This window comes from Nocardia sp. JMUB6875, assembly GCF_041154655.1.
In the GTDB taxonomy this organism is placed as follows: domain Bacteria; phylum Actinomycetota; class Actinomycetes; order Mycobacteriales; family Mycobacteriaceae; genus Nocardia.
In genome coordinates this window covers 1-56,335 of the sequence record NZ_BAAFGR010000025.1, presented here as the reverse complement: position 1 = coordinate 56,335, position 56,335 = coordinate 1, and the positions used below count along the sequence as shown (strand labels likewise).

General features: G+C 68.2%; 53 protein-coding genes (1 of these 53 cut by a window edge). 18 read left to right on the top strand and 35 right to left on the bottom strand.

The window, feature by feature from the left end:
* The 3 genes in view from ACAM49_RS09235 to ACAM49_RS09225 are tightly spaced (at most 17 nt apart) and all read right to left on the bottom strand, a layout consistent with a single transcriptional unit that may run on beyond the window.
* Positions 1 to 491: the 5' portion of a hypothetical protein gene (locus tag ACAM49_RS09235; RefSeq protein ID WP_369635045.1), read on the bottom strand. The gene continues 163 nt to the left of window position 1, outside the view; the window shows 491 of its 654 coding nt (coding positions 1-491); it begins with the start codon at positions 489 to 491; its stop codon lies beyond the left edge, outside the window.
* Positions 492 to 499: 8 nt separating this feature from the next.
* Entirely contained in the window at positions 500 to 1,372 is an 873-nt protein-coding gene (locus ACAM49_RS09230; RefSeq protein ID WP_369635038.1) for a MinD/ParA family protein, read from the bottom strand.
* Between the two features lie 17 nt (positions 1,373 to 1,389).
* Positions 1,390 to 2,172: a hypothetical protein gene (locus tag ACAM49_RS09225; protein ID WP_369635037.1), complete on the bottom strand. Its 783-nt coding sequence runs from the start codon at positions 2,170 to 2,172 to the stop codon at positions 1,390 to 1,392.
* A gap of 274 nt (positions 2,173 to 2,446) precedes the next feature.
* Between ACAM49_RS09225 and ACAM49_RS09220 the strand changes: the two genes are divergently transcribed.
* The gene (locus tag ACAM49_RS09220; protein ID WP_369635036.1) at positions 2,447 to 3,208 is read left to right on the top strand and encodes a 3-hydroxyacyl-CoA dehydrogenase; all 762 of its coding nucleotides are present in this window, start codon (positions 2,447 to 2,449) and stop codon (positions 3,206 to 3,208) included.
* Between the two features lie 111 nt (positions 3,209 to 3,319).
* Here ACAM49_RS09220 and ACAM49_RS09215 read toward each other — a convergent pair whose 3' ends face one another.
* A complete protein-coding gene (locus ACAM49_RS09215; protein WP_369635044.1) occupies positions 3,320 to 4,099 on the bottom strand; it encodes an ArsR/SmtB family transcription factor in 780 nt (259 codons plus the stop codon).
* 233 nt (positions 4,100 to 4,332) lie between these two features.
* Here ACAM49_RS09215 and ACAM49_RS09210 point away from each other — a divergent pair, with 233 nt between their 5' ends.
* The 3 genes from ACAM49_RS09210 to ACAM49_RS09200 all read left to right on the top strand — a co-directional run bounded on the left by ACAM49_RS09210 (position 4,333) and on the right by ACAM49_RS09200 (position 7,160).
* The gene (locus ACAM49_RS09210) at positions 4,333 to 5,406 is read left to right on the top strand and encodes an alpha/beta hydrolase (RefSeq protein WP_369635035.1); all 1,074 of its coding nucleotides are present in this window, start codon (positions 4,333 to 4,335) and stop codon (positions 5,404 to 5,406) included.
* A 13-nt stretch (positions 5,407 to 5,419) separates the two neighbouring features.
* Entirely contained in the window at positions 5,420 to 6,226 is an 807-nt protein-coding gene (locus ACAM49_RS09205; protein ID WP_369635034.1) for an SDR family oxidoreductase, read from the top strand.
* A gap of 439 nt (positions 6,227 to 6,665) precedes the next feature.
* Positions 6,666 to 7,160: a hypothetical protein gene (locus tag ACAM49_RS09200; RefSeq protein ID WP_369635033.1), complete on the top strand. Its 495-nt coding sequence runs from the start codon at positions 6,666 to 6,668 to the stop codon at positions 7,158 to 7,160.
* 360 nt (positions 7,161 to 7,520) lie between these two features.
* Here ACAM49_RS09200 and ACAM49_RS09195 read toward each other — a convergent pair whose 3' ends face one another.
* From ACAM49_RS09195 to ACAM49_RS09165, 7 genes are all read right to left on the bottom strand, one after another.
* The gene (locus ACAM49_RS09195; RefSeq protein WP_369635032.1) at positions 7,521 to 8,051 is read right to left on the bottom strand and encodes a pyridoxamine 5'-phosphate oxidase family protein; all 531 of its coding nucleotides are present in this window, start codon (positions 8,049 to 8,051) and stop codon (positions 7,521 to 7,523) included.
* Positions 8,052 to 8,132: 81 nt separating this feature from the next.
* Positions 8,133 to 8,540 carry a PPOX class F420-dependent oxidoreductase gene (locus tag ACAM49_RS09190; RefSeq protein WP_369635031.1) on the bottom strand — a complete coding sequence of 136 codons (408 nt, stop codon included), beginning with the start codon at positions 8,538 to 8,540 and terminating at the stop codon, positions 8,133 to 8,135.
* Between the two features lie 107 nt (positions 8,541 to 8,647).
* Complete coding sequence (locus ACAM49_RS09185; RefSeq protein ID WP_369635030.1) at positions 8,648 to 9,055, bottom strand: hypothetical protein; 408 nt, start codon at positions 9,053 to 9,055, stop codon at positions 8,648 to 8,650.
* Positions 9,052 to 10,437 (bottom strand): lipase family protein, encoded by a 1,386-nt coding sequence (locus ACAM49_RS09180; protein WP_369635029.1) that lies wholly within the window; start codon positions 10,435 to 10,437, stop codon positions 9,052 to 9,054. The genes ACAM49_RS09185 and ACAM49_RS09180 overlap by 4 nt, the downstream gene beginning before the upstream one ends.
* A gap of 59 nt (positions 10,438 to 10,496) precedes the next feature.
* Positions 10,497 to 12,536 carry a LuxR C-terminal-related transcriptional regulator gene (locus ACAM49_RS09175; protein ID WP_369635028.1) on the bottom strand — a complete coding sequence of 680 codons (2,040 nt, stop codon included), beginning with the start codon at positions 12,534 to 12,536 and terminating at the stop codon, positions 10,497 to 10,499.
* Between the two features lie 279 nt (positions 12,537 to 12,815).
* On the bottom strand, positions 12,816 to 13,730 hold the full coding sequence (locus ACAM49_RS09170; protein WP_369635027.1) for a hypothetical protein: 915 nt from the start codon (positions 13,728 to 13,730) through the stop codon (positions 12,816 to 12,818).
* Positions 13,731 to 13,734: 4 nt separating this feature from the next.
* Positions 13,735 to 14,781: a 3-oxoacyl-ACP synthase III family protein gene (locus ACAM49_RS09165; protein ID WP_369635026.1), complete on the bottom strand. Its 1,047-nt coding sequence runs from the start codon at positions 14,779 to 14,781 to the stop codon at positions 13,735 to 13,737.
* A gap of 446 nt (positions 14,782 to 15,227) precedes the next feature.
* Here ACAM49_RS09165 and ACAM49_RS09160 point away from each other — a divergent pair, with 446 nt between their 5' ends.
* From ACAM49_RS09160 to ACAM49_RS09145, 4 genes are all read left to right on the top strand, one after another.
* On the top strand, positions 15,228 to 16,895 hold the full coding sequence (locus ACAM49_RS09160; RefSeq protein WP_369635025.1) for a fatty acid CoA ligase family protein: 1,668 nt from the start codon (positions 15,228 to 15,230) through the stop codon (positions 16,893 to 16,895).
* A gap of 106 nt (positions 16,896 to 17,001) precedes the next feature.
* Positions 17,002 to 18,036, top strand: a complete 1,035-nt coding sequence (locus ACAM49_RS09155) for an NAD-dependent epimerase/dehydratase family protein (protein ID WP_369635024.1) — start codon at positions 17,002 to 17,004, stop codon at positions 18,034 to 18,036.
* Positions 18,037 to 18,140: 104 nt separating this feature from the next.
* Positions 18,141 to 18,971 carry an alpha/beta fold hydrolase gene (locus ACAM49_RS09150; protein WP_369635023.1) on the top strand — a complete coding sequence of 277 codons (831 nt, stop codon included), beginning with the start codon at positions 18,141 to 18,143 and terminating at the stop codon, positions 18,969 to 18,971.
* A 247-nt stretch (positions 18,972 to 19,218) separates the two neighbouring features.
* Complete coding sequence (locus ACAM49_RS09145) at positions 19,219 to 20,244, top strand: esterase/lipase family protein (protein ID WP_369635022.1); 1,026 nt, start codon at positions 19,219 to 19,221, stop codon at positions 20,242 to 20,244.
* 56 nt (positions 20,245 to 20,300) lie between these two features.
* On the opposite strand, the gene ACAM49_RS09140 is transcribed toward ACAM49_RS09145, so the two are convergent.
* Positions 20,301 to 21,245 carry a helix-turn-helix transcriptional regulator gene (locus ACAM49_RS09140; RefSeq protein ID WP_369635021.1) on the bottom strand — a complete coding sequence of 315 codons (945 nt, stop codon included), beginning with the start codon at positions 21,243 to 21,245 and terminating at the stop codon, positions 20,301 to 20,303.
* A gap of 62 nt (positions 21,246 to 21,307) precedes the next feature.
* Here ACAM49_RS09140 and ACAM49_RS09135 point away from each other — a divergent pair, with 62 nt between their 5' ends.
* A complete protein-coding gene (locus tag ACAM49_RS09135) occupies positions 21,308 to 22,456 on the top strand; it encodes an epoxide hydrolase family protein (protein WP_369635020.1) in 1,149 nt (382 codons plus the stop codon).
* 3 nt (positions 22,457 to 22,459) lie between these two features.
* Here ACAM49_RS09135 and ACAM49_RS09130 read toward each other — a convergent pair whose 3' ends face one another.
* A complete protein-coding gene (locus ACAM49_RS09130; protein WP_369635019.1) occupies positions 22,460 to 23,089 on the bottom strand; it encodes an alpha/beta hydrolase in 630 nt (209 codons plus the stop codon).
* Between the two features lie 22 nt (positions 23,090 to 23,111).
* On the opposite strand from ACAM49_RS09130, the gene ACAM49_RS09125 reads away from it, so the two are divergent.
* Positions 23,112 to 23,384: a hypothetical protein gene (locus tag ACAM49_RS09125; protein ID WP_369635018.1), complete on the top strand. Its 273-nt coding sequence runs from the start codon at positions 23,112 to 23,114 to the stop codon at positions 23,382 to 23,384.
* Positions 23,385 to 23,468: 84 nt separating this feature from the next.
* On the opposite strand, the gene ACAM49_RS09120 is transcribed toward ACAM49_RS09125, so the two are convergent.
* From ACAM49_RS09120 to ACAM49_RS09100, 5 genes are all read right to left on the bottom strand, one after another.
* Positions 23,469 to 24,341 (bottom strand): LLM class flavin-dependent oxidoreductase, encoded by an 873-nt coding sequence (locus tag ACAM49_RS09120; RefSeq protein ID WP_369635017.1) that lies wholly within the window; start codon positions 24,339 to 24,341, stop codon positions 23,469 to 23,471.
* A gap of 99 nt (positions 24,342 to 24,440) precedes the next feature.
* Positions 24,441 to 24,749, bottom strand: coding sequence for a pyrimidine/purine nucleoside phosphorylase (locus ACAM49_RS09115; RefSeq protein ID WP_369635016.1), 309 nt, complete (start codon positions 24,747 to 24,749; stop codon positions 24,441 to 24,443).
* Between the two features lie 50 nt (positions 24,750 to 24,799).
* The gene (locus ACAM49_RS09110; protein WP_369635015.1) at positions 24,800 to 25,711 is read right to left on the bottom strand and encodes a patatin-like phospholipase family protein; all 912 of its coding nucleotides are present in this window, start codon (positions 25,709 to 25,711) and stop codon (positions 24,800 to 24,802) included.
* A 274-nt stretch (positions 25,712 to 25,985) separates the two neighbouring features.
* Positions 25,986 to 26,327, bottom strand: a complete 342-nt coding sequence (locus tag ACAM49_RS09105) for a hypothetical protein (RefSeq protein WP_369635014.1) — start codon at positions 26,325 to 26,327, stop codon at positions 25,986 to 25,988.
* Positions 26,324 to 26,500, bottom strand: a complete 177-nt coding sequence (locus ACAM49_RS09100) for a hypothetical protein (protein WP_369635013.1) — start codon at positions 26,498 to 26,500, stop codon at positions 26,324 to 26,326. Before ACAM49_RS09100 ends, ACAM49_RS09105 begins: the two co-directional genes overlap by 4 nt.
* Before the next feature lie 184 nt (positions 26,501 to 26,684).
* Between ACAM49_RS09100 and ACAM49_RS09095 the strand changes: the two genes are divergently transcribed.
* Positions 26,685 to 27,116, top strand: a complete 432-nt coding sequence (locus ACAM49_RS09095; protein ID WP_369635012.1) for an SRPBCC family protein — start codon at positions 26,685 to 26,687, stop codon at positions 27,114 to 27,116.
* Between the two features lies 1 nt (position 27,117).
* Here ACAM49_RS09095 and ACAM49_RS09090 read toward each other — a convergent pair whose 3' ends face one another.
* The 5 genes from ACAM49_RS09090 to ACAM49_RS09070 form a co-directional block, all read right to left on the bottom strand.
* Complete coding sequence (locus tag ACAM49_RS09090) at positions 27,118 to 29,493, bottom strand: bifunctional (p)ppGpp synthetase/guanosine-3',5'-bis(diphosphate) 3'-pyrophosphohydrolase (RefSeq protein WP_369635011.1); 2,376 nt, start codon at positions 29,491 to 29,493, stop codon at positions 27,118 to 27,120.
* Between the two features lie 140 nt (positions 29,494 to 29,633).
* Positions 29,634 to 31,232 (bottom strand): ABC-F family ATP-binding cassette domain-containing protein, encoded by a 1,599-nt coding sequence (locus tag ACAM49_RS09085; protein WP_369635010.1) that lies wholly within the window; start codon positions 31,230 to 31,232, stop codon positions 29,634 to 29,636.
* Positions 31,233 to 31,392: 160 nt separating this feature from the next.
* Positions 31,393 to 32,598 (bottom strand): MFS transporter, encoded by a 1,206-nt coding sequence (locus tag ACAM49_RS09080; protein WP_369635009.1) that lies wholly within the window; start codon positions 32,596 to 32,598, stop codon positions 31,393 to 31,395.
* A gap of 65 nt (positions 32,599 to 32,663) precedes the next feature.
* Positions 32,664 to 33,143 (bottom strand): Rrf2 family transcriptional regulator, encoded by a 480-nt coding sequence (locus tag ACAM49_RS09075; RefSeq protein ID WP_369635008.1) that lies wholly within the window; start codon positions 33,141 to 33,143, stop codon positions 32,664 to 32,666.
* A gap of 81 nt (positions 33,144 to 33,224) precedes the next feature.
* Positions 33,225 to 35,204 carry a peptidoglycan DD-metalloendopeptidase family protein gene (locus ACAM49_RS09070; protein WP_369635007.1) on the bottom strand — a complete coding sequence of 660 codons (1,980 nt, stop codon included), beginning with the start codon at positions 35,202 to 35,204 and terminating at the stop codon, positions 33,225 to 33,227.
* 136 nt (positions 35,205 to 35,340) lie between these two features.
* Here ACAM49_RS09070 and ACAM49_RS09065 point away from each other — a divergent pair, with 136 nt between their 5' ends.
* Positions 35,341 to 35,628, top strand: coding sequence for a hypothetical protein (locus ACAM49_RS09065; RefSeq protein ID WP_051178753.1), 288 nt, complete (start codon positions 35,341 to 35,343; stop codon positions 35,626 to 35,628).
* Between the two features lie 20 nt (positions 35,629 to 35,648).
* On the opposite strand, the gene ACAM49_RS09060 is transcribed toward ACAM49_RS09065, so the two are convergent.
* On the bottom strand, positions 35,649 to 36,839 hold the full coding sequence (locus tag ACAM49_RS09060) for a PucR family transcriptional regulator (protein WP_369635006.1): 1,191 nt from the start codon (positions 36,837 to 36,839) through the stop codon (positions 35,649 to 35,651).
* Positions 36,840 to 37,067: 228 nt separating this feature from the next.
* Between ACAM49_RS09060 and ACAM49_RS09055 the strand changes: the two genes are divergently transcribed.
* Positions 37,068 to 38,441: a lipase family protein gene (locus tag ACAM49_RS09055; RefSeq protein ID WP_369635005.1), complete on the top strand. Its 1,374-nt coding sequence runs from the start codon at positions 37,068 to 37,070 to the stop codon at positions 38,439 to 38,441.
* Between the two features lie 10 nt (positions 38,442 to 38,451).
* Here the strand turns inward: ACAM49_RS09055 and ACAM49_RS09050 are convergent, their stop codons facing one another.
* The 6 genes from ACAM49_RS09050 to ACAM49_RS09025 all read right to left on the bottom strand — a co-directional run bounded on the left by ACAM49_RS09050 (position 38,452) and on the right by ACAM49_RS09025 (position 45,958).
* Complete coding sequence (locus ACAM49_RS09050; RefSeq protein WP_369635004.1) at positions 38,452 to 39,024, bottom strand: adenine phosphoribosyltransferase; 573 nt, start codon at positions 39,022 to 39,024, stop codon at positions 38,452 to 38,454.
* 38 nt (positions 39,025 to 39,062) lie between these two features.
* A complete protein-coding gene (locus ACAM49_RS09045) occupies positions 39,063 to 40,754 on the bottom strand; it encodes an ABC transporter substrate-binding protein (RefSeq protein ID WP_369635003.1) in 1,692 nt (563 codons plus the stop codon).
* Positions 40,755 to 40,830: 76 nt separating this feature from the next.
* On the bottom strand, positions 40,831 to 42,060 hold the full coding sequence (gene secF / locus ACAM49_RS09040; protein ID WP_369635002.1) for a protein translocase subunit SecF: 1,230 nt from the start codon (positions 42,058 to 42,060) through the stop codon (positions 40,831 to 40,833).
* Positions 42,061 to 42,065: 5 nt separating this feature from the next.
* Entirely contained in the window at positions 42,066 to 43,766 is a 1,701-nt protein-coding gene (secD, locus tag ACAM49_RS09035; protein WP_369635001.1) for a protein translocase subunit SecD, read from the bottom strand.
* Between the two features lie 102 nt (positions 43,767 to 43,868).
* Positions 43,869 to 44,246, bottom strand: a complete 378-nt coding sequence (gene yajC, locus ACAM49_RS09030) for a preprotein translocase subunit YajC (RefSeq protein ID WP_369635000.1) — start codon at positions 44,244 to 44,246, stop codon at positions 43,869 to 43,871.
* Between the two features lie 218 nt (positions 44,247 to 44,464).
* Positions 44,465 to 45,958, bottom strand: a complete 1,494-nt coding sequence (locus ACAM49_RS09025) for a flavin-containing monooxygenase (protein WP_369634999.1) — start codon at positions 45,956 to 45,958, stop codon at positions 44,465 to 44,467.
* A 55-nt stretch (positions 45,959 to 46,013) separates the two neighbouring features.
* Between ACAM49_RS09025 and ACAM49_RS09020 the strand changes: the two genes are divergently transcribed.
* The 3 genes from ACAM49_RS09020 (at position 46,014) to ACAM49_RS09010 (ending at position 48,792) form a co-directional block, all read left to right on the top strand.
* A complete protein-coding gene (locus ACAM49_RS09020) occupies positions 46,014 to 46,679 on the top strand; it encodes a TetR/AcrR family transcriptional regulator (RefSeq protein ID WP_369634998.1) in 666 nt (221 codons plus the stop codon).
* Positions 46,680 to 46,761: 82 nt separating this feature from the next.
* The gene (locus tag ACAM49_RS09015; RefSeq protein ID WP_369634997.1) at positions 46,762 to 47,322 is read left to right on the top strand and encodes a DivIVA domain-containing protein; all 561 of its coding nucleotides are present in this window, start codon (positions 46,762 to 46,764) and stop codon (positions 47,320 to 47,322) included.
* 60 nt (positions 47,323 to 47,382) lie between these two features.
* The gene (locus ACAM49_RS09010) at positions 47,383 to 48,792 is read left to right on the top strand and encodes a phenylacetate--CoA ligase family protein (RefSeq protein ID WP_369634996.1); all 1,410 of its coding nucleotides are present in this window, start codon (positions 47,383 to 47,385) and stop codon (positions 48,790 to 48,792) included.
* Here ACAM49_RS09010 and ACAM49_RS09005 read toward each other — a convergent pair.
* The 5 genes from ACAM49_RS09005 to ACAM49_RS08985 form a co-directional block, all read right to left on the bottom strand.
* Positions 48,789 to 49,922 carry an ABC transporter substrate-binding protein gene (locus tag ACAM49_RS09005; protein WP_369634995.1) on the bottom strand — a complete coding sequence of 378 codons (1,134 nt, stop codon included), beginning with the start codon at positions 49,920 to 49,922 and terminating at the stop codon, positions 48,789 to 48,791. The two genes, ACAM49_RS09010 and ACAM49_RS09005, sit on opposite strands and share 4 nt — an antisense overlap.
* A 46-nt stretch (positions 49,923 to 49,968) precedes the next feature.
* Entirely contained in the window at positions 49,969 to 50,868 is a 900-nt protein-coding gene (locus ACAM49_RS09000; protein ID WP_369634994.1) for an ABC transporter permease, read from the bottom strand.
* On the bottom strand, positions 50,865 to 51,752 hold the full coding sequence (locus ACAM49_RS08995; RefSeq protein ID WP_369634993.1) for an ABC transporter ATP-binding protein: 888 nt from the start codon (positions 51,750 to 51,752) through the stop codon (positions 50,865 to 50,867). Before ACAM49_RS08995 ends, ACAM49_RS09000 begins: the two co-directional genes overlap by 4 nt.
* 69 nt (positions 51,753 to 51,821) lie before the next feature.
* Entirely contained in the window at positions 51,822 to 53,021 is a 1,200-nt protein-coding gene (locus ACAM49_RS08990) for an amidohydrolase (RefSeq protein WP_369634992.1), read from the bottom strand.
* A 34-nt stretch (positions 53,022 to 53,055) separates the two neighbouring features.
* The gene (locus ACAM49_RS08985) at positions 53,056 to 53,799 is read right to left on the bottom strand and encodes a sulfite exporter TauE/SafE family protein (RefSeq protein WP_369634991.1); all 744 of its coding nucleotides are present in this window, start codon (positions 53,797 to 53,799) and stop codon (positions 53,056 to 53,058) included.
* Positions 53,800 to 53,992: 193 nt separating this feature from the next.
* Here ACAM49_RS08985 and ACAM49_RS08980 point away from each other — a divergent pair, with 193 nt between their 5' ends.
* Together ACAM49_RS08980 and ACAM49_RS08975 are read left to right on the top strand one after the other, a co-directional pair.
* Positions 53,993 to 54,679: a GntR family transcriptional regulator gene (locus tag ACAM49_RS08980; RefSeq protein WP_369634990.1), complete on the top strand. Its 687-nt coding sequence runs from the start codon at positions 53,993 to 53,995 to the stop codon at positions 54,677 to 54,679.
* Positions 54,680 to 54,826: 147 nt separating this feature from the next.
* Positions 54,827 to 56,080 carry an amidohydrolase family protein gene (locus ACAM49_RS08975; protein ID WP_369634989.1) on the top strand — a complete coding sequence of 418 codons (1,254 nt, stop codon included), beginning with the start codon at positions 54,827 to 54,829 and terminating at the stop codon, positions 56,078 to 56,080.
* Positions 56,081 to 56,335 lie beyond the last annotated feature (255 nt).

Below are 56,335 nucleotides of genomic sequence, written 5' to 3'. Positions count from 1 at the left end.
GGCAGCTGGTCGGACTCCACCAGCGTCCACTCCTCGTGCCACGGCAGCTGCCAGACCTGGCCCGCCAGCGAGCCGACCACATCGCGGTAGCGGCGGATCTCGGCCGGAATCCGGCCCGGCCGCGCGGCCACGGTGATCAGGCCCAGCACCTCACTCGGACCGGCGAGCCCGGCGTGATGCTGGCGCAGCAGGTCGTGGGCGCGGGTGAGCCCGGGAATGGTCTCGCGGGCCACCAGCACCACGAACGGGGATTCGCGTTCGAAGACGCCGGGCCAGCGGCGGTACGAATCCGCCGCCGGGGCAAGCACATGCGAGAGCGTGGTCGCGCCCGCGCCCCCGTGTACACCGAGCAACCACACCAGCGGAGCGCGGCCACCCCCGGGTACGGGTCGGTCCCAGATCGGTGCGCGGCGGGATTCCGGCGGTGGCACGACACCGGCCGCCACTGCGGCCCCGGCTTTGTTCCGAGCGGAGGATCGGCGTTCCTTCATGGCTGCGGTCATGATGCCACTCCAGCAAGCAGGCGGCGATACGCGCGGCGTGTCTCGGCGGCGAGGTTGCTGTGCCGCACCAGTTCTCCGCGCGCGAGGTGCGGATCATAGGGTATCTCGACAATCTCGCGGACCCAACCGTCCAGATGTTCCCGCAAATGCTCAGCGATCCGAGAATCGCTGCCCGGCAACTGATGTGAGACGACAATCGTGGTATCCCCGACTATCCCGTCTCCTTGACCCTCGCCGTGCCCGCCGAACTGGTCGTCGAGCCACTCCAGGGTGACCCGCAACCGGTTGGCGGCGTCCACGCGCGCCGGAATCGCCAGCACCAGCGCGATATCGGCGTCCTCGAGCAGCGGCCGCAGATGCCGGCTGGCGATCGGATTGCCGCCGTCGTACACCGGGGTGTAGCCGGTCTCGCCCAGCGCCCGGGCGACGGTCAGGTAGGTGGCGCGGCGGCGCAGCGGCGCGGGATCGCGCCACAGCAGGCCGATTCCGGAGGTGGCGCGCGAGAGGCACTCCTTGAGCGGCGCGGCCTCGTCATCACCTCGGCCATAGAGCCAGGCCTGCAGGCTGATCGGGCTCAGATGCTCGTCGGCGCCGCGCAGCGCCAGATCGCTGCCCGCGAAAGTGCCGTCCACGGCCACCGTTTGGGTGCCCGCGGCGCCCATCTCCCCCGCGATGCCCAGCGCCGTGGTGGTGGTGCCGGCGCCGCCGCAGCCGCCCACCACCAGGATCGGGCGCGGCGCGGGGCCGGCGTCACCGTCCCCGCGACGTTTGCGCAAGCGCTTCACCGGAGCCTTGGAACGCGCGGCAGGACCCGGCGATTCGCCCTCCTCGGGCAGCTCGTCGAGCCAGCGGCTCCAGTCCTGATCCATTGTCTCCGCTCTCCTCGTTATCCGGCCGGAACGCTGACGGCGGGTCCATGGTCGCCGATGAGCACGGGGGCCGTCATCTCGTTGTACGCCGCCGCGACGGCGATCGGGCCGGAACCGGGTCCCGTACCGGGTGTGCCGGTGGATTGCGCAGTGCCGCCATGGGAATTCAGCACATATAGGGCAACTCCACCGGCCACGGCTAGCAAAACAATGGCAACGATCAGGAAGGCGAGGGCGAAAAGCCGCCGCCCCGTGGTGCGCTCGGGTCGGGCGGGCGCCTCGGCGTCGAGCGCGTCGAAAAGTTCGGAGGCGCGATCGGCGCGCGGCGTGGAATCCCGGTCGGCGCGCGGCGTCTCGGCCTTGCGGGGCGTCTCGGCCTTGCGCGACGCCTCTGCCTGTCGCGGCGTCTCGGCCGTGCGCGGCTCCTCCGCCTCGCGCGGCTCCTCGGCTTCGTTGACCTCGGAGGGGAATTCGACGACCGTGGCGCCGCGGTAGCGCATCGGCGGTGCGTAGGAGTCGCTCTCGCCGTGCTCGTCGCGCTCGGTCATCCAGTCCGACCAGGCGCCGTCGAAGTGATTGCGGCGCAGCACGGATTCGGGCACCGGCGGAATGTCGAGCTCGGGCTCGGTGTCCTGGATGTAGTGCGGGAAGCGGGCCGGGCCCTCCTCGTCACCGAAGGCCGGATCCTCCTGCGGCTGTTCGGGTGCGGGGGCCTGGGCCGCGGGGTCCAGCGCGGGGTACCAGCGCGACACTTTTTTGTACGACTTCAACATTCCCGCTGCGGGCACGTCGCTCTGCATCGTCTGACCCTCTCGCGGTCGGTCGTGGCGGACGGTGTGTTGTCGTCGTGTTCGTGGGTCCCGGCCGCTCAGCCGCGGAACGGTCCCGATCGGAAATTCTCTCGCATGAACAGGATTCCAACGACTCGACGCGCCGCACGACACTCCTCTGAATCCGCGCGCGCACGCGGATAGCAGGGTTCGCACCATCGCGTGAACGCCACGCCGACGGGCCGGTCTTCCCTCCTGATGGAGCAGAATCTACATTAACAAGACCAAGCATTTTGGAGGTTTTGTGAAGACAGCAGACATCGTCGCGGTTGTGACCGGCGGCGCCTCGGGACTCGGTCTGGCCACCGTGCGCGAACTGCACTCGGCCGGCGCGAAGGTCGTGATCATCGATCTTCCCTCGTCACAGGGCAAGGCCATCGCCGAGGAACTCGGTGAGCGCGTGGTGTTCTCGCCCGGCGACGTCACCAGCGAAGCGGATGTGACCGCCGCGCTGGACGCCGCCCAGGAACTCGGCACCCTGCGAATCGCGGTGAACTGCGCGGGAATCGGCAATGCGATCAAGACGGTCGGCAAGCAGGGCGCGTTCCCGCTGGAGAGCTTCACCAAGATCATCAACGTTAATCTGATCGGAACCTTCAATGTCATCCGCCTGGCCGCCGAGCGCATCTCGGCGGTCGAGGAGGCCGACGGCGAGCGCGGCGTCATCGTCAATACCGCTTCCGTCGCGGCCTTCGACGGGCAGATCGGGCAGGCCGCCTACTCCGCCTCCAAGGGCGGCATCGTGGGCATGACCCTGCCGATCGCGCGCGACCTGGCCTCGTACAAGATTCGCGTGATGACCATCGCGCCGGGCCTGTTCCACACCCCGCTGTTCGCGACCCTGCCGCAGCAGGCCATCGACGCGCTCGGCGCGCAGGTGCCGCACCCGTCGCGGCTGGGCGATCCCACCGAGTACGCCGCCCTGGTGCGCCACGTCGTGGAGAACCCGATGCTCAACGGTGAGGTCATCCGGCTGGACGGCGCGATCCGCATGGCGCCGCGGTAAGCAGTAGATGCCGCGGTAAGCGGGACATACAGAGGCACCGGAGCGAATCCTTTCGCTCCGGTGCCTTTTCGGATTCCGGCTTCCTGCTCCCGCCGGGCGGTGGCCGCCGGATCAGGCGTGCGCCGCGCTGCGCTCCATCTCCCACGGCTGCTGCGGCAGCACCTTGCCGGTCTCCAGCAGCGACTTGAGGTTGGCCAGCACAGCGGGCCAGCCGCTCGAAATGCCCTGCAGCATTTCCTGATTCGGCAGATTCTCGTGGGTGACGGTGAGCCGCACGATGTCCTGGTGCGGCTCGATGAGGAAGGTCACCACCGAGGGGCTGCGATCCTCCTGCGGGGAGTCCTCGAAGGTGAGGACCAGGCGGCGCGGCTCGTCGACCTCGAGGATCTTGCCGACCACGTCGACCTTGCCGGAGCCGTCGGCGCGGCGGTGCTCCCACGACGAACCCTCCTGCCAGTCCGACAGATTCTCGTGGCCCCAGTACTGGGCCGTGAGATCGGCGTCGGTCAGGGCCTTCCAGACCTGGTCGGCGCTGGCGTGGATATAGGTGACATAGACGTAGCTGGGAATGGTTTCGGTCATGGCGTACTCCTCTGCCTGGTTCTTGATGGCGCGCAGGACATCCAGCCGGGGGCGATCGAAAACGGAGATCCAGCGCTGTTCGATGTCGTGAATCGGTGTCGGATTGATGTAGTGCACCCGCTCGCGCCCGCGCCGCAGCACGGTCACCAGCCCGGCCCGCTCGAGAATGTCGAGATGCTGGGTCACCGACTGCCGGGCCATCTCCACCCGCTCACACAGCTCCCGCAGGGTCTGGCCGTTGTTCTCCCGCAGCCGGTCGAGCAGCAACCGGCGGGTCGAGTCGGCCAGCGCCTTGAAAACCGCGTCCATCTCGGGTTCGGATTGCACGCTGAAATTATGCAGGCATTTACCTGCATATGTCAACGGCCCGACCTCGGATGATGTCGGACAAGCTATTGACCTTTCCGGCCACCGGCACGGAATTCGGCTCTCGGACATGACAATCCGCGTTCCGGCGGTCAAGATGATCATCGGCCCAAGGCCAGAATCGACATCGTTGTCTCACCAGCGCCCGGTGCCTCGCGGCGCGGACAGGAACGCCCGTGGCGACGTTGCCCCAGACCTCGGAACCCGCCTTTCCGGTGCCGGGACCCGCCTCATCGGTGCCCGCTTCCTCGGTGATCGTGGAGACCGTCCGCCCCGCGCGGATCGGCACCCGGCTCGCGCACCCCGTGCTGCGGACCACGCTCCAGTCGTTCCTGCGCGCGGGCGCGTGGGTCGCCGATCTCGGGCCGCTGCCCGCCGAGCTGATCTTCCGGGCGACGCGGCTCTCGGAGAAGCCCGCCCGGGTCCTCGGCACGCCACGCGGGGTGCGGCGCGAACCGGTGCGATTCGAGCATTTCGACGCCGAATGGCTGTGGAGCGCACCGGTTCCGGATCCGCGAGTGGATCGCGAGGCCGCGATCCTGTACTTCCACGGCGGCGCGTTCATCGCGGGCGGGCTCAACAGCTACCGCCGGCACACCGCGCGCCTGGCCGCGTGGAGCGAACTGCCGGTGCTGACCGTCGACTACCGGCAGCTGCCCGACGCGCATCCCAATGACAGCCTCGACGACGCGCTCACCGCGTACCGGCATCTGCTGGCAGAGGGCTTCGCGCCCGGGCAGATCATCGTCGCGGGCGATTCCGCCGGCGGCGGGCTGGCGCTGCGGCTGGCGTTGACGCTGCGCGAGCTGGGTCTGCCGCTGCCGGTGGCGCTTTCGGTCACCTCGCCGTGGGCGGATTTCGATTCGACCGCGCGGCTGGCGCATCCGAACGCGCGCTACGACGCGGTACTGCCCGCGGCCGGGCCCGATATGGTGGTGCGCCGCGGCATCGCCGTGGACGGGGAGCTGGATCCGAGCTGGTCGGTGGTGAACCACGATTTCGCCGGTCTGCCACCGATTCTGCTGCAGGTCGGCTCCCGGGAGATGCTGCTGACCGATGCGCTCGCGGTGGCGAAGCGGGCCGAGGCCGCAGGGGTGCCGATGCGCCTGCAGATCCGCCCGAGCGCCCCGCACACCCTCATTCACCTGGGCGCGGGCCTGCTCGCCGACGGCCGCGACGCGGCCCGCGATGCCGCCGACTTCCATCGTGCGATGATCGAGACCGGACGTTCCGATCGCACGGCTGCCTGACCGAGAGGCCCCGATGTCCCAGCCCGCCACCGCTTCCCGCCCCGCCGTCTTCGTCACCGGCGCGGCCGCGGGCATCGGCCGCGCCATCGCCACCCGCTTCGCCCGCGAGGGCTGGACGGTCGGCCTCTACGACATCGACGCGGACGCGGTGGCCGCCACCGCCGAGGCCATCGGCGGCCACACCGTCACCGGCTGCTTCGATGTCACCGATCCGGCGGGCTGGGATCGGGCCCTGAAGGAATTCGCCGACGCGACAGGCCGTCTCGATCTGCTGGTCAACAACGCGGGCATCCTGTATTCGGGAGCCTTCGCCGAGATGCCGCTCGACCGCCACCATCGCCTGATCGACGTCAATATCAAGGGCGTCCTCAACGGCTGCCACGCCGCACTCCCCTATTTGCGCCGCACCCCCGGCAGCCGCGTCATCAATCTAGCCTCCGCGTCGGCCCTCTACGGCCAGCCCGGCCTGGCCACCTACGGCGCCACCAAGGCCGCCGTCCGCTCCCTGACCGAGGCCCTCGACCTGGAATGGCGGCACTTCGGCATCCCGGTGACCGACCTGCTCCCCCTGTTCGTCGCCACCGACATGATGACCGAGGTGAACCGCGGCTCGAAGTCCGCGACCACCCTCGGCGTCCACCTCACCCCCGACGACATCGCGAACACCGTCTGGCACACCGCGACCGCGCGCCGCACCTGGTCCGGCCCCCACGTACTGGTCGGCCTCCAGACCAAACTCACCGCCCTGGCGACCCGCCTGTCCCCACCCTTCGTAACCCGCGCCTTCGTCGGCTGGCTCAGCAAAGCCGACTCCCTCTGACTCCTCCCGGCCGCACAACCGTCGGTGCGTCGCGCCAGCATCCCTTTATCACTGCGGCGATCACGGCAGTCTCGTTCACCACAGCGTGTGGGAGATCTACCTTGTTATGCCGGGTTCCGCACGATGTCCCTATCCCTACATTAACCACGCCCGGTAGTCGAATTTCTGTCAATTCGACTGCCATAGTGGACGTTTAGACCCATGATCAACTCGAACCACTCCCGCCGGTCGACGCACCTCATGCCGTCTGGCGCGCGATTCGAACCGGCCGCGCGGCCGAGCCAAAGATCAACGCTGCGAGCCCGTTTCAGCTGACCGATCGCGCTGACCTGCCGACGTGCGTGCAGGTGGCACCGCGCGGATCATAGGATCCGGGAGTACGAGGAACTCGGAGCAAACCGGCTCGGTCCTGTCTCCCACAGTGGGGAGGAACCTCGTAATGTCCCAATACTTGCCACTGATCGGGGTTCTCGTCGGTGGAGTGCTCACGTTCGCGGGCGGATTCGTGGCTGAACTCGTGCGATGGAATCGAACCCAGGCGGTCCGGTGGGACGAGCGCCGCCAGGCGGTGTACGCGGAGTACGCCTCGGCGGTGAAAGCGGAAACGATCCTCTACCTGAAAATCGCGAATGCCAAAGGTGTGTTCCCCGGTCAAAACACCGGCACCGCAGAACTTTCGGAGCTGTTCGCCTTACTGGCCGTGGCCGAACACACTCGTACCGAGCGCTTCGCCATCGTCCAACTGATCGGCGCACCTCCAGTGATCGACGCCGCTCGCGCGTGGCATCCTCGGTTTGGCGAATCGGAGCGATACTCGCTCCTGACTCCGATGGAGGCAAGTCACGCTTTGAGGAGCTCTACGATGCTGCGGTCTTGGCCCGCTACGAGTTCTACCGACAGGCACGGGTTGACCTCGGGGTGTCGAGCGACCTGACACCGCCGATTCCGCTTGCGGACTGGACCGCGCGCTGGTCGGTGAACGAAACGAATTGACGAGCGAACCGTCATGCCGCGACCCGGGCGTTTGGTCGGCTTTCCAAACTGGTTGGCCGACAGCGCTTTCGAGTGCGCGCTCATGTCGAATGCCGTGCGATGGGCCTATTCCTACACAAGCCCGTGCGGAACGGCAGGTTTCCGCCAAATTTTTTGCGGAAATGTAGGAATAGGCCCATTCGCGATACCCAGGCGTACCGATGGGCAGTGCATTGTCATGCCGCGTCCCGCGCGATTCCGGGGGCTGGCGGCGGCGCACAATGGTGGCGGGTTCGGGTGGTCGGCGCTTCTGCTGAGCGACTCAGAATGTCCAGCGGGTGGTGCCGCCGGGTGCGACCGTGGATACCGATACCGCCGAGCGGGGTGTGATTCGGTAGACGTACCAGGGTGCCGGACCGGTCGCGGGCGCATTGAACGGGGCCGTGAGGCCTATTCCGGATTCGTCTACTTCGCACGGCCATCCGCCCTCGGCCCAGGTGGCCGCGATGCGCTCCACCGTGGCCGGGTCGGTGATCTTCTCCGCCGAGCCGTTGATCACGAGATCGAATTCGTTCGCGGAGACACTCAGGGCGCAGCGTGGGTCTCGCGCGACGTTCTTTCCCTTTTGCGTGGTATCGCCGGTTTGGAACCAGTACGTGCCGTCGACCCACACCGCGCCCACAGCGGTGACGTGTGGCGTTCCGTCTGCGTTGATGGTGGTCAGCCAGGTCGTATGCCGGGAAGGTCCACCGCTGTCGGGTCCCTGGTCGATGTCGCGGTCGAGTACGGCCGTGACGCGTTCCCAGTCCTGGATCTGCATACCGTTGGAGTCGTCGAGGTTCTTGGCTTTCATCGCGCATCCTTTCCGTGGTTCACACGGGTAGACGGCTCCCGCCGGCCGAACTCATCGCGGGACTACCCGGCCGTGGCGGATTCATGAGATCGCGGATGACTGGCGGGCGGTGAAGTCGAAGGATCCGCCGTCGATGCCCCAGGAGATGACGCGGTTGGGGCGAATCCGGATGACGGCGCGTTCCTGGTGCGGGAACGGCGGCTCCTCGTCCGCGAGCGCCTCGGCCGTGCCGCGCACCTCGATGCCGCGAATCACGTACGGCTCCACCGAAACCTGCTCGTCGACGACGAAGGACACCCGGCTCCCGGCCTCGACATTGCGGTACTTCCGGCTCCCCCGCATCCGCATCCCGCCGATGTCGATGGTGCCGTCGGCGTTCACCCGGTAGCCGGTCGGATTGTTCTGCACCACGCCGTCGGGCGACACCGTGGCCAGCCGCCCGATCCCGGCCTCCGCGAGAAATTTCTGCTCATTGCTGGTGAAGGTCATGTCGATCACTCCTCGTTCGCCGTCTTCTAGCAGTGCTAGAAACTGGAGCAAACGTAACATTCGCTCGCCAGATTGTCTAGCGGCGCTAGATTTCCGATCCTCCCCGCTCAGAGGGCGGCGAGGTCTCCGACGATGAAGATGGCGAGGCCGATGGTGAGGGTCAGGGCACCGGCCAGGCCGAGCGGGGCGGTGCGGGACTTGTCGGCGAACTCGTCGCCGACGCCGGTGAGCCAGTTGATGGTGTCCTTGGCGGCGATGAGGATGCCGGAAACGACGACCAGCCAGGCCGCGGTGGTGTTCCAGGCGCTGGACAGGTCGGAAAGCCTTGCGGCCCAGACCAATCCGAGCAGGATCACGCCCTGCATGACCGCGCCGACGTGGGCGACGGTGAGGTAGCGCGGGGTGGCGGGATTTCCGGACCGCATGCGGATGGCGATCATCGGGTAACCGAGCAGGGACCCGTAGGTGAGGGTCAGCAGGCCGCCGATGATCAGGATTTTGTCGGGTGCCGTCATGGTGTGCCCCTTCCGAATGCGTCCACGATAGGAGCGAGCTCGGAGGGGTGCGCGGGGTTCAGGGGAATCGATGCCGGGTCGTCACGGCGGGCCCGCAGCGGGCGGGCCGCCATGGCTCGGGCCAGCACCGACGCCAATTCGAGGTAGCCACGGACGGCGGGCAGCGAGAAGGCCAGGGACGGGACGGTTTTCGTGGTCGCGGCCGGAATCGGGCGCTGTGCGAAGCGGTCGGCCAGCCAGTTCTCGCACAGCGGTGCGGCCAGCAGACCGAGGCTGATGTGGCCGCCGAGGATATCGCGCAGGTAGCGGACGGGGGTGCCGGTGGCGCGGTAGCGGTCGATCAGGCGGTCGACATTGCCGCAGGGAATGATCAGATCGTGGACGCCCTGGACGGCGAGGATCGGGAAGCGGGGCGGGCGCTCACCGGGGTTGAGATCGGTGAGAACGGCACGCACCTCGGGCAGGGTGCGCAGGGTGGCCAGCGCCGAACCGTCGAGATCGTCCATGCGGGAACGGCCGCTGTGCAACAGCAGCGGAATGGTGGCGCTGGCCTCGGCGCGGTCGAGCAGGGCCAGGGAGGCCGGATCGAGATTCTCGCGCAGGCTGCGGTCGAGGGCCGGATAGGCGCGGCGCAGACCCGCCAGGCACAGGGTGGCCAGGCCGCCGAAGGTGGAGCCGTTGAGGCGGAAGAAGGTCGATTCCAGATCGCCGACCGGTGAACCCAGCACCGCCGCAAGGATATTCAGCTCGGGTGCGTAGGTGGCGGCGAGTTCGGCGGCCCAGGTGGTGGCCAGGCCGCCGCCGGAATAGCCCCACAGGGCGACCGGCGCGTCGAGGGGCCGGTTCAGGAAGTTCAGGGTGGCGCGCAGGCCGTCGAGAATGCGGTGGCCGGGCTCGCGGGGCGCGCCGAAGCGGCCCGCGGTGCCGGTGTGATCGGGCACCGAGACCGCCCAGCCGCGGGTGAGCGCGTGTTCGATGAGCAGCAGCTCGAACTGCGGCACCGACCCCAGCGCGCGGGCGCCGCGGCGAAAGGCGTAGGACGGCAGGCATTTCGAGGCGACGGCGTCGATCGCGCATTGAAAGGAGACGACGGGCCGCTCGGCGGCGGGATCCGCGCCGTAGGGCAGCAGCAGCGTGGTGACCGTCGCCTCGGCGCGGCCGTGCAGGTCGGTGCTGCGAAACAGCAACTGGGTGGCGGTGATTCGCTGCGGGATCAGGCCCAGCAGCGCCAATTCCACCGGACGGGAACGCAATACCGCGCCGGGCGCCACCCGGTTCAGCCCGCGCGGGCGTCGATAGAAGGGGTCCTGCTCCGGCAGCGGCAAGACCGGTCGGTCCGCCTCCGGCAGCGTTGTCGATTCCCCGGACCGAGACGCGATCATGCCAATCCCCTTTCGACCAACGGTTATCCGACTGCGGTGCCCTAGCCGACTGCCGTGCCCTAGCCGACCGCGGTGCGGGCGCGCGCCTCCGTCCTGGCGGCCAGCGCGAAGCGCAGTTCGCTGCGGCGGGCGACCGCGAGCTTGCGGTACACCCTGGTGAGATGCTGTTCGACGGTGCTGCTGGTGATGCCGAGGACGTCGGCGATATCGCGATTGCGGTTGCCGAGCGCGGCCAGTTCGGCGACCCGGCGTTCGGCCGGGCTGAGGGCCTCGGTCCCGCCCTCGCGCGGCCCGGCCTCGGTGGCCGGTGCGGTATCGACGCGCAGCCGCACCAGCAGCGCCTCCGAGCCGCACGATTCCGCCAGCCGCGCGGCCTCCCGCAGCGGCGGCCGCGCCCGATCCACCTCGCCCAACCCCCGGTAGGCGTCGCCGAGATCGGCCAGCACCGTGGCCAATTCGAGCTCGTCACCGCCGGTGCGGGCCAGTGCCGCCGCGCGCCGCAGCAGCGTCACCCGCCGCAGCGGATCGCTGGTGGCGGCCAGGATCCGCAGCGAGACCCCGCCTGTGTGATGCTGTTCGGCCCCGCCGATCGCCTCCAGATGCCGGTTCGCGAAATTCTGGGCCTGCCACTGCTGCCCGGCCTCGAGGGTGGCGGCGGCGAGATCATTGCGCCACGGCGCGAGCCAGGCGAAGTCCATCCCCCACTCGTCCATGAGCCGCCCGCAGCGGCGGAAGTGCCGCAGCGCCTCCTCCGGACGGCCGGTGGCCAGGCAGTGCTCGCCGTGCGCGCGCAGATAGCCCACCGCGAAACGGGATTCGAACAGGGCGCGCGGCACCGGGCGCTCCAGTTGCGCGGCGGCCTCGGCGTGCCTGCCCTGGGCGGTGAGGGCGCGGACCAGGACCGCGAGCGGTCGCCCGATCCAGATGCCGAGCTGTTCGGCGGGCAGCAGGTTGAGGGCGATCAGCGCGTGCCCGGCCGCCTCGGTCAGATTTCCCTTGCGCAGCAGGGTTTCCGCGCGCGCCGAGGCGAACAGCGCCTGCCAGGTCGGGGCGTTGCGGGCGGTCGCCTCGGCGAGCAGGGCCGAGCACCATGCGTCGGCCGCGTCGAGCCGATCGGTGTGCAGCAGGCAGTCCACGGCCGCGATCAGCACCTCGACGGTGGTGGGGGTGAGCCGGTGCTGGGCCAGGATGCGTTGCGCCGCGGCGGCGGTGGCGGCGGGCGGGCGTTCCTCCCACAGCCCCGACAGCAGCGCGGCGGCCTGCCGGTGCGCCGAATCACGGTCCGGCGGAAGGGATTCGGCGGCGGCCCGCCCCGACACCAGCCACTGGTGGCGCTGCGCCTGCACCGGATGGGTGTAGCGCAGCCAGGCGCCGAGGAATTCGAGCCGGTCCGCCAGCGCACCCGCGCCGTCCGCGCCGCGGCGCAGTCGGACCAGCGCCTGATCGGCGTGCAGCACGTAGCCGTGCCACAGCATCTGCAACGCGGTCATGGGTAGATCCGGATGCGGCACCCGCCCGGTGCGCAGCGCCGCCTTGAGCCTGCCGAAATTGCGGGTGCGGCTGGACGGATTGATCCGCCATTCCACCGCGACCAGCCGGGTGGCGATGGCCGCCCGCTCGTCGGCGCGGCGGCTGGCCCGATAGGCCAGCTCCAAATGCCTGCCCGCGCCGTCGAGTTCATCGGCGTCCACGGCATTGTCGGCGACCTCGAGCAGGATCTGGGCGGCCCACGACCCGCGGGCGTCGCCCGCCTCGACCAGATGGCGCGCCACCGTCTCGGCCGGAAATCCCGCACCGCACAGCAGTTCCGCCGCGGCCGCGTGCAATCGCCGATACTCGTCGTCGGGCAGCTCGCGCAGCACCCGCGCCGCCATCTCCGGATGCGGGCGACACTCCTCCACGATCAGCCCGGCCTGCGCCAATTCCGCTATCACCGTGCGGGTTTCGTGGTATCCCGCGTCCAGCAGCTCCGCCACCCGACCGATTTCGGCGGCGTCGCCCAGCACCGCGACCGCGCGTGCGACGCGCAGCCGCGCCGCCTCCGGCGCACCCGGGACCGTGCCCGGCCATCGCATCCCCCGGCCGGCCCCCACCGGCATGTCTTCTCGGTCCCGAGCGACCGACCGCGCCATCTGACATCCCTTTCACCGATCGGAGGCACCGACTGAAATGGCATGGCACGGCGAGCTTCGGTGTGCTGGAGCGGCATCATTGCAGCGAGGGCGCTTGGCGCGCCCAGGATCAGCCGGGGCACAACGGGTCTTGTACGAACACTGTGGGAAAGTCCACCACCGGTGGTCACCGGCGGACCCGACATGGTCCGCCGGTGCGGATTCACCGGATGAATTTTCTTGTCAAACAGTGTATTTCAGATTCGCCTAGGACGCGGGCTGAGCGGCGAGGAGCGCCTGCGGCCGGTAGACCAGGCAGGCCGCCGAGTTCTCGTCCGCGGCCAGGAACACCACCGCGCGGGCCTCGTCGAGCATGCCCTGGGTGGCGGCGCTCAGGTAGGCGTGCACCGGGCCCGCCGAATACGGGTCGCCGACAAAGGGATCGATGCCCGCGACCGCCGCGGAGGGAATCCCCAGGTGGTAGGCGACGCGTTCCCGGAAGCCGGGCACGGGCGCGGGGGCGAGCACGACAGCCTTGCCGGTGGCGAAGTCGGCCGCCTCCAGGCCCTCACCGGCGAGGCATTCGCGCAGCACCTGCTCGGCGAGGGCGAGGGGATCGCCGACGTTGGTGTTCACCGTCAGCGCCTTGCGGCCGTCGGTGCCCGCGGCCTCGAGATCGGCCCAGGCGGTCGGTCCGATCGGACCCGGGGTCTCGCTGGTGTAGATGCGGCCGAAACCGCCCGCACTGGCCGAGGCGTGCAGCAGGATCGCCGCGCCGCTGGCGGTGTACGGGAAGTCGTCGCGGCCGCGCTCGGTGGTCGGGTGGGTGTCCCCCGCGACGATGAGCGCGTACTCCACATCCCCGAGCCCGGTGAAGCACTGCGCCGCCATGAGCGCGTGCACCACCCCGGTACCGCCGTTGAGCAGGTCGAAGGAGAACGCGGGCACGCGACCGGTCGTGTACTCCAGCCCTACCTCGAGGCGCTTCTGAATCAATGCCGCCACGGCCGGTTCGGCGATATTGCTGTCGCGGAACACACCAGCGTTGACCACCAGGCCGACCCGATCGGGCGAGATCTCCGCGGCGGCCAGCGCCTGCCGCCCCGCCCGCGCAGCCAGCTCGAAGTAGCTGCCGGTGTCGGTGTCGGTACACACGGCCGCGGAAACGATTGCGGTGCTCATATATTCAGGCCTCCAACCGGGAGATGGTCGCGGCGAGATGCCCGGAGACCACGCCGGACGCCTCGGGGATCAGCAGCACCTTGGAGCCGCGCGGAATCTTCTGCTGCGCCAGGTGTTCCCGCAGCACCAGGAAGTGCGAGGTGGACGCGGTATTGCCGTATTCGGAATACACATTGAGCGCCTGCGGCATCGGGGTGTCGAAGTGCCGCTCGGTGAGCGAGCTGATGTATTCGATGGCCGGGCCGGAGAACTGGTGGTGGATCCAGTAGTCGTACTTCTCGCTCTCCCAGGCCCGGCCGGTCTCCAGCAGGAAGTCGGCCATGCGCGAAATGCCTTGCAGGAAGCGGGATTCGCTGGCGAGCGCGCGGTTGTCGGTGTACATGGCGATGCCGGTGGTCTTGTCCGACGGCTGGCCGATGCAGTGCTCGGCGCCGGCCGAGGTGGTCATCAGCTCGATGTAGTGGATCTCGTCGTCATCGTCGCCCTGGTCGTCGACCACCACGGCGACCGCCGCATCGCCCACGGTCAGCGCCGCGAACTGCGGATCGTAGGGCTTGGAGATCTCGCGGGTGGCGGTCTCGGCGATGGGGGTGATCTGCTCGCCGCTGACCACCAGGCCCTTGCGCACCACACCGGCCTTGATCATGCGGTCGAGCACCAGCACGCCGGTGATCATGCCCGCGCAGGCGTTGGACAGGTCGAAGTGCAGCGCCTTGGTCGCGCCGATCGCCGCGCCCAGTTGAGCGGCGAAAGACGGTGCGTAGCAGAACTGCCCGGGCCCGGTGAAGCGGGTGATCGACACCGAGATGATCACGTCCAGGTCCGCGGCCTGGTAGCCGGAGCGCTCGAGGCAGTCCTCGATGGCGTGGCGCGCGAGCACGAACGACGATTCGTAATTCTCCGGATCGGCATTGTGCACGCGCCGATTCTTGATTCCGGTAATTCGCTCCAGGTCCAATGCCCTGGGCACGGAAAGGCTGTTGATCACGTCTTCCGTGGAGCGGACCGTACCGGGTGTGTACGCACCGATAGATTCGAAGCGTGTACGCATGTGGCCCCCTACTCTCTGGACTGTGTGCGTCCTGTCGAATTTGGCTGCGGCGGCCGCAATTCGGTGTCCCCCGAGCCGGCCCCGCTGATATCCCGTAGCCCCGATGCCGAGTGAAACGCTACCGTACCCACGGGTAGTCGGGTGTCACACGAGCCCCACGAATCACAGTGCGCTCGAGCGTGTTTCGCCGCGAAACCGCTGGAAATGACTGGTGAACAGCCCTGTTCGCCAGCGGTGGCCAGTGAAACCCGTAGGGGTGGAATAGGGGGTTGCAAGGAACCGGTGTCGGTACCCGGAGACACACTAAAACCGTTGTATATCAAGTGAATACGGAACACCACGGCTAGCGGTTCGACAGCACCCCGTGTAGCCTCACCGATACATTCCTCGCATTCCTCGACATATTCAGCAATGAACTCAGAACTGGGGGAAGTGTGTCGCATTCCTTGCCCACCATTTATTGGCGCGCTCTCGATCGTTTCCGCGATATCGTCGCCGCCCACCCCGAACGAGAGGCGGTGATCTACGCCGCCGGGAAGAATCGGGCGGGCCTGCCCGAATACGAACAGCTCACCTACGCCGAGCTCGACGCGTGGTCGGAGACGATCGCCGAGCGCTTCGCCGACGCCGGCGTCGGCCGCGGCGTGCGCACCATCGTGCTGGTGCGGCCCGGGCCCGAGCTCTACGCGGTGCTGTACGGGCTGTTCAAGATCGGCGCGGTGCCGGTGGTGATCGACCCGGGCATGGGCATGTTCAAGATGCTGCGCTGCCTGCAGGCCGCCGACGCCGAGGCCTTCGTCGGCGTGGTGGAGGCGCAGGCGCTGCGCATCGTGTTCCGCGCGTACTTCCGCAAGGTGCGGGTGGCGGTCACCGTCGGCCGGTCCTGGTGGCAGGGTCCGACGCTCGAAAGCTGGGGCCGCACACCGGCTTCCACGCTGCCCGAGCGCGAGCCCGCACCCGATGACGAGCCGTTGCTCATCGCCTACACCACCGGCAGCACCGGACCCGCCAAGGCGGTGGTGCTCACCCACGGCAACCTCAGCGCCATGGTCGAGCAGGTGGACGACGCACGCGAGCATGTCGCGCCGGGCACCTCGCTGATCACCACGGTGGTCGCCGGGATTCCGGAGCTGCTGCTCGGATCCCGCTGTGTGCTACCGCCTTTGATTCCCTCCAAGGTCGGCGCGACCGATCCCGCGCACGTGGTGGACGCCGTGCACAGGTTCGGGGTGCGCACCATGTTCGCCTCCCCGGCGGTGCTCATTCCGTTACTGCACCACCTCGAGGAGACCGGCGAATCCCTCGACGGCATGCAGAGCATCTATTCCGGAGGCGCGCCCGTGCCGGACTGGTGCATCGCGGCGCTGCGGCAGAAACTTCCCGAGGACGCGAAGGTGTACTCCGGATACGGGGCTACCGAGGCGCTGCCGATGGCCACCATCGAATCCCGGGAACTGCTCGGCGATCTCGTCGAGCAGGCACATCAGGGGCAGGGTGTGTGCGTGGGGCGTCCGGCCCTGCACGTACGGGCGCGGATCATCGCGGTCACCGACGATCCGCTGCCCGAATGGTCGGATGTCGAGGCGCGCGACCCGGAGCTGGCGGCCTCGCGCGGGATCGGTGAGCTCGTGGTGTCGGGGCCGAATGTCAGCACCCGGTACTTCTGGCCCCTGGCGGCCAACAAGATCGGCAAGATTCACGACGGCGACGTGATCTGGCATCGCACCGGGGATCTCGCGTGGATCGACGACGCGGGCCGGATTCGCTTCTGCGGCCGCAAGAGTCAGCGCCTGGACACCGCGAACGGGCCCATGTTCACCGTGCAGGTGGAACAGGTCTTCAACACCCTCGAAGGCGTGGCGCGGACCGCGCTGGTGGGGGTGGGCGAGCGCGGCGCGCAGGAGCCGGTGCTGTGCGTGGAGCTGGAGGCCGGGGCCGACAAGGACGCCGTGGAGCGCGAATTGCGGGGCCGCCGCGACGAATTCGAGATCACCAAGCCGGTGACCGGGTTCCTGTTCCACCCGAAGTTCCCGGTCGACATCCGCCACAACGCCAAGATCGGGCGCGAGAAGCTGACCGTGTGGGCGGCCAAGCAGCTGGGCGACCGGTCATGAGAACCATCGCGCTGATCGAGGTGGTGGCCCGCATGGTCATCGATGAACTGGCCAGTCGACTACGACGGCACCCCGCGGCACCGCTGTCCGGAAAGGCGCGGGCATCGTGAAGGCATTGGTGACGGGTGCCTCGGGCTTCCTGGGCGGGGCGCTGGTGCGCCGGCTGGTCAAGGACACCGACCACGAGGTGTCGATTCTGGTGCGGCGCACCAGCAACCTGCGCGATCTCGAGCCGGTGCTCGACCGGGTCGAGCGGGTCGTGGGCGATCTGAGCGATCCGGAGTCCCTGGATCGGGCGGTCGCCGGTGTGGATGTGGTGTTCCACAGCGCCGCCCGCGTGGACGAGCGCGGCACCCGCGAGGTGTTCTGGGCGGAGAACACCGCGGCCACCGCCCGGCTGCTGGCCGCGGCCCGGGCCGGGGGCGCGCGGCGATTCGTGTTCATCTCGAGTCCCAGCGCACTCATGGACCGTGACGGCGGCGACCAGATCGATATCGACGAGTCGGTTCCGTATCCGACCCGGTATCTGAACTACTACTGCGAGACCAAGGCCGCGGCCGAGCGACTCGTGCTGAAGGCGGACGCGCCCGGATTCACCACTGTGGCGCTGCGGCCGCGGGCCATCTGGGGTGCGGGCGACCGGTCCGGGCCGATCGTGCGGCTGCTCGAGCGGGCGGCGGCGGGCACGCTGCCGGATCTGTCGTCCGGGCGCGAGGTGTATGCCTCGCTGTGCCATGTCGACAATATCGTCGAGGCCGCGATTCTGGCCGCTGCCAGCGAGAACGTGGGCGGCAAGCCATATTTCATCGCCGATGCCGAGCGCACGAACGTGTGGCGGTTCCTCGGTCAGGTCGCCGAGGACCTGGGGTACGCGCGACCGACCCGCAAGCTGGATCCGCGCGTGGTCGATCTGGTCGTCTCGATCATCGAGAACCTCAGGCGGGTACCGTATCTCGCCAACCACTGGACGCCCCCGCTGTCGCGGTACTCGGTGGCGGTGATGACGCGCTCGGGTACCTACGACACCTCCGCCGCCACCCGCGATTTCGGATATCACCCCGTTATGGATCGTGAAACCGGCATGGCCGAACTGAAATCTTGGATCCGTGATTCGGGGGTGATCGCCGGATCCACGCGCTGACCAGCATTCGGGCGCTCTCCGCAAAAACTTGTGTTACCGGGAGTACCGGCTAGCATGGGCTTTATCGCAGTGCCGCACCGCTACTCAATGAGGAGAGCGCCCCGATGCCGGAGTTCGACTACCACGGCGTATCCGTCGCCTATGACCACGCCGGGTCGGGTGATCCGATCTTGTTCCTGCACAATATCGGCGGCGACCGGCGGATCTGGGAGCACCAGACCCGCGCGCTGGCCGCCACGAACAGCGTGTACGCGCTGGATCTGTTCGGGTACGGCGACTCCGACTCCCCCACCGGCGGATACACCGTCGAGAACTATGTGCGGATGCTCGCGGAGTTCATCGAGGCGCACGGGCTCACCGATGTGACGCTGGTCGGCAATTGCTTCGGCAGCGCGTTGTCGCTGCTCTACGCGCGGCGCAATCCGCAGAATGTGCGGGCGCTGGTGCTGTGCAGCCCGTTGACCGCGGCCACCCTGCGTCCCACACCGACCGGTTGGACCGCTCGGGCGGCGGCGACCATTCCCCTCCATTCGCTGGCGGGCGCGATCCGGCTGCCGGGCCTGGCGGCCGGTCTGGTGGTGCGCGAACAGCTCGGACCGCGCGGTCGCGGCATGAGCGCCTCGACCTTCGCCGGTCTGCGCGACCGCTGGAGTGAGCCGCGGCGGCTGCTGGCGCCCGCCGCCATCGCCCGCGATCTGCCGTCGCTGGCGGTGCTCGACGACTTCCGTCCGTTCCCGGGGTTCCCGCCGATCACCACCATCTGGGGCGCGAAGAACCACATCCTCTCCGCCGCCGCGGGCGCGCGCCTGAACGCGACCCTGCGGCCGACGCGGGCCATCGAGCTGCCCGACTGCGGCCACCTGGTCATGCTGGAGGAACCCGAAACCGTCACCGGCGCAATCCGTTCCGCCACCCGAACCGCGCTCGCGGGCTGAACTCGCGAGCGGATTTCGGCCACCAATACCGGCCGTTCGACACTGGCGAACGATGCGAACGGCCGGTTAATAGTTCGGGTCGAATCACGCTGATCCGAATTCCATTACCCCGCAGCGACCGGGGTCTTTATTACTTCCATACGGTAGTTCTTCCGGGTCGGATGATTATCGCCACGGCAATTACCTGGCAAAACAGCTCTAGCGTCTTCCTCACTCGCCGTTTCCATTTCGAGGAAGAAAGCACGATATGAAGCACACTCCGCGTTCGCTGGGCACCGCCGCATTCGTCGTGGCCGCCGCCACACTCGCCATCGGATTGAATTCCCCGGCGGCCGTGGCGGATCCCCCGGACAGCTCCCACGCCTCCGACACCGTCGGCTACGGTCCCGAGCTGACCGACGAAACCGCCGCCATCGCCTACGGATTGGCGAATCCGGACGCCGCGCCCCAGGGCACCAACGACTGGTCGTGCAAACCCGATGCGGCCCATCCCCGTCCGGTCGTCCTCGTCCACGGCACCTGGGCCAGCGCCTTCAGCGCCTATTCGTACATGGGCCCCGAACTGGCGAAGGCCGGCTACTGCGTCTTCACCTTCAACTACGGCCGCGCGAACACCGCCGGCGCGGGCCTGGTCCAGCCCACCATCGGCGCCACCGGCTACATCGAGGATTCCGCCGCCCAGCTGTCCACCTTCGTCGACCGCGTCCTCGCCACCACCGGTGCGCCGCAGGTGGACACCATCGGCCACTCCCAGGGCGGCGTGGTCATCCGCGAATATCTGAAATTCAACGGCGGGGCCGACGAGAGTAATCCGGCCAACAATAAAGTCGCCCATGTGATCACCTACGGCGCCACCAATCACGGCACCACCCTCGCCGGTCTGGGCAACCTCCTCGGCGTCTTCCAATCCGCGCTGAAACTCGACCCCACCGCACCCACCGAAACCCTCATCGGCCACGCGGGAATTCAGCAATTGGTCGGCTCCCCCGTCCTCACCCGCCTCAATGCCGACGGCGACACCCTCCCCGGCATCGACTACACGATCGTCGCCGACCAATACGACGAAGTCTCCACCCCGTACTCCGCCACCTACCTCACCCCCGGCCCCGGCGCCACCGTCCACAACGTCCTCCTCCAGGACGGCTGCGCCCTCGACACCTCCGACCACAACTCCATGCTCTTCTCCCCCCGAGCCGTCTCCCTGGCCCTGCAAGCCCTCGACCCGGCAGCCCACCCCACGCCGGTCTGCAGCCTGAACCCCTGGCTGCTCTGACCTCGTGATCGCCCGGACCCGTCCGTACTGATTCTCAGCGGGCGGGTTCGCGGCGGTCAGCCCGCCGCGCGTCCCAGCTTCCCGGACAGATCACGAAGGCGGGCAACGAGTTCCGGGGGTTCGATGACGCGGAATTCGAAGCCGAAGCCCGCCATGTAGAAGGCGATGGCGTCGAGGGAGTCCGCGCCCGTGTGCAGGACACAGGTTTTCGCGTCCACGGCTTCGAGGACGCCGACGGTGGGCGCGATCCGTTCGGCCGCCTGTTCGGCCGGGACCAGCAGGGTGATGCGGGCGCGGTAGCGGTAGGGCGCGGAGGTTGTGCCGCGCGAAACCTGTTCTGCCGCATCGGGTGCCTCGCGGGGCGTGAAACGGGGGCCGGTCGGGATGCGCGGGGTGAGCCGGTCCACCCGGTAGGTGCGCCAATCCTCGCGGTCGACGTCCCATCCGGTCAGGTACCAGCGGCGGCCGGTGTGCACGAGGCGGTGGGGTTCGGTTGTGCGGCGCGAGGTTTCGCCGTCGTGGGTGCGGTAGTCGAAGCGCAGGCGGTGGTGGTCGCGGATGGCGGCGGCGATGGCTGTCAAGGTATCGGGATCCACGCGCGGACCACCGGCCGGGACCGCGACCGTCGCCTCCTGGAGGGCGGTCATGCGGTGCCGTAGCCGCGACGGCAGCACCTGCTCGAGTTTGGCCAGCGCCCGCAGCGAACTCTCCTCGATCCCGGCGATGGTGCCGCCCGCCGCGGTCCGCAATCCCATGGCCACGGCGATGGCCTCCTCGTCGTCGAGCAGCAGCGGCGGCAGTTTCGCGCCCGCGCCCAGCCGGTATCCGGCGGCCCCGGCGACGGCGTGCACGGGATAGCCGAGGGCGCGCAGCTTTTCGATATCGCGGCGCACGGTGCGCACATCCACCTCGAGCTGGGCGGCGAGGTCGGCGCCGGTCCAGTCGCGCGGGGTCTGCAGCAGTGACAGCAGGCGCAGCAGGCGGGCCGAGGTTTCCAACATTTCTCGATTGTCCCCGAAAGCTAGGGCGAAAGCTGTCCTAGGTTGCTTCTAGCGTGGTTCTCATGAGCGATGAGATCACTCCCTTCCGTATCGATATTTCGCAAGATCAGCTCGATGACCTGCGGTCGCGGCTCGCCGCCGCCCGCTTTCCCGCGCCGCTGCCGGGCGACGACTGGGACACCGGCGCACCGGTCGGCTGGCTGCGCGAGCTGGCCGAGTACTGGCGCACCGAGTACGACTGGCGGGCGGCCGAGGCCGAGTTGAATCGCTACCCGCAGTTCACGACCGAGATCGAGGGGCAGCGCATCCACTTCCTGCACATCCGTTCCGAGGAACCGGGCGCGGTGCCGCTGCTGCTCACCCACGGCTGGCCGGGGTCGGTGGTCGAATTCCTCGACATCATCGGCCCGTTGACCGACCCGCGCGCCCACGGCGGCGATCCGGCCGACGCCTTCCACCTGGTCATCCCGTCCCTACCCGGCTTCGGATTCTCCGGACCGGTCAGCGAGCCCGGGTGGAGCCGCGCCCGCATCGGGCGGGTGTGGGCCGAACTCATGCGACGCCTCGGGTACGAGCGCTACGGCGTGCAGGGCGGTGACATCGGCGGCGCGGTGAGTCCCGAGGTGGCGCGCCACGCACCGGATCGAGTGATCGGCGTGCACGTGAACGGCGGACCCAATCTCCCGCCGCCGTCGGCCGCCGACGACCTCGACGAACTCACCGAGCTCGAACGTGATCGGGTCCGGCGCATCCAGGCCTTCATGCGGGAAGAGTTCGGCTACATCTCCATTCAGTCGACCCGCCCGCAGGCGCTGGCCTACGGTCTGGTGGATTCGCCGGTGGGCCAGCTGGCCTGGATCATGGACAAGTTCCGCGAGTGGACCCACCCGCGCAATGTCGACCCCGACAAGATCATCGACCGCGATCGCCTGCTCACCAATGTGATGGTCTACTGGCTCACCGGTACGGCGGGCTCGGCGGCCTACGTCGGGTACGGGCATACGGGCGAATGGGGTTCCACCCCTGTGAATTCGGGCGTTCCGACCGGTGTCATCGCCTTCGCCCACGATGTCTGCATCCGCCGGTATTGCGAACCCTCCAACACCATCACCCGCTGGACCGATGTCGATCACGGCGGGCATTTCGCGGCCTTGGAGGAACCCGAAATGCTGGTCGCCGACGTGCGCGAGTTCTTCCGCGACCTGCGCTGAGTGTCACTCGAGAGGCACGGAAGACAGTGCGGCGCGGGCGAATTCGCCGATGCGCCGCACTGCCCGCCGCGCCCGCGGCAACAACGGTGCACTGACCTGGAAGACATGCGGCGCGTGGTCGTAGATCTCCAGCGTGCACGGCACCCCGGCCGCCGCCGCGCGGGCGGCCAATCGTTCCGCGTCGGGCAGGAACATCTCGGTCGATCCGACCTGGATCAGAATCGGTGGCAGACCGGTGAAGTCGTGCGCGGTGGACGACAGCATCGGATCCAGCACACCGTTCTCGGTGAAACCGTTGGGCACCACCACATCGGCGAGCACCGGCCGCAGGATCGGGTCGCGCCGCGCATTCGGGTGGGCGAGGCGGAACTCGTTGTCGAGATCCGCCCACGGCGACATGGCCGCCAGCCCACCCGGGCGCGGCAGCCCGCGGTCCCGGATCGCCAGCGCCGCAAGGAAAGTCAGCCCGCCACCCGCGGAATCCCCGCAGATCAGGATGCGCTGCGCGGGGATCCCCCGGTCCAGCAGATACCGGTAGGCCGTCACGGCATCGTCGATGGATCGGGTCAGATGCGCCTGCGGCAACTGCCGATACGCCACCGACAGCACGGACGCCCCGGCCGCCCGGCCCACGGCGATGGCCAGATGTCGATGGGTGTTGAGGCCGCAGAAGAAGTACGCGCCCGCCGTGCAGATACAGGATCGCCGAATCGGCTTCGGCGACAGCCCCTTCCGGCCGCAACCATTCCCCTGCGAACCCGCCCTCGAACGCGACCGGCTCGCGCCGCACGCCACGCGGTGGCGGCAGCATCGCCGCGAGCCTATCCACCCGGGCCGCGCCCTCGAACAGCCCCCGGGGCGAAATCCGCCCGCGCACGACCGCGTTCAGCAACGCTTCCACCGGCAGGCCGACGAGACCTCGCAGTAGATACGACAACGCCACCGCACCGCTCGATGCCCGTTCGATCACCCGCCGAGTGAAACACGTTCTAGAAACGGGCGGCAAGCCGGGTCAGGGCAACAGCGGCTTGACCTGCTCGGCGACGAAGCGCACGAACCCGGCCGGGTCCGGTTCATCGCCGGTCGGCTGGAGCACCACGCTGGTGGCGCCGGCCTCGGCCCACTGCATCACCTTGTCGGCGATGGCCCGCGCGTCACCGGCGACGCCGATATCGGGGATGTGGTCGCGCTCCTGCTCGCGCAGGTCGGCGAGCACCCGATCCGCGGCATCGGGGCCGGTGGCCGCGAGCAGGTAGACGACGATCGGGAAGGGCTGTGCCGCAACGGCTTCGGGGCGAGCGGCGTGCAGGATGTCGGCGGCGGTGCGGATCCCGGCGGCGGGTGTCGAATTGGTGAGGACCACGCCGTCGGCGCACTCCCCCACCAGTTGCAGGGTTTTCGGCCCGGTCGCGGCGGCGAGGATCGGCGGCGCGGCGGCCGGGGGCCAGTCCAGGGCGACGTCGTCGAGCTGAACGTAGCGGCCCTTCACCGTGATTCGCTGCCCGTTGAGCAGTCCGCGCAGCGCGTCGAGGTATTCGCGCAGCAGGGTCAGCGGCGAGGCGGCCCGCGCCCCCACCTGCCCCATCCAGTCCTGCACGCCGTGTCCCACGCCCCAGATCCCCCGGCCCGGGAACATCCGTTCCAGGCTCGAGATCTCCATGGCGGTGATCGCGACATTGCGCAGCGGCACCGGCAGCACGCCGACCCCGATGTGCACCCGCTCGCTCCAGGCCAGGGCCGCGGCGGCGGTGGACACGCCGCCCTCGAGGAAACAGTCCTCCCACAGCCACAATTCGTCGAGCCCCGACTCATCGGCCGCGCGCACCACATCGCGCAGCCGCTCCGGTGGATTCTGCGGCCGGAACACCGCACCCAGCGTCGTCATACCCCATGCCTACCACGCCGGGCCCGGAAACGGCTCTGCTGCCTCAAAACAGCTGCGGCCCGGCCTCATTGGTGAGGACCGGGCCGCAGCGGAGAAGACTCAGCCGAAGTGACAAACGTAGTGGACGGGCTCGACGACCTCGATCACGAAGCTCGAGTTGCCCGGCACGGAGAAGGACTCGCCGCCCTTGTAGGTGACGGCCTCGGACTCGCCGGCGAGGGTGACGTTGCAGACACCCTCGAGCAGCTCCATGATCTCCGGGGCGCCGGTGTTGAAGGTCAGGGTGGCGGGGAGGATGACACCGACGGACTTGCTGGTGCCATCGGCCAGCTCGATGTTGTGGCTCACGCACTTGCCATCGAAGTAGACATTGGCGCGCTTGGTGACGGTGACATTCTCGAACTTCATGCCGGGAATCGTACCCGCGACCTCCGGGCAACCCCGCGCGCGGTCGGGGGTCAGGCCGTCGCCGCCGGACCGGGCTGGGGCAGGGTGTCCAGGGCCGCGGCCGCCAACGCCCGGCCCTGTTCGATGAGCGGGGCGGCGCGGTGGAAATCCATGGTGCCGCAGATGTTCTGGGGCACCGAGATCACCAGGTCGGGCGGGTGGGCGGCCAGATGCTGGCGGGTGATGGCGGCCAGCATGAGGTCGATGGCCCGCTGCGCGACATCGGTGGCGCGCACGCTGGTCAGGGCGGGCGGCTGTTCCTCGATGTGCTCGGGTGCGCGGCCGAGCCGGTGCGCCGAGGCCCGCCACCACTGGGCGAACCAGTTGGCGCGGGGCTGCGCCCGGTCGTAGATCGGGTCCGGTGGGCCGGACAGGTCGACGCCGATGGTCATGTCCGCGGGCCCGAGCGCCATGGTCGCCACCACCGGCAGCGGATCGAGGACACCGCCGTCGACCAGCACATGACCGTCGACCAGCACCGGAGTGATAAAGCCCGGGATGGAGATCGAGGCCCGGATCGCGGCATCCAGCTCTCCGGTCTGGAACCAGGTCGAACGCCCGACCGTCATATCGGTGGCGACCGCGACATAAGGGATCGGCAGGTCCTCGATGCGCAGGTCGCCGAGAATCTCACGAATCCGGTCGAGGATCTTGCCCGCCCGGATCACCCCCGGCTCACTGAACGCCGGATCCAGCAGCCGCGCCACCTCGAGCTGGCCGAGTCCGGTTACCCACGAGGTGAATTCATCGAGCCGTCCGGCCGCGAACAGCCCGCCGACCAGCGCGCCCATCGACGACCCCGCTACCCCCACAACCTCGTACCCACGCTCCCGCAACTCGGCGATCACCCCGATGTGCGCGTACCCCCGCGCCCCGCCACTGCCGAGCGCGAGCTTTACTCGCCTGCCCGTCGACATACCCATCCGCCGACCCTACGGCCGCCAGCTAATAACAAGCAACATCCAGAGGCTATCGTTTCCCTCCATACCGCCGATACCGCGGAGTATTCACCCGGACAGTGAATTCGCCCTGCTGCGAACGGGGTTGTTTTTCCCAGAGCGAGTTCCGAGTTCCAGCCAGTGGGCCATGCCGCCGGTCGAATCTTCGTCACGGTGCTGACGACGGCGGTCAATTGTATTGCCGGACAGTCACGTCGAGCTGCAGGCAGTGTACCCACGCGACGAACCAAAGCGCGGGTCAGGCAGCCGGTGGCAGTCCGGCGATGGCGCGCTTGAGGTCGGCCAGCGAGATCTTGCGGTCATCTTCGGTCTCGGCCAAGCCCTCGTTGATCCAGCCGCGGATCAACGCCGATCGGTCCACGCCACGCGCCTCGCAGATCGCCTGAATGGCGTCGCGCTGACTGAGAGTGAGGCGAACAGTGGTCACCACCAACTGCTCTTCTACGGGCCCGGTGACGGGCGGCAACTCCGGGGTGGATTCATTGTCGTCGATGACCAGTTCTCCGGCCTCGAACGCGTCTGCCAGCGCCATGGCTTCCGACAGGGCTCGAGCGTCGTCGTGGTCGCTGCGTTCTGTCATCGCTGGCTCTCCCATTTCTCGAAATCAGCAATGTCCTGCGGGTTCATCGGTTTCGCACCGATGATCTGCCAGTCCAGTCCGCCCATCGCCCGCAACGCGACGATGATCGGCCTCCCGGCCTTGGTTCGTGCCCACACCTGCAAGACGCGTAATCCGTCCTTACTGGTGCTCATGCGTGGCCACAGCTGAGAATACAGCGGTAATACGGCCTGGTCGAGTTCCGTCGAAATTCGTGGGCGCGGCAAGCGGCTCGAAGGTACGCGGCATCGTCGAGTTCATCGACTTCGCCGTGTCCCGCCTCTTCGGCGGCGCGTTCCGCTGCTCCACCAGCCGCTGTTGCGCCATTAGAGTTCGGGGATGCCCGAAAAGATTCTCCGCAATAGCTTCACCGTCTCCGCTTCGGCGGCAGCGGTTTACGAGCACCTGGCCCGGCCCGAGCACTACATCGGCCTGTCGCCGCTGGTCGTGGCCGTCGAGGATGTCCGGGAGAACTCTTATGTGGCAGTCGAGCGGTTCCGCTTCTTGGGACTGAAGTGCGACAACCGAATTCGCGTCTCGCTGCTGGGCACCCCGGGCAAGGCGGTCTGGGGTGAGGTGAACAGTCCGGGCGGCGTCCACATGGCCTACCGCTTCGATCTCACCGAGGCACCCGAGGGCACCCGTATCGACGACGAACTGCGCCTGCGCACCCCGTTCGGCCTGATGGCATTTGCCTCGGGCCAGGCCCGCAAGGTGCAGTTGGCGCGCGCGACGATCCTGGCCGAGCGCCTCGGCCAGGATCCGCGCTGACTCAGGCCGCGGAGGTCACGCGGTAGACGTCGTAGACGCCTTCCACATTGCGGACCACATTGAGCAGATGCCCGAGGTGCTTCGGGTCGCCCATCTCGAAGGTGAACTTGGAGATGGCGACTCGATCACCGGAGGTGGTGACGGCCGCGGACAGGATGTTCACCTTCTCGTCGGCCAGCACCTTGGTGACGTCCGAGAGCAGGCGGGTCCGGTCGAGGGCCTCGATCTGGATGGCGACCAGGAACACCGACGACGGCGACGGCGCCCACTTGACCTCGATGATCCGTTCCGGCTCCGAGCGCAGCGAATCGGCGTTGGTGCAGTCGGTGCGGTGCACGCTGACCGCGCCGCCGCGGGTCACGAAGCCCATGATCTCGTCGCCGGGCACCGGGGTGCAGCACTTGGCCAGCTTCGACACCGTGCCGGGCGCGCCCGGAATCTCCACGCCCGCATCGCCGGTCGTGCGCTGACGCGACGGGACGGTGGAAGGCGTTGACCGCTCGGCCAATTCGTTCTCGACGTCGCTGACGCCGCCGAGCTGCGCCATGAGCCGCTGCACCACGTGATGCGCGGACACCTGGTTCTCACCGACCGCGGCATACAGCGCGGAGATGTCGGTGTAGTGCAGTTCGTGCGCGAGCGCGCTCATGGCGTCGACGCTCATCAGGCGCTGCAGCGGCAGGCCCGAGCGCCGGACCTCCTTGCTGATCGCGTCCTTACCGGCCTCGAGGGCCTCCTCGCGACGCTCCTTGGCGAACCACTGGCGAATCTTGGCCTTGGCGCGCGGCGAAACGACGAAGTTCGACCAGTCCCGCGAGGGTCCGGCGTTCTGCGCCTTGGAGGTGAAGATCTCGACGACCTCACCGTTCTCCAGCTGCCGTTCGAGTGCGACCAGTCGCCCGTTCACGCGCGCGCCGATGCAGCGGTGCCCGACCTCGGTGTGCACGGCGTAGGCGAAGTCCACCGGGGTGGATTTCTGCGGCAGCGTGATCACATCGCCCTTGGGCGTGAACACGAAGATTTCCGGCGACTTCAGGTCGAAGCGCAGCGACTCCAGGAATTCCGCCGGGTCGGCGGCCTCCCGCTGCCAGTCGAGGAGCTGACGCATCCACGCCATATCGTCGACTTCGGTGGAGTCGTTGGAGTGCTTGCCCTTGGTCTCCTTGTACCGCCAGTGCGCGGCGATGCCGAACTCGGCGGTCCGGTGCATGTCCTGGGTGCGGATCTGCACTTCCAGGGGCTTGCCGTCGGGTCCGACCACGGTGGTGTGCAAGGACTGGTAGACGCCGTAGCGCGGCTGGGCGATGTAGTCCTTGAACCGCCCGGCCATGGGCTGCCACAGCGAGTGCACGACACCGACCGCGGCGTAGCAGTCGCGCACCTCGTCGCAGAGGATGCGGATGCCGACCAGGTCGTGGATGTCGTCGAAGTCCTTACCCTTGACGATCATCTTCTGATAGATCGACCAGTAGTGCTTCGGGCGGCCTTCCACGACCGCGTTGATCCGGCTCGCGGCCAGGGTGTTCACGATCTCGGCGCGCACCTTCGCCAGGTAGGTGTCGCGCGAGGGCGCGCGGTCGGCGACCAACCGCACGATCTCGTCGTATTTCTTGGGGTGCAGGATCGCGAACGCGAGGTCCTCCAGTTCCCATTTGACGGTCGCCATGCCCAGCCGGTGGGCCAGCGGCGCGATCACCTCGAGGGTTTCGCGCGCCTTCTTGGCCTGCTTCTCCGGCGGCAGGAACCGCATGGTGCGCATGTTGTGCAGCCGGTCGGCCACCTTGATCACCAGCACGCGCGGGTCGCGGGCCATGGCGATGATCATCTTGCGGATGGTCTCGGCCTCGGCGGCCGCGCCCAGGTTGACCTTGTCCAGCTTGGTGACGCCGTCCACCAGGTGGGCGACCTCGGTGCCGAATTCGGCGGTCAGCTCGTCGAGCGAGTACCCGGTGTCCTCGACGGTGTCGTGCAGCAGCGCGGCCACCAGCGTGGTGGTGTCCATCCCGAGTTCGGCGAGGATGTTCGCGACGGCCAGCGGGTGGGTGATGTAGGGGTCGCCGGACTTGCGGAACTGGTGCTGGTGCTTCTCGTCGGCGACGTCGAAAGCCCGTTGCAGCAGAGCGAGATTCGCCTTCGGGTACAGCTCGCGGTGCACGGTGGCGAGCGGCTCTAGCACCGGCTTGACGGCGGCGATGCCGCGCTGGCCCGTCATGCGACGGGCCAGGCGCGCCCGCACGCGGCGGGAGGCGGAGGTGGGGACGGCGGTCGAATTACGAGCGGCGGCGGGCTGACCATTGGCCGATGGGGTGGCGGCTGCGTTCAATTCACGAGCGCCCTCGGGTTGCCCCGAGTTCGCCTGCTCCATTTGCTGTGTCATGCCACCTCCGCTCGCGGCCTCGATCGGAAAACCCTATCGGACCGTTCAACCACCCAGATCACCCACTTTAGTCCTGGAAACGGTTCCCGACCGGGACGGCCGAAGCCGCCGGTAGGAACAGTGAACTGTACCCGGTCAGCTCACTGTTCACCGGCAGACTCCACCAGCCCGTCGCCGGTCAGCTCCAGCCGCCGCGTGACCCCGATTTCGGTGAGGAAGCGCGGGTCGTGGCTGACCACGATCAGCGCCCCCTCGAAGCCGGCCAGTGCCTCGGTGAGATGGGCGAGGCTGGGCAGGTCGAGGTTGTTGGTCGGCTCGTCGAGCAGCAGCAGCTTCGGGGCGGGCTCGGCCAGCAGCAGCATGGCCAGCGCCGCCCGCAGCCGCTCACCGCCGGAGAGGGCTCCGGCCAGGACGTCGGCATCGGTGCCGCGGAAGAGGAAGCGGGCCAATTGCGCCCGAATCTTCTCCTGTGAGGCGTGGGGCGCGGTGGCGGCCACGTTCTCGAACACCGATTTCTGCTCGTCGAAGATGTCCAGGCGCTGCGGCAGCATGCGCCAGGGCACCTTCGGGTCGGCGTGCCGAATGCTGTGCAGCAGCGTGGTTTTGCCGATGCCGTTGCGTCCGGTGAGCGCGATGCGTTCGGGGCCGCTGACTTTCAGCGTCACCGTCGGCCCGCACGCCAGCCGCACCTCGGTCAGCTCGAGCACCTCCTGCCCGGGGTAGACCCGGGTATCGGGCAGGTCGACGCGGATTTCCCGGTCGTCGCGCAGCCGCTCCTGCATTTCGCTGAGATGATCCTTGGCCTCCTCGACCTTGCCGATGTGGTTGTTGCGCAGCTTGCCCGCCGACACCTGGGCCTGGCGCTTGCGCTCGGCCATGATGATCTTGGGTTCGCGCTTCTGGTCCCACATCTTCTGCCCGTACCGCTGGCGGCGGTCGAGCTTGATGCGCGCCTCGACGAGTTCCCGCGACTGCTTGCGCATATCGCTGCGGGCATCGCGGACCGCGGCACGGGCGGCCTCCTGCTCGGCCTCGATGATCCGCTCGTATTCGGCGAAATTGCCGCCGAACAAACGGATCTCGCCCTGCCGCAGCTCGGCGATGGTGTCGACGCGGTCCAGGAGTTCGCGGTCGTGGCTGACGGTCAGCACGGTGCCGGGGAACTGGCCGATGACCTCGTAGAGCCGCTCGCGCGCCACCTGATCGAGGTTGTTGGTCGGTTCGTCCAGCAGCAGCACGTCGGGTTCGCGCAGCAGCTCGGCCACCAGGCCCAGCAGCACCGTCTCGCCACCGGACAGGGTGTCCAGGCGGCGATCCAGCTGCGCGACATCCCCTGCGACGTAATGCAATCCGAGCCGCCCGAGCAGCGCCACCGCGCGCTCCTCGATATCCCAGGCATTGCCCACGACGTCGAAGTCGGCCTCGGTGCCGGATCCGGATTCGATGCGGTGCAACGCCTTTCGAATCCCGTCCAGCCCGAGCACCTCGTCGACCCGCTGCCCGGTGGCCAGCCCCAGGTCCTGCCGCAGGTAGCCCAGCTGCCCCGGCACGCTCACCGAACCGCGCTGTGCGCGCAATTCCCCGGTGACCAGCCGAAACAGCGTGGATTTCCCGGCACCGTTGCTCCCGACCAGGCCGATGTGCCCCGGACCGAGCTGTGCGTCGAGACCGTCGAACACCGGCGTGCCGTCAGGCCACGCAAAGGTGAGATCGGAAATAGAAATAACAGGCATTGACATGCGGAACTCCAGAGGATGAGCGAATGCGGCGCGCGATTGCGGGCCACTCGGCGATCACCTCAGAGCTTCAACGGCATGTCTCCGATCAGACGGGAATGGAACTCGAATACGGTAACTCGATCAACATGGCAGTGCAAGAACATATTTCGTGAGCCGGGTCTCAGCGGGCCTTCGGGGCGGTGAAGCGCAGGTATGCCAACGCCAGCACGGCCAGGATGGCGGCGAGACCGTACATGGCCGGAACGCCGTGCCCGATGGTGATGCCGCCGAGCAGGGTTCCCACGCCGATGCCGAAGTAGATGCAGGAGGCGTTGAGGGCGACGACCAGGCCCGATTCCTGGGGTGCGGCCGCAATGAGGCGGTGCTGCTGGGCGGGGGTCTGGCACCAGCTGGCCGCGCCCCAGGCCAAGGCCAGCAGGCCGACGAGCGCGGCGGCGCGCACCTGGGTCGCGGCCAGTGCGCCCATGAGGGCGAGAGAGGCGGCCATGAGGGCGTAGCCGATGGTGAGGACGCGGGTCGCGCCCCAGCGGTCGGTGATGTAGCCGGAGGACAGGTTTCCGGCCACCGCGCCCGCACCATAGAGCATGAGGACCCAGGCGGTGGACGAGGCGCCGATTCCCAAGGCGCCCAAGGCCGGAACGGCGTAGGCGTAGACGGTGTAGGCCGCGGCCATGCCGAGGAGGGTCAGCGGGAGGACGGCCGCGACCGAGCGGTTCCGGAGCACCGAAAGACGTTTTGCCAGTGGGACATACGGGTTGCCGGGGAGGGCGGGCACCCAGGCGGCGACACCGGCCGCGGCCACCAGGCAGACGAGCGCGACGCCGGTCAGGGCGACACGCCAGCCGAGCCAGTGGCCCAGGAGGTCACCGAGGGGCACGCCGAGCGCGGTCGCGATGGTCAAACCGCCGACGACCACCGACAGCGCGCGAGCCCGGGCCTCGGGGCGGACGAGCGCCGCGGTGACCGCGCCCGCGTTCGGGGTGAACGCGGCCGCGCCGATGGCCGCCACGATGCGGGTGGCCAGCAGCGTCCAGAAGGTCGGGGACAGTGCCGAGCCCAGATTGCCCAGCGCGAGCACCAGGAGCGCCGACACCAGCAGGGTTCGGCGCGGCAGCCGCGCGGTGAGCGTCGCCAGCACCGGGGATCCGAGCGCGTAGGACGCCGCGAACACCGTGACCGCCAGCCCCGCCGTCGCGGTCGAAACATCCAGGGACCCGGCCAGATCCGGCAGGAATCCGGCCAGGATGAACGAATCAGTGCCGACGGCGAAGGTGCCCAGCGCCAGAATCAGCGTGCGCCGCAGGCCATTCGACTCGGCCGGGGCCTCGGCCGCTGCCGAGCGGGTCATAACCGGGATATTTGTCATCCCGAATCTCCTTCCGAAAAACCCGGCCTGAGGCCGGGTCGATTTTCAGCGAACCGCGCTGTCGCTCAGCCGGTCGCGTGTTCGTAGAAGCTGCGCGTGTATTTCGACGCGTTGTCGTGGGCCCCGCCCATCAGGTCGGCGATGGTCTGGCTCGACAGTTCCCGTCGCCAGGCCAGTTCGGCCCGCCCCATGGCCTGCGCGATGCCGCACGGCTTGGCGAATTCCGACTTCGCGCGGGCGGCACCGGCTCCCCGGCGGCGAATCTCGGTGCACCGGAACGCATCCGTGCGCCCCTCGACGGCGGCCACGACATCCATGAGCGTGATGCGCTCGGGTGCGCGCGCGAGCCGGTAGCCCCCGCGCGCACCGGGGGTGGATTCGAGGATCCCCTCCCGGACCAGCGGCTGTAGCCGCTTCTTCAGGTATTCCGGCGGCAGCTCGAAGATCTCGGCGAGCCGGGCGGTGGCGATGGGCGCGTGGTCGTCGAGCCAGGCCAGGGCCACACAGCAGTGCAATCCCCACTCGACGCCTTCACCGATCACCATGAATAGGGACATTACCTGTCCCGGATACGGCTGCCAACCCCGATTCCGGCCGTCGATGCCGTTTCAGCCGTCGATGCCGTTTCAGCTGCCGATGCGGCGGGCCTTCATGCCGTTGGACAGTGGAACCTCTGCGACCTTGCCGCCGGATTCGGCGTGCAGCATGCGCCCGCTGCCGGTGTAGATGCCGACGTCGGAGGGTCCGCGCGGGCCGAACGACCCGAATACGAGATCGCCCGGCTCGGCCTTGAGCAGTTGGACTTCCACGCCCTGCTCCCACTGCTGCTCGGCGGTGCGCGGCAGGCTGATGGTGCTGCCGCTGGCGGCGAAGACCGCGGCCGCGGTGAAGCCCGCCTGGTCGAAGCCGCCGTCGCTGGGTCCGCCGGGCCCGCCGCCGCCGAAAACGTATGGCGTGCCGAGCCATTGCTGTCCGGCGGCCACGATCTGCGGTCCCAGGTCCGCGTTCTGGTCGGCCTGGAAGCGGCCCTCGCTGCCGAGGCTGCGGAAACCGGGTTCGGCCGCCAGGATGCGCGCGACGTACGGGCGGGTCTCGGTGTAGTGGCGCGAGATCTGGTTGGGCATGCCGCCGGAGGAGAGCACCGCGCCCTCACCGGCGTTGTAGGCGGCGATGGTGAGCGCGGTCAGGTCGCCGGAGACCTTGCCCTCGCTCATCCAGCCCTCGATGGTCTTGGCGATGGAACACATGTAGCGGCCTTGACCGATGATGGCGTCGGCGGGTTCCAGCGAGCTCGCCACCCCGTCCCCGTCGGCGTCGATGACGTACGGCTGTCCGTCGGGGGCCAGGGCTTTGGCGGTGCCGGGCATGAACTGGGCGATGCCCTGCGCTCCGTCCGGTGACACCGCGTCGGAACGGAATCCGGATTCGGCCTGGGCCTGGGCGGCCAGCAACGAGGCTTTGATCTCTGGGCACAGCGAGCCCGCGCGGCGGTACCAGATCTCGAGTTCGGGCGGCACCTTGCCGGAGGCGAGATTGCCGCCGGGGGTGCCGAATCCGTTCTCGCAGTAGGGCGTGCTGGGCGCGGGGATGCTGCCGCCGGCCAGCCACGGCATGGGGTCGACCTGATGCCCGCCGGTCAACCGTCCGCCCGGTACGAGTTCGAAATGCAGGTGGGCGCCGGAGGATTCGCCATTGCTGCCGACATCGGCGATGTGCTGGCCCATCTGCACGACATCGCCGGTGTGCACGAAGTAGCCGTTGTCGTACATGTGGCCGTACACCGTGGAGTACCGGCGGCCGCTCTCGTCGAGGGAGTCGATGACGACCCAGTCGCCGAAGCCCGACGCCGCGCCCGCCGCCACCACCAGCCCGTCGGCGGCCGCGTAGATGGGGGTGCCCGCGGCGGCCGCCATGTCCACGCCCAGGTGGGTGCCGCCGCGCGCGCCGAACACGTCGCTGACGGTGAACGAGCCTGCGGCCAGCGGGTATTGGTGCCGCCCGGCCCCGGTCAGGCTGCCCGCCTCGTTGACGGTGCCGGGCATGGCCGCCATGGAGGCGTTGGCGGGCGCGAGCTCGGTGGAGGTCGCGGCCGGCTCCTTGATGGTGACCTGCACCCGGTCGAGGTGGTTGCGGGCCATATCGCCGCGGTCCTCGAGGGGCTTCCACGCGGCGCCGCCCGCCGCGCCGGGAGTCCAGCTGCGCTGCTTCCAGATCAGGTAGTCGATGCGGAAGGCGCCGGCGTTCTCCTGGAGGAAGGAGACGATGGCGTCGCCCTTGCCGGAGTCGGTGCCGACCACGAATTCGACGGCGCGCCCGGCCTTCAGGTCCGGCGCGGAGGCGTCGTCGGTGACGCCGCGCATGTCCATCATCCCGAAGTGCGCCACGGTGCAGCGCAACACGCGCAGCGCGCCTTCCTGCAGCCCGGTCTCGGCGGGCGATCCGGTGGCGGGGCAGTTGGGTTCGGTGCGGGCCGAGGGGGCGGCGGCGACACTGGGCGCGCCGGGGCCGCAAGAGGTCTCGGTGGCGGGCAGGATGATGACCAGCACCAGCGCCATGAGGCCGATGATCAGGCCGATCGCCCCACCGACGATGTGTTTGGGCTTCACGCCCGAGCGCTCCCGGCCGCCGCGGTCATCACCCGGACATCATGCCATGGCCGACACGCGGTTTCACGGACCCCGTACACGCCGATTCGATCGGCTCCGCCGTTTCCGATCGGCACACAGCGGGCATCCCTCCCCTATGCCGTACGTTGCCCGCAACGAAGTCCACGCCGCTCGCATCATCAGCGGCGTCGGCGCGCTGTTCGCCCTCATCGAGGGTCTTTACATCCTGATGCTGATCCTCAACGCGGATCAGTCGAACAAGTTCTTCATCTTCATCAAAGGACTGGCGGAACCACTGGCACTGTTTTTCCCCGGGCTCTTCCACACAAACAGCCCGAACTTCGACATCATCCTGAATTACGGTCTGGCCGCGATCTTCTGGCTGGTCGTGACCGGCTTCGTGGCCCGGGTCGTTGCCCGTTAGCACCCGGCGGCCCCTGCTCGTCAGAGCTCGGCGGCGGCCAGATCGAACGCGGTGAGAGCCGCGGCGAAGAGAGGCGTGTGTTCGGAGCGGCCCGGATCGTAGCCGGTGAGGGCGGCGATGCGATTCAGGCGATAGTTCAGCGTATTGCGATGCACCACCAGGGACTCCGCGGCCGCGACCCGATTGTGGTCGTGGGCCAGATAGGCGCGCAGGGCCTCCATCAGATGCTGGTGGTCGGTCAGCGGTGCGAGCAGGCCCAGCAGCCAGGTGCGGGCGGGGCCGGGGCGGGCGAACTGGTATTGCAGGGCGAGATCGGCCATGCGGTAGACGCCGGTGGGGCGGCCCAATCCCAGCGCGAGTCGCGCGATCTCGCCCGCTTCCTCGGCACTCGATGGAATCTCGGAAATCACTGCCGCGGTTGCGGTTCCGGCGATCACCCGGACACCTGCCGCCGACGCGATCCGCGCCACCGCGGCGTCGAGGCGGGCGACCGGTTCGCTCACCGGCAGCAGCACCCAGCCCCCGGCCCGGTCCAGGACGGTCAGCGCGTGCGGTGAGAGCGCGTCGATCTCCCCGTGGATCACCCGCATGGCCGGGCGCACCCCGTCCACGGTGGCGGCCGCGTCGGCCGTGCGCAGCGCCACCACGTGGTAGCCGCCGAGCACGATGCCGAACCGCTCGGCCAGCAGTTCGGCGGGCTTGCCCTGCAAGAGGGCTTGCGCCAGCGCCCGTTTGGCCTCGCGCTGCTCCCAGCGCAGATCCTGCCGCTCGTTGAGATACGACCCGGCCACCCCGGGAATCACGATGCCCAGATAGCGCAGCAGCTGCGGCACGGCGCGCAGCAGCTCCTCGCGCTCCTCGCCCGTATTCGCCTGCGCCGCCAGGAAATTCCAGGCCGCCAGCGCACCCTGGTGATACACCGAGAGCACCGCGTCGAGGGGAATCCCCTCGCGCGCACGCCGCACGGCGACATCGATCATCCCGTCCAGATCCGCCGCCTGCGGTTCGCGCCCCTCCCCCAGCAGCCGCACGAACAGCCGCAGATTGTCCTCGGCCCGGTGGACCAGGTCCCGTTCGATCATCTCGCGCGGCAGCCGCTCGTAGTCCGGGACGCTGCGCACCACCGCGGCCACCATCTCCCGGGCCGCCTCGGGCAGATGAGCCGCCAGGAATTCTGTGACGGGTATCGGATCGTCGGCTGCGGTACTCACAGCCACATTGTGACCGCGACCGAATCCCTTCGCACGGCAAATGATTCCAACAGGGCTGATAGCCGCGATCGCATCGCGGAATCCTGTCATTCGAACAAATCCGGCCGACGAACCCTGACTGCGCGCACACAGACCACGGCCATCCTCGTCTGAGACGGTTTAGCCCACAATGTCGTGGCGCGGGAGAGGGATCCGATGACCGGTCAGGGATGGGTACGGTGTAAGCCGATGGTCGTGGCGGGCGTGGCCGCAGCGCTGCTGATTTCGGCGGCGCAGGCGACGGCGCTCGCGGAACCGGCCCGCGATGTCGCGGTGGAGCCGCCGCCTGCCGTGACCCTGCCGCCGGAGTTCGACGACTTCTATCAGCCCCCGGCCGGGCAGGTGGCGGCCGCGCAACCGGGTGAGATCCTGCGGGCGCGGCGGATCAATCCGGCGTACTTCGGGTTGGTGCAGTTGAACATCGACGCCTGGCAGCTGTCGTATCGCACCACCAACAGCTTCGGCGAGGCGATTTCGACGGTCACCACGGTGCTGGTGCCGCGCGGTCCCGCGCCCGAGGGCGGACGGAAGCTGCTGTCGTATCAGATCGCCGAGGACAGCGCCGCCCAGTACTGCGCGCCGTCGTATGTGATCCAATCCGGTTCGCTCCCATTGGATTACGTGAATGCCGCCGAGACGATGATCCCCATCGCGGCAGGCGTCGGCCAGGGCTGGACGGTGGTGCTGCCCGACTACGAGGGGCCGCATTCCTCCTACGGCACGTCCAAGCTCAATGCCCAGGCCACCCTGGACGGCATTCGCGCCGCCGAGAGCTTCTCCCCCGCACAGCTTTCCGGCGCGGGCACCCCGACCGCGCTGTGGGGATACTCCGGCGGTACGGTGCCGTCGTCGTTCGCGGCGGAGATCGCGAAAGACTATGCGCCCGAACTGAATATCGTCGGTGTGGCGGCGGGCGGGATCGCGGCCGCGGACTATCCGACGGCGTTGCGGCACAACAACCGCGGCCTGTACACCGGCCTGATCATGGGCGTCTTCGCCGGAATCGCCGGTGAGTATCCGGAGGTCCGCGACATGCTGCGCGACGGCGTGGTGGATCCGGTGAGCAAGCTGCTGCTCGCGTCGAAACAACTGCTGTGCCATCCGATGGGTACCGCGCTCGTCCCGTTCTACGACTACCTGGGCGCCTTCGGATTCCAGGGCGATCCGCTGCAGCACCCCGCGGTGCAGCGCTTCCTGGCCGAGAACTCGCTGGGCCAGCACACACCGTCGATGCCGGTGTACATCTATCACGCCCAGTACGACGAGATCCTGCCCAACGCGGGCGTCGACCGCCTGGTGGACAAGTACTGCGCCGAGGGCGCGCCCAGCGTCGTCTACGAGCGGGAACTACTGGCCGAGCACATCTCCGGGGTCGCCGGACAGCTGCCCGGCGCGTTCCACTGGCTGCGCGATCGTCTCGATGGCGTGGCTGCCCCCGAGGGCTGCACGATCAGCGATCCGACCTTCGTGATGGCCGAACCGCGTTTCTGGCAGACCCTCGGGGAGGTCCTGCCCACCGCCGTGCAGGCCCTGATCGGTCAGGCCATCGGCGCGGGCAGATAGCTCGCGGAGTCTAGAGCTTGACGATGGAGGTCACCGGGTAATCGCCCTGGCGCTCACGGCCGTTGAGGAAGCCGAGCTCGAGCACCACCGCGGCCGCGGCGACCTCGGCTCCGGCGGCGGTGAAGAGCTCGGCCGCCGCGGCCAGGGTGCCGCCGGTGGCGAGCACGTCGTCGAGCAGCAGCACCTTGCGGCCGCGTAGGTCGATGCCGTCGGCCGGGATCTCCAGTGCGGCCGAACCGTATTCGAGGGTGTACTCGCGGCTGATGACCGGCGGCGGCAGCTTGCCCGCCTTGCGGACGGCGATCACGCCGGTGCCGAGCACCGCCGCGACGCCCGCGCCGAGCAGGAAGCCGCGGGCGTCGACGCCGGCCACCAGGTCGGCGTCGGGGGCGCAGGCGGCAAAGCAGTCCAGCACCGAGCGGAAGCCCTCGGAGTCGGCGAACACCGGGGTGAGATCGGCGAAACGCACACCGGGCGTGGGGAAGTCATCGTGCCAGCGGGTCAGCCGCTGCACCGCTTCACCGGCCTTGGCCGCTCGTTCTCCCGCCACTTCCGCCGTCTCCAACATCTCGTGCTTGCTCATCTACACCCACTCCTCATCCACCACGCCCGTGCGGGCGTTCACCGTTTCAGCACCCAGCGATCCATGTTCCAGCCCGCGCCCGCCCGGGTGGGGCTGGCGATTCCGTTCTCCATGCCGTCCCCGAACGCGACGGTGCGGGGTCCGGCGAACAGCGGAATCGAGGGCATCTCGCTCCAGAGCAGGTTCTCCTGCTCGGTCAGCAGGTTCAGCACGACGCCCGAGTTGTCCTCGGCGGCAAGCTGATCCGCGATGGCATCGTAGCGGCCGTTGCCGAAGCGGCCGAAATTCAGGCCCGCACCGGTGCGCAGCGCGGCGATGGCATCGGTCGCGGCCAGGGTGCCGGAGGGTCCCGGCATGCCCGCGGTGCCGCCCAGGATGGCGTCCACCTTGCCCTCGGTGAGCTGCGCGGCGGTGAAATCCGGTGCGCCCGCGTCGATCACGGTGATGCCCGCGGGTTTGCAGGCGGCGGCGATGGCGGCGACCATGGCCGCGCGCCGCTCGTCGGGCTTCACGTAGCCGATGCGCACTGTCTGGTTGGCCAGCGGGCCCGCGGCGGCCGGCGACGCGTCGCCACCGCCCTTGTACTTGTCGCCCGCACCCGCGATGGACGGGTAGTAGATCGAATCCTGTTGCACGGTCCGCGAATTCAGCAGTCCCGCGCCGAGCCCGAGCTTGACGTCGTAGTCCGGATGCCCGAACTTGTCGAACAGCGCCTGGCGCGGCACGCACGACGCGAACGCCCGGCGCGCACCGGCCGAATCGAAGACGCCGCCGGTGGCCAGCACCAGCTGCTCGACCCCGCGGCCGGGCAGGTTCTGCTTGTGGAATCCGCCCAGGCTGACATCGCCGAGCGAGCCCGCGCCCACGTCGAGCACGCCGACGGACTTGTCGGCCACCTTCGACTTCAGATCGGAATGCCGGTCCCACACCACGATCCGCGGCGTGCGGGGCTGATTGCCCCACCACTTCTCGTTCTTCACCAGCACCAGACCGTCCTTGTCGCCGAAGGAGTCGATCCGGTACGGGCCCGAGGAGGGCAGCACCGTCAGGTCCAGCTTGCCGGGGGTGAGCTTCCAGCCGTTGTTCCAGAAGTCGGCCATGCGCTCGAGCGTGGGCTGATCACCGGTCTGCACCGGGGTCACCACGTTCGGGATCTTCACCTGGGTGGCGATCACGTGCGCGGGCATCATCTCGGCGGCGTTGAACAGCGCCTTCCACGCCGAATAGTGCTTGCCGGGCCGGAACACCACGGTGGCGTCCTTGGATCCGGGCTGGCAGTCGACCCGCTCGATATCGCGGTAGCCGTCGGTGCCCGCGGCGTCGAACATCGGAATCGGCCCGCCCGGACCGGCTTTGGTGAACCGGCCGCTGCGCGCCGCCCAGGTCAGCACCAGATCGTCACAGGAAGTGGCGATCCCGTCGGAGTAGGTGCCCTCCGGATTGAGCCGGTACTGGATGGTCTGCGTCTCGCCCGGCACCTCTTTCGCGGTGCCGGTGTCGGTATCGGCCACCGGCTGCCCGTCCGGGCCGGTGTAGAAGAACCCGGTCAGCACCCGCGAGAACACCGCGGCCGCACCGCTGTTCGCGCCGAGGGTGCTGGAGCCGTTGTAGCTGGCGATGACCGCGTCCACGCCGTACCCGATGGAGGGCACCTGGTTCTTGGAGGAACATCCGGCCAGCGCGCCGGCGGCGAGGGCTCCCGCCACCAGCGCGACCGCGGTCCGGCGCACCGCCGTCGACTTGGATACCGGGGTTGAAATGGATACAGCCCTATGGTCGTGCTTCACCGTCGCGATCCCCCCGCTGTCAGTGCCGTCGCTTCTGTCGTTTCCCACTCGGCCGGGCACCGGGACGCGGCGCCCCGGTGGCTTGGCTGCGCGGACCGTGGTCGCGCGCAACGCCATTGGTCACCAGATCGGAACCGCGGGTTGCGGCCCCGGCGCGCGACGCGGCGGCCGAGCCGACCCGCGCCCTGCCCGCACCCGAACGCTTGGCCAGCACCTTCTTGGTGTGCGCGGCCACCGGACCGAAGCGTTCCTTGATCGACACCAGCAGCGGGGTGGCGAAGAAGATGGACGAGTAGGTGCCCACGATCAGACCCACCAGCTGCACCAGCGCCAGGTCCTTGAGCGTGCCGACGCCCAGCATCCACACCGCGATCACCAGCAGGCCCAGCACCGGCAGGATGCCGATGAGGCTGGTGTTGATCGAGCGCATGATGGTCTGGTTCAGCGCCAGGTTGGCCTGCTCGGCGTAGGTGCGCCGGGTGACGTGCAGGATGCCCTTGGTGTTCTCCTCCACCTTGTCGAACACGATGACCGAGTCGTAGAGCGAGAAGCCCAGAATCGTCAGCATGCCGATCACGGTCGCGGGCGTCACCTCGAAACCGATGAGCGAGTACACGCCCGCGGTGACACTGAGGTCGAATCCCAAGGCGGCCAATGCCGCCAGCGCCATATCGCGCTCGTAGCGGATGGTGATGTAGAGCGTCACCGCCAACAGGAACGCCGCCAGCGCCCACAGCGCCTTCTTGGTGATCTCGCCGCCCCAGGTCTCACTCACATCGGAGAAGCTGATGGCCGCGGGATCGGCCTTGCCGTCCTTGTCCTTCGGATGGAAGGCCTCGAACAGCGCGCCCTGCAGCTTGGACACCTGATCGGTATTCAGCGCGTCGGAGCGGATCAGGATGGTGGCATTGCCGCCCACACCCACGGTCTGCACCGACACCGGGTCGTGGCCCAGCGCCGAGCGGTAGACCTCCTCGGTCTTCGAGGTGCTCACGCCCTCGGCGGGGAACTGCACCCGCGAGCCGCCCTCGAAGTCGATGCCGAAGGTGAAGCCGCGCACGATCATCGAGACGATCGCGATGGCCACGATGGCGCCGGTGATGGCGTACCAGCGCTTGCGGTGCCCGATCACATCGAGCGCGCCGGTACCGGTGTAGAGCCGGTAGAAGAAGCTGTGCTGCGGCAGCCGCTGCTGCTCCTGCTCGGGCGAGAAGTCTTCCGGCGCAGCGTCGTCGATTCGGTTCGTCATCTCGTTCACGCCTTCCCGGCCGTCGCCAGCCCAGCCGCCTTGCGCTCCTGCGCGTATTCCTGGATCGCGCCCAGACCGTTCACGGAAGGCTTCTGCCAGAACGCGGTTCGCGAGGCCAGCAGGACCAGCGGGTAGGTCACCAGGAACACCACCACCACGTCGAGGATGGTGGTCAGGCCGAGGGTGAAGGCGAAGCCCTTCACCTGGCCGACCGACAGCCAGTACAGGATCGCTGCGGCGATGAAGCTGACCGCGTTACCCGAGAGGATGGTCTTGCGGGCGTGGGTCCAGCCGCGCGGCACCGCCGAACGGAAGCTGCGGCCCTCGCGCATCTGATCCTTGATGCGTTCGAAGAACACCACGAACGAGTCGGCTGTCGTACCGATACCGATGATCAGACCGGCGATACCCGCCAGGTCCAGGGTGAATCCGATCCAGCGGCCGAGCAGCACCATGATGCCGTAGACCGCGAAACCCGAGGACACCAGCGACAACCCGGTGATGAGGCCGAGCATGCGGTAGTAGATCAGGCAGTAGAGCAGCACCACGGCCAGGCCGACCGCACCCGCGATCAGACCCGCGCGCAGCGAGGACAGGCCCAGGGTCGCCGATACCGTCTCGGCCTCGGAGGTGCCGAACGACAGCGGCAGCGAGCCGTACTTGAGGGTGTTGGCCAATTCCTTGGCGGTGGTGGAGCTGAACTTGCCGGAGATCTGGGTGCTGCCGCCGTACTGGCCGCCGGTGATCACCTGCGGGGCGCTCACCACGCGCGAATCGAGCGCGAAGGCGAGCTGCTTGCCCTGGTACTGGGTGGTCAGCTTGCCCCAGGTGTCGGAGCCGCCGGACTTGAATTCCACGTCCACGACCCAGCCCTGACCCTGCTTGGAGTCGTAGGTGGCGGTGGCGTTCTTGATCTCCTGGCCGTCGAGCGCGCTCTTGTCCAGCAGGTAGACGGTGCTGCCGTCGGTGGAGCAGGTGACCAGCGGCAGGTTCGGGTCGTCGTTACCGGCGAGCGGGTCGGGCTTGGAGCAGTCCAGGCTCAGCATCGCCTTCTGCTGAGTCTCCTGATCGGTGCTCTGCCGCAACGCTTTCGCGTCGGCGATCTCCTTCTGCGTCTGCTGCTGCGGAGTCAGCTTGCCGCCCGGAGTGGTCGGCGGAACCGAGGGCTCCTGTGCCGGGAACACCCGGTTCTGCGGGGCCTCGGTGGTCGGCGCCGGAGTCTCGGTGGTCGGCGCGGCCGGAGTAGTGGTCGGCTGTGCCGCATCGGTCGGCGGGGTGGTCGGCTGCGCGGCCGGGGGCTGCTGTTGCTGCCCGCCCTTCTGCGCGGGCAGCGAGGTCACCACCGGACGGATGTAGAGCTTGGCCGTGGTGGCGAGCGAACGGGCCTGTCCGCCATCGTCTCCCGGCACCGTGATGACCAGGTTGTCACCGTCGATGGTGACCTCGGAACCGGCCACACCCAGACCGTTGACGCGGTCCTCGATGATGTTCTGAGCCTTCTTCAGGCTCTCCTTGCTGGGCTTGCCACCGTCGGGCGTGCGCGGCGTCAGCGTGACGCGGGTACCGCCCTGCAGGTCGATGCCGAGTCTCGGGGTGGGCGATTTGTCGCCGGTGAAGAACACCAGCGCGTAGATCGCCGCCACCAGCACGCCGAAAACGGCGAGCAGGCGCAGCGGATGCTGCACCGATCCCTGGGAAGGTGGCACGTTTCGTATCTCCTAGGCGGAATGGGGTGGAACGAGTGTGGGGTACACACCGCAGCGCCATCGGCCGCCGGGAAACTCAGGCGGCCGATGGCGCGGGGTGTATCAGTCCTTGGTCAGCTTCGGCGCGTCATCGGCGGCTTCGACGTGATTGTCGGAACCGGCCTCGACGGTCTCGACGGCATCGGCCGAGGTCTCTTCGGTGGTGTCGCCGTCGGTCTGCGCGTCATCGTCGGTGCGCACCTCGCGGATCGACTGCCGCAGCCAGGTGGTGACGATCTCCTCGGCGATCTCCAGATCGACGGTGGTGTCATCGAGTTCGACCACGGTGCCGAACAGCCCCGACGTGGTGACGACGCGGTCGCCGACCTTCAGATCGTTCTGCATATCCGTCACCTTGGCCATCTCCCGCTTCTGGCGGCGGACACCGAGGAACATCGGGATGAGCAGAGCAACCAGCAGCAGCGGCAGCAGAAGGTCCATCGTCGAAGTCAGCCCCTAGTCAATGGTCGGATGGGTGCGTTTCCCACACAGTCTGCCAGTACACCCTGAGAAGCGGCGCGCCGACCTGTAATCGAATCGCATGCGTTTCGCGCAGGGCTGATTCATTCCGATAATCCGGCCCTGGTTCCCCGACAGGCACGTGCAATCCAGCCGGGCTGCGCGGTCGGCCGCCGACTATGCCGACCGCGCAGTCCCACTCAGGCGGACTGGACTCCATAGGAGTAGTCGTCGAGCGGGAAGTTGGCCGCCTCGCGATGGGCGTTCAGGGTACTGGTCGGACGCAGCAGCGCGGCCTCGCCGTGCTGGTTGAAGTAGTAGCTGCGGGCGGTCGCGCACTGGCCGCCGTAGAACACCGACGCGCCGAGCTTCTCGGTGACGCGGTCGAGGAATTCGGCATTGGCCTCCTCGGTCACCTCGAAGACCCGCTCGCCGCGGCGGAACATCTCACCGAACAGGCGCGCCATGTGCTTCATCTGCGCCTCGATGGTGGTGAAGTAGGACAGGCCGCTGTAGGAGTAGGGGCTGTTGAGGCTGATGAAGTTGGGGAACTTCGGCACGGTGATGCCCTCGTAGGCCTGGAAGCGGTTGTCGCGCCAGAACTTTCCGAGATTGCGGCCCTCGCGGCCGATGATCTCGATGGCGGGGAAATTGACGTCCCACAGGTTGAAGCCGGTGGCCAGGATCAAGGTGTCGATCTCGGTCTTGTGGCCGTCGGCGGTGACGATGCCGTCGGGTTCGATGTGATCGATGGAGTTGGTCTCCAGGCGGACATGGTCCTCGTTGAACGTCGTGAAGTAGGTGTTCGAGAAGGTGGGCCGCTTGCAGCCGAAATCGTAGTCCGGGGTCAGCTTCTTGCGGGTCTCCTTGTCGCGCACCGAGTTCCGCAGATGCGCCTTGGCGAGAATCCCCGCGGCCTTGTTCAGCGGCTTGGCCTGCTTGAAATGCAGCACGCCGACCACCATGAGCGCCTCCAGCAGGGAGGTATTGGCTAGGCGGGCGGCCTTCTGCGTCAACGGGACTCGTGCGAACAGCTTCTGGACGGCAGGCGGGATCGCGGTGTCGAACTTGGGCACCACCCAGATCGGGGTGCGCTGGAAGACGGTGAGCGCCCGTGCCTTCTTGGCGACCTCGGGAATCAGCTGCACGGCGGTCGCGCCGGTGCCGATGATGGCGGCTTTCTTACCGGTGAGGTCGAAGTCGTTGTCCCAGGCGGTGGTGTGAATGATCTTGCCCGCGAAGGTATCGATGCCCGGGAACGGCGGGGTGTAGGGCTGCGACAGGAAGCCGGTGGCGGTCATCAGGTAGCGCGCGGTCAGGGATTCGCCACCCTCGATGGCGACCACCCAGAGCTGCTGCTCCTCGTCCCAGCGCGCGCCGCCGACCACGGTGTTGAACCGCATGCGGCGGCGCAGATCGTATTTGTCGGCGACGTGCTCGGCGTACTTCTTCAGCTCCGAACCCGGCGCGAACAGCCGCGACCAGTACGGGTTGGGCTCGAAGGAGTAGGAGTAGGTGACCGAGGCGATATCCACCGCCAGGCCCGGGTAGTGGTTCACATGCCAGGTGCCGCCCAGATCGTCCTCGCGCTCGAGGATGACGAAATTGCTCAGGCCGAGCCGATCCAGCTCGATGCCCGCGCCCATTCCGCCGAAACCGGCACCGACCACGATGGCGTCGTACTGAGGTGCCACGCCGAACCTCCTGCAGAGAGTCTCTTCACCACTGAAGTGATGCACACGTCACGGAATGACATCTCATTCCGTTTGTGATCACCGTATCATCGGGCCTGTGACGAAGCCATCCTCGAGAATCGAACGCCGCAAGGCCGAGCTCCGGCAGGAGATCATCGACACCGCGTTCGCGTGTTTCGCCGAGAAGGGCTATCACGCCACCGGCATCGCCGATATCGCCGGCGAGCTGGGTATCGGGCACGGGACGTTCTACCGGTACTTCGAGAACAAGCGCGACATCATCGACCACGTCATCGACGATCTGGCCGCGCGCATCATCGAATCGCTGGGCACCGACAACGCGCCGGACGCGGCCGACAGCCTGGAGGAGTACCGGGCGCAGGTGGACCGGATCGGCGACGCGCTGAACCGGATCTTCCTCGAGGATCAGCGGGTGGCGCAGATGCTGCTGTTCCAGGCCACCGGGATCGACACCGAGCTGACCATGCGGTTGTACGGGCTGCTGGACACCGCGGACGCGCTGACGGCCGGGTATCTCGAGCACGGGGTCGAACGGGGTTATCTGCGTGCGGATCTCGATACGGTGAATACCGCGCGGGCGGTGACGGGCATGCTGCTGGCCGCGATCCTGCACGGGATCCGCAATCCCGATGCGCGGGCGGTCGACGATCTGAGCCATGCCATCCGGCATCTGCTCATCGACGGGGTGCGTAAGCATTAGATACAGACCCGTTTGTCCGATGCGGCCGGATCCGCAAGGGGCGGAAGTAATTCGGACATGAGCCCATTGGCACAATGACGCGGTGACCCCCGACGACGTCCGCCGCACCCGCTTCGGTCAAGCGCCGTTCGGGCATCCCGGCTACCATCCCGAGCAGGTGGACGCCTTCTGCGCGCGCATCGCCGACACCATGCTCGGCCGCGACCACCTCACCGTCGCCGATATCCGCCTGGTGGAATTCGACGCTCCCCCGCCGGGCCGCCGCGGCTACGACATCGAGCAGGTCGACGACTTCCTCGACCACTTATGCGTCGAACTGGAGTACCTACGCCGGGGCCGCAGCCGATTGCCGGCGGGCCGCACCCACGAACCCCTCACCCCGGACGATGTCCTGCGCATCCAATTCTCCGCGCCCCCTTACGGGTTCCCCGGCTACGTGGCCGACGAGGTCGGCGCGTTCCTCGACCGTCTCGCCGCCACCCTGGCCCATCACGGCCCGAACGGGCTGACCGCCAGGGACATTCAGGACATCACCTTTCATCTCGCGCCCGACGGCGTCCCGGCCTATCACCGCGACGAGGTCGACGCCTTCCTCGACCTGGTGGTGCACCAGCTCGAAAGGTCCGAGGTGACCCCGCACTAGCTGCGCACGGCGCCCGGATCGCCTTTACTACTTCCGGGGGAACGTATGTGAGGAGTGGCCATGGCGCTGACACCGGAGGAAGCGGTCGTCGGGCTGTTCGAGCGGACGGCGACGACGGTGCCCGCGTATCGGAAATTCCTGGGCGAGCACGGTATCGATGCCGCGTCGATCGTCTCGTTCGCGGATTTCACCAAGCTGCCGCTGGTGGACAAGCCCGGTTATCTGCGGCGGTATCCGCTGCCGGAGTTGTGCCGGGACGGGCGGATCGGGGATGTGATCGCCATGTCGTCGGGGTCCACCGGGGAACCGACACCGTGGCCCCGGTCGGTGGCGGACGAGCGGCGGACGGCGGCGCGGTTCGAGCAGATCTTCCGGGACGCGTTCCGCGCCGATGAGCGGAAAACGCTGGCGGTGGTGTGTTTCGCGCTCGGGACGTGGGTGGGTGGGCTGTTCACCCTCGGGTGCGTGCGGGAGCTCGCCACACGCGGCTATCCGGTGACGGCGGTTGCCCCGGGCAACGACAAGACCGAGATTCTGCGGGTGATCCGCACGCTCGCACCGCATTTCGATCAGGTGGTCCTGTTGGGATATCCGCCGTTCCTCAAGGACGTGATCGACACCGGCCGCGCCGAGGGCGTGCCGTGGGCGGACTATGCCATCAAGCTCGTTACCGCCGGTGAGGTTTTCAGCGAGGAATGGCGAACGCTGGTCGCGCGGCGGGCCGGAGACATCGACCCGGGCACCGCCATCGCCTCGCTGTACGGCACGGCCGATGGCGGGGTGCTGGCCAATGAGACGCCGCTGTCGGTGGAGATCAGGCGGATGCTGGCCGCCCGTCCCGAGGTCGCGCACGCGCTCTTCGGCGAATCCAGACTGCCGACCCTGGCCCAGTACGATCCCTACCATCGCTACTTCGAGCACATCGACGGCACGCTCGTGGTCTCCGGTGACAGCGGAGTTCCCTTGATCCGCTACCACATCGCCGATGAGGGCGGCCTCATCCCCTACCGGCGCATGCTGGACTTCCTTGCCGCCCACGACCTGCGGCCCTCGGTACCCGGATTCGAGCAGCCGTTCGTATTCGTGTTCGGCCGCAGTCACTTCACGGTGTCCTGCTACGGCGCGAACGTGTATCCGGAGAACATCACCGTCGGATTGGAACAGCCCGGCATCAGCGATCACATCACGGGCAAGTTCGTGCTCGAGGTGCTGGAGACCGACGACCGGGACCGCGCCCTGCGGGTGACCGTCGAACTCGCACCCGCGGCCACTCCGCCCGACGATCTCGACGACCGGATCGCGGAGTCGGTGCGCACCGAATTGCGGCGGCTCAACAGCGAATTCGCGCATTATGTGCCGCTAGAACGCCAGCGCCCCCGGATCGTCCTGCTCCCGCACGGCGATCCGGGGTATTTCCCGCTCGGCGTCAAGCACCGCTATACGCGACCGGCACGAGACACCCGCGCCTAGCCCTGCTGCTTGAGACCCTTTGCGGGATCGATGAATTCGTTGGTAACCAGGTCGGTCGGGGCGAGGTTGTCGGGGACCTGCTGGCCGCGGGCCTTCAGCAGCGGGGTCACCTGGGCGATGGCGCGGGCGACGCGGTCGGGGTCGAAGTTGCCCAGGGTGGCGTCGGGCCCGTTGCCGACGATCTTCTCCTTCAATTGCACCGCAACCGAACTGGTGTTGCCTGCGGCGGAGATGGGCGGGCCGTCGGGGATGGTCTGGGCGATGCGCAGCAGGGCCTGGTTGGTGGGTTCGGGGTTGGTGACGTAGTCGATTTCGGCCTGCTGCAGCATGGGGACGAGCTTCTGCAGGCAGGGGCGCAGCTTGTCGAGTTCACCGCTGCGGATCGACCAGGCGTGCGGGTAGCTCTCGTAGCCGGCGTCGGCGACCAGCAGGTGGCCGGTGGGCTTCTGCCAGCCCTTCACATCGTGTTCCCAGCGGTAGGGCTCATTGGAGACGTAGCCCTGCTGCATGACGCGGCCGTGTTCGGCGACGAAGCGGCTGGGAGTGCCGTCGTAGGAGGCGTCGAGCTGTTCCTTCTTCACATCCCCGTCAGCGACCAGGTAGTCCATGTAGATCTTGCCCTCGGAGTACAGGATCGGGGCATTGGTGGCGGCCACGTCCTTCCACGAATTGACCGTGTAGGAGGCCGGATCCCACATGACGATCTGCGGGTTCTTCTCGAGCGAGGCGAACACGCCGGTGAGCGGGAACTTGGCCTTGGCGCGCACCTGCTCGTCGGTCGGCACCAGGCCGAGGGTGATCGAGTTGTCCTGGTACATCTGCGCGGGCACCGGCTGACCGCCGAGGAACGGACCACCCAGGCGCACTTCGACATTCACGCCGGTATCGCCGAGCGGGCCGCTGTACGCGCCCTTCTTCACATCGACGGTGCCGTTCGGGCCGACCAGCTGATAGGCGGCCGCCCGCTCCGGGGTGGCGTACCAATCCGTCTGGATGACGACGGTGGCGGGACAGATACCGGCCAGCGCACCCTGCCCGGTGGGCTTCGGGGTGGAGGCGCCGCCACCGCAGGCGGCGGTGAGCAGGACGCTGCCGGTGACGGCGGCAGCAGCGAGGACACGTTTGTTCACGGGAGTTCCTAGAGAGTTGAAACAGACTGCGAGAGAGGGGGTTCGGCTACCGGTCGGCACGCTTGCCGTGGGCGCGATCGACCCGGCCGGCGAGGAAGTCGAAGATCCAGAACAGGATCAGGCCGACCAGTGAGGACAGCAGCAGGGCGGTGAGCAGTTCCTCGGTGGCGAGGCGCTGGCGGTAGACATCGATCATGCGGCCGATGCCGGGCTCGCCCTGCCGGAAGAAGAAGTCGGCGACGATGGAGCCGATCACGGCCATACCCGCCGAGATCTTGAAGCCGGAGATCATGGCCGGAAGCGCCGCGGGCAGCTGCAGTTTCACCAGGCGCTGCCAGCGGTTCGCGCCGTGCAGCGTGAACAGGTCGTGTTCGGAGGCCTGCACGGATTTGAGGCCGAACAGGGTGTTGGTGATGACCGGGAACAGCGACACCATGACGCATACGATGACGCGGCTGCCGAACTCGTAGCCGAACCAGAAGCCGAACAGCGGGACCACGGCCAGCACCGGAATCGTCTGCAGGATCACGGCATACGGGTAGAGGGAGTATTCCGCCCAGCGAGCCTGGCTCATGATCACCGCGAACGCGACGCCGGCGATGATGGCGATGGTGAGGCCGACGAGTGCGATCTGCACGGTCGCACCGAGCGCCGAGAGGATCTCGGTGCGGGTGGCGGCGTCGAGCAGACCCTTGGAGATCACCGATTCCGGTGGCGGGAGCAGGAATCGGGATTCCTGCGGGATGAGGAAGTGGCTGGCGATCGTCCAGGCGGCCATGACCAGGAGGAAGACCAGCGCGGGGGCGAAGACGCGGATGGGGGCGATCGCGAAGGGCCAGCGGGGTTTCCACGGCGTGCGCGGCGGTCGCGCGGTCGAGTCGGAGACTTCGGGCACGCCGGGACCTTCGCTCGCGGCGATGGCGTTGTTGATGGCGGCGGCGGTCATGCGGCCCTCCCTCGGGTCGGTACGGTTCCGCGTTCGGCGTCGTGCAGTGCCGCCGAGACCTCGGCCGCGATGGCCCCGAACTCCGGCGTGTATCGCGATTCCGGTTTGCGCGGAAAGTCCAGCGGCACCGCGATATCCGCCGACACCCGGCCCGGCCGACCGGTGAGCACGACCACGCGGGTGGACATGAACACCGCCTCGGCCACCGAGTGCGTGACGAACACCCCGGTGAATCCCGAACGCCGGTAGAGCCCGCTCACCTCCTCGTTGAGCCGCTGCCGGGTGATCTCGTCGAGCGCGCCGAACGGCTCGTCGAAGAGGAACAGCTCCGGTGCGCCGGTCAGCGCCCGTGCGATGGAGGTGCGCATGCGCATGCCGCCGGAAAGCTGTGCGGGCTTGTGGTTCTCGAACCCGGTCAGCCCGACCAGCTCCAGCGCCTCCCGCGCCGCGGCCCGCCGGGTCGCCTTGTCGGTGCCCGCGAGTTCCGCGGGCAGTTCGATATTGCGCAGTACCGAGCGCCAGGGCAGCAGGGTCGCCTCCTGGAACACGTACCCGACCTTGCCGGTGGCGACGGAAACCGTTCCGGTGGTGGGCTTCTCGAATCCGGCGGCCAGCCGCAGCAGCGTGGACTTACCGCACCCGGAGGGCCCGACCAGGGAGACGAACTCGCCGGGCCGGATGGTGATGTCGATGCCCTCGAGCGCGTGGGTGCCGTTCTCGAAGGTCAGTCCGACATCGCGGAAGCCCAGGGCGGTTTCACTCGGGACAACGGCGCCGGTGTATACATTGCCGCTCCCGGCGGCCACTGCATTCCCGTCCGTGATCCCGTCCGGAAGTCCGTCCGAGCCTTGGCCTTTGGTGGCGTTTGAAGCGGTGGTGCGCATGTCCACAGTTCTATCGGCGGATCGTTGCCGGACGCGGTCCGCGCGATTACGCGTTTGTTTCGTATACGATCAGTCGGCGAGCAAGCGGCCGTCGCGAGCGACCACCCGGCCACGCTTCACGACCAGTTCGCGAGGCGGAACGGAAACGACTGCGGCCGCGGGTGTCTCGGCGTGCACGGCGAACAGGTCGGCGTTGGCGCCCACCGCGAGTCCGTAGTCGGCGATCCCGAGAACCGACGCGCCGCCGTAGGTTCCGGCGGCCAGGGCCAGTTCGATCTCCTCGTCCGCGACCAGCCGATCCCGGAAGGCCACCTGCATGATTCGGCGCAGCATGTCGCCGTCACCGTAGGGGGTCCACAAGTCCCGGATGCCGTCGTTGCCGAGTGCCAGTCCAGCTCCGGCCGCGTGCATGGTCCGGATCGGGACGACAGGTGCGTCGCCTACCGCACAGGTGACCATCGAAACACCTGCCTCGGCAAGGCTTTCGGCGATCCGTCGCTGCTCGTCGGGTGCGAGCTCGCCCATCGCATACGCGTGGCTGATGGTCACCCGCCCGGCGAGCCCGGTCGCCTTGGTGCGCGCCACGATCAGGTCGTACTGCCAAGCGCCGAGCGCGCCCCGGTCGTGCAGATGGATATCGATGCGCGCGCCGTACTTCTCGGCGAGACCGAAGATCAGATCCAGCTGACCGGCCGGATCACCGTCGTAGCCAGCGGGATCCAGTCCGCCGATCGCCTCGACGCCGTCGGCCAGCGCGGCCTCCAGGAGTTTGTCCGTGCCGGGGCGCGTCAGCAGGCCGCCTTGAGGGAAGGCCACGAGTTGCACATCTACTCGGTCCGCATGCCGGGCCGCGGCCGCTCGGACTGCCTCGACACCTCGCAGGCCCACCTCGGGATCTATGTCGATGTGACTGCGAACGTGCGCGGTGCCGCCGGAGACCATGGCCGCCAGCAGGTTCGACGCGTAGTCGGCGCTGGGCAGTCCCAGTTCGTCGCGGCGGCCCTCGCCGTTGGCGATCCGGCCGGACAGGGTACGGCCGCCGGTATTGGGCACCCAGGGGCCGCCGAACATGGTCTTGTCGAGGTGGCAATGGGAGTCGACCAGGCCCGGAAGCACCAGCGCACCAGCCAGATCCACGGTATCGACGCCATCGGCGGTGAGGTCGGAGCCGATGGCGGCGATGCGGCCGTCACGAATGAGGATGTCGGCCACCGCGAGCGGGGCTCCGGGAGTCCACGGCCGTCCGCCGCGCAGCAAGAGATCGTTCATGAGATACACCACCTGTCAGAGAGAAGAGCTAGAGCTAGGACAGCAACATCGCGGTTCCGGCGCCGACGCCGAACACGATCACCACGGCCCGGAAGACACCCGGCCGCAGCCGGTCCGCCAGCCGCGCACCCGCCACGCCACCGAGCAGGCAGGCCGGGGCCAGGACCGCGACCGCCCACCATTGCACCGGCCCGAACAGCGCGACCGCCACCACCGCCGTGGTCGAGACCGTGAGCGTGAGCAGGCTTTTCAACCCGTTGAGCCGGGTGATCGAGGCATCGATGCCCAGGGCCAGCGCGGTCAGCAGCACGATTCCCATGCCGCCGTTGAAGTACGCGCCGTACGCCGCGCCGAGGAACACCCCCGCGAACAACCGCAGCCGCGAATCCCCGCCGTGCGCCGCGAGCCTGCGCGAGACCGCGGGCTGCGCCGCGAACAGCGCGGTGGCCGCCAGGATCAGGTACGGCACCAGGGCCGCGAACACCTTGGGCGGCGCGGCCAGCAGCGCGATCACGCCGCCGGTCGCACCCGCCACGCCGGTGAGCACCAATCCCGGTACCAGCGGCCGATGTTCATCGAGACGTTTGCGCAGTGCGGCGGCCCCGCCGAGATAGCCGGGCCAGACGGACACCGAGTTGGTGACGGTCGCCGTCACCGGCGGCAGGCCCGTGGCGAGCAAGGCCGGAAACGACAGCAGACTGCCGCCCCCGGCGATGGCATTGCACACGCCCGCCCCGAAACCGGCGGCGAACAAGAGCACTAGATGTGCGGGATCCATGAAATCCTTCCGGACAGAATGGCCGCATCGTATACAAACCCTCGCAGATCAGCGACCTGAAGGTGTTGCGCCGCAGCCGGACCCGCGAATGCGGTGGCTGTGCAGTAGATTTGCGGCATCCCGTCGGGCGAGGCCACGATGGATCGTATGCAAACCAGTCCCGCGCTTTCCCGGATCCGCAGATGAGGCAGCAGTGACCAGCACCACCGGGCGCATGACACCGCAACAGTTGTGTCGCGCCATTCGTGACGACATCATTCGCGGTGCGTACTCCCCCGGGCAACGGCTGACGGAGGACGCGCTCGCGGAGAGCTACGGGGTCTCCCGGGTCCCGGTCCGCGAGGCCCTGCGCACCCTGGAAGCCGAGGGTTTCGCCTCGTCACGGCCGTACGCCGGAGTCTTCGTGGCGGAACTCACCGAGGAGGAAGCCGCCGACCTGCTCGAAATCCGCGCCCGCCTGGAACCGTTGTGCGCCTCCCGCGCCGCGGCCCGCCGCACCCCCGAACAACTCGGCCGCCTCAAGGAACTCACCGCCCTCGGCCAGGACGCCGTCCGCGCCGGCCGCCTCGACGAACTGGCCCGCCTCAACAGCCGCTTTCACGAGGTACTCGCCGAAGCCTCGGGCAGAACCCTGCTCACACAGCTGATCATGCAGCTGAGCTGGAAGATCGCCTGGGTCTACTCGGTCGAACTCCCCCGCCGCGCCGGTGACTCCTGGCGCGAACACGAAGAGATCTGCGCCGCCCTGGAAGCCGGCGACCCCGACCGCGCCGCCGAGGTGGTGAGCACCCACATCGCCCACGCCGCCTCCGCCTACCGCTTCCGGCAGCGAACGGAACACGCTGTGCAACAGTCAGGTTCGGCCTCCCGAGCTTCGTAACATCGCCGCAGCATTCGCGGCCCGGCGACGAAACATCTCCCTCGTATACAAACGGAATCACTTCGTGTCGGGGAGGTAGCCATGACGGATTTGTTGCCGGAGACGGTCGACCCGGAGTCACCGGAACCGCCGGAGCCACCGCAAACAGTGGACCTGGTGCTGCGCGCCGCACGGATCGCCGATAACGCGGAACTGGTGGACATCGCAATCACCAACGGCGTCATCACCGCGATCAGATCCAAGGTCGCCACACCCGGCACCGAGGAGATCGACTGCGCCGGACGCGTAGTCATTCCCGGCCTGATCGAATCTCACGTCCACCTGGACAAGGCCCTCCTCGACGCCGAAAAATCCAACCCCGACGGCACCCTGGCCGGTGCCATCAGCGTCACCGCCGAACTCAAACGAGGCTTCACCGTAGCCGCCATCCGCGACCGAGCCCGCCGAGTTCTCGACATGGCGATCACCAACGGCACCACCGCAATCCGAGCCCACCCCGACGTCGACCCGATCGTCGGCCTGCGCGGCGTAACGGCCCTCCTCGACCTCCGCGAGGAATACCGCGACCGCCTCGACCTGCAGATCGTCGCCTTTCCCCAGGAAGGCATCCTCCAAGCCCCCGGCACCATCGACCTCCTCCGCGAAAGCCTGTACGCGGGAGCCGATGTCCTCGGCGGCTGCGCCTACAACGAACGCACCATCGAGGACTGCCACCGCCACGTCGACCTGATCTTCGACCTGGCAGCGGAGTTCAACGTCCCCTTGGACATCCACGCCGACTTCGCCGACGACGCCAGCGATCCGCGATACGCCATGGCGGATTACATCGCCGCGGTCACCGAACGCACCGGACGCCAGGGCCGAGTCACCCTCGGCCACATGACTTCCCTGGCCGGGCGGGCACCCGCCGACCGTGCGCGAACAATCGAACGACTGGCTGCGGCCGGGATCTCCGTGGTGCCATTGCCCGCCACCGACATGCACCTCGGCGGACGATCGGACAGCACCAACGTACGGCGGGGCATCGCGCCGATCCGGGAGCTGTGGGAGGCGGGGATCACGACTGCGTACTCGTCCAACAACATTCGGAATGCATTCACGCCGTATGGGAATGCGGACATGTTGGATGTCGGGTTGTTCCTTGCTCAGACCGCACATTTATCGGGGCCAGAGGACATGAACCGGGTGCTGGCGATGGCCACGACCGAGGCGGCACGAACCATCGGGATCGCTGATCGGTACGGAATCCGGGTCGGAGCTGCCGCGGACCTCGTGGTCCTGTCGACATATCGGCTCGCGGACGCATTACTCGACCGCCCCGATCGGAACTACGTCTTCAAAGCCGGCCGTCTCGCCGCTCGAACTATCCGTACCCATGAAGTCGTAAAGACGAAAAGATAAAAGACGCCTGGAGAAGGGAGAGGAGGTGGCCGGGTTGGCCACCTCGGTGGCGGCACCAGCCCCCTCGAGGCTCGGGCGCGCAGCGGCCCGGGGAAGAACACTCAAAGAAGCCCGGCGCGTGTCCGATTTGCCCGGTTGCTGCGTCGAGTGGCACACCAGGGCGGGGGAACCAGACAAAACCCCTCACTGGTGTGCCACTCGACGCAGCAACCGGGCAAATCGGACACGCGCCGGGCTTCTTTGAGTGTTCTTCCC

Coding starts and splice junctions, on each gene's coding strand:
- ACAM49_RS08995 (WP_369634993.1), bottom strand. CDS start 51,752: ATGCGCACCACCGCTTCAAACGCCACCAAAGGCCAAGGCTCGGACGGA.
- secF (WP_369635002.1), bottom strand. CDS start 42,060: ATGACGAACCGAATCGACGACGCTGCGCCGGAAGACTTCTCGCCCGAG.
- ACAM49_RS09110 (WP_369635015.1), bottom strand. CDS start 25,711: ATGGGTATGTCGACGGGCAGGCGAGTAAAGCTCGCGCTCGGCAGTGGC.
- ACAM49_RS09075 (WP_369635008.1), bottom strand. CDS start 33,143: ATGGTGATCGGTGAAGGCGTCGAGTGGGGATTGCACTGCTGTGTGGCC.
- ACAM49_RS09145 (WP_369635022.1), top strand. CDS start 19,219: ATGAAGCACACTCCGCGTTCGCTGGGCACCGCCGCATTCGTCGTGGCC.
- yajC (WP_369635000.1), bottom strand. CDS start 44,246: ATGGACCTTCTGCTGCCGCTGCTGCTGGTTGCTCTGCTCATCCCGATG.
- ACAM49_RS09230 (WP_369635038.1), bottom strand. CDS start 1,372: ATGGATCAGGACTGGAGCCGCTGGCTCGACGAGCTGCCCGAGGAGGGC.
- ACAM49_RS09175 (WP_369635028.1), bottom strand. CDS start 12,536: ATGCCGGTGGGGGCCGGCCGGGGGATGCGATGGCCGGGCACGGTCCCG.
- ACAM49_RS09000 (WP_369634994.1), bottom strand. CDS start 50,868: ATGACCGCCGCCGCCATCAACAACGCCATCGCCGCGAGCGAAGGTCCC.
- ACAM49_RS09165 (WP_369635026.1), bottom strand. CDS start 14,781: ATGCGTACACGCTTCGAATCTATCGGTGCGTACACACCCGGTACGGTC.
- ACAM49_RS09105 (WP_369635014.1), bottom strand. CDS start 26,327: ATGACAGAACGCAGCGACCACGACGACGCTCGAGCCCTGTCGGAAGCC.
- ACAM49_RS09190 (WP_369635031.1), bottom strand. CDS start 8,540: ATGACCTTCACCAGCAATGAGCAGAAATTTCTCGCGGAGGCCGGGATC.
- ACAM49_RS09010 (WP_369634996.1), top strand. CDS start 47,383: ATGGCGCTGACACCGGAGGAAGCGGTCGTCGGGCTGTTCGAGCGGACG.
- ACAM49_RS08990 (WP_369634992.1), bottom strand. CDS start 53,021: ATGAACGATCTCTTGCTGCGCGGCGGACGGCCGTGGACTCCCGGAGCC.
- ACAM49_RS09170 (WP_369635027.1), bottom strand. CDS start 13,730: ATGAGCACCGCAATCGTTTCCGCGGCCGTGTGTACCGACACCGACACC.
- ACAM49_RS09115 (WP_369635016.1), bottom strand. CDS start 24,749: ATGAAGTTCGAGAATGTCACCGTCACCAAGCGCGCCAATGTCTACTTC.
- ACAM49_RS09195 (WP_369635032.1), bottom strand. CDS start 8,051: ATGAAAGCCAAGAACCTCGACGACTCCAACGGTATGCAGATCCAGGAC.
- ACAM49_RS09205 (WP_369635034.1), top strand. CDS start 5,420: ATGTCCCAGCCCGCCACCGCTTCCCGCCCCGCCGTCTTCGTCACCGGC.
- ACAM49_RS09135 (WP_369635020.1), top strand. CDS start 21,308: ATGAGCGATGAGATCACTCCCTTCCGTATCGATATTTCGCAAGATCAG.
- ACAM49_RS09225 (WP_369635037.1), bottom strand. CDS start 2,172: ATGCAGAGCGACGTGCCCGCAGCGGGAATGTTGAAGTCGTACAAAAAA.
- ACAM49_RS09215 (WP_369635044.1), bottom strand. CDS start 4,099: ATGGACGCGGTTTTCAAGGCGCTGGCCGACTCGACCCGCCGGTTGCTG.
- ACAM49_RS09090 (WP_369635011.1), bottom strand. CDS start 29,493: ATGACACAGCAAATGGAGCAGGCGAACTCGGGGCAACCCGAGGGCGCT.
- ACAM49_RS09140 (WP_369635021.1), bottom strand. CDS start 21,245: ATGTTGGAAACCTCGGCCCGCCTGCTGCGCCTGCTGTCACTGCTGCAG.
- ACAM49_RS09065 (WP_051178753.1), top strand. CDS start 35,341: ATGCCGTACGTTGCCCGCAACGAAGTCCACGCCGCTCGCATCATCAGC.
- ACAM49_RS08985 (WP_369634991.1), bottom strand. CDS start 53,799: ATGGATCCCGCACATCTAGTGCTCTTGTTCGCCGCCGGTTTCGGGGCG.
- ACAM49_RS09095 (WP_369635012.1), top strand. CDS start 26,685: ATGCCCGAAAAGATTCTCCGCAATAGCTTCACCGTCTCCGCTTCGGCG.
- ACAM49_RS09020 (WP_369634998.1), top strand. CDS start 46,014: ATGACATCTCATTCCGTTTGTGATCACCGTATCATCGGGCCTGTGACG.
- ACAM49_RS09200 (WP_369635033.1), top strand. CDS start 6,666: ATGTCCCAATACTTGCCACTGATCGGGGTTCTCGTCGGTGGAGTGCTC.
- ACAM49_RS09085 (WP_369635010.1), bottom strand. CDS start 31,232: ATGTCAATGCCTGTTATTTCTATTTCCGATCTCACCTTTGCGTGGCCT.
- ACAM49_RS09100 (WP_369635013.1), bottom strand. CDS start 26,500: ATGAGCACCAGTAAGGACGGATTACGCGTCTTGCAGGTGTGGGCACGA.
- ACAM49_RS09055 (WP_369635005.1), top strand. CDS start 37,068: ATGGTCGTGGCGGGCGTGGCCGCAGCGCTGCTGATTTCGGCGGCGCAG.
- ACAM49_RS09120 (WP_369635017.1), bottom strand. CDS start 24,341: ATGACGACGCTGGGTGCGGTGTTCCGGCCGCAGAATCCACCGGAGCGG.
- ACAM49_RS09150 (WP_369635023.1), top strand. CDS start 18,141: ATGCCGGAGTTCGACTACCACGGCGTATCCGTCGCCTATGACCACGCC.
- ACAM49_RS09080 (WP_369635009.1), bottom strand. CDS start 32,598: ATGACAAATATCCCGGTTATGACCCGCTCGGCAGCGGCCGAGGCCCCG.
- ACAM49_RS09180 (WP_369635029.1), bottom strand. CDS start 10,437: ATGATCGCGTCTCGGTCCGGGGAATCGACAACGCTGCCGGAGGCGGAC.
- ACAM49_RS09050 (WP_369635004.1), bottom strand. CDS start 39,024: ATGAGCAAGCACGAGATGTTGGAGACGGCGGAAGTGGCGGGAGAACGA.
- ACAM49_RS09185 (WP_369635030.1), bottom strand. CDS start 9,055: ATGACGGCACCCGACAAAATCCTGATCATCGGCGGCCTGCTGACCCTC.